The 57,671-nt window shown below is 43.1% G+C and carries 47 protein-coding genes (1 of these 47 running past the window's edge); 16 read left to right on the top strand and 31 right to left on the bottom strand.

From position 1 onward, the window contains the following. The 4 genes from BLS28_RS09180 to BLS28_RS09160 all read left to right on the top strand — a co-directional run. On the top strand, positions 1–89 hold the 3' portion of the coding sequence (locus BLS28_RS09180) for a RagB/SusD family nutrient uptake outer membrane protein (protein WP_091165138.1). It extends 1,618 nt beyond the left edge of the window; the window shows 89 of its 1,707 coding nt (coding positions 1,619–1,707); its start codon lies beyond the left edge, outside the window; the stop codon is at positions 87–89. A 120-nt stretch (positions 90–209) separates the two neighbouring features. Continuing rightward, positions 210–1,739 (top strand): glycoside hydrolase family 32 protein, encoded by a 1,530-nt coding sequence (locus tag BLS28_RS09175; protein ID WP_091165135.1) that lies wholly within the window; start codon positions 210–212, stop codon positions 1,737–1,739. Between the two features lie 254 nt (positions 1,740–1,993). After that, entirely contained in the window at positions 1,994–2,818 is an 825-nt protein-coding gene (locus BLS28_RS09170; protein ID WP_091165130.1) for a family 16 glycosylhydrolase, read from the top strand. A 266-nt stretch (positions 2,819–3,084) separates the two neighbouring features. Then, the gene (locus BLS28_RS09160; RefSeq protein ID WP_091165122.1) at positions 3,085–3,483 is read left to right on the top strand and encodes a response regulator; all 399 of its coding nucleotides are present in this window, start codon (positions 3,085–3,087) and stop codon (positions 3,481–3,483) included. Positions 3,484–3,892: 409 nt separating this feature from the next. Here the strand turns inward: BLS28_RS09160 and BLS28_RS09150 are convergent, their stop codons facing one another. After that, positions 3,893–6,058 (bottom strand): alpha-N-acetylglucosaminidase, encoded by a 2,166-nt coding sequence (locus BLS28_RS09150; protein ID WP_176844417.1) that lies wholly within the window; start codon positions 6,056–6,058, stop codon positions 3,893–3,895. Positions 6,059–6,643: 585 nt separating this feature from the next. Between BLS28_RS09150 and BLS28_RS09145 the strand changes: the two genes are divergently transcribed. Both BLS28_RS09145 and BLS28_RS09140 read left to right on the top strand, forming a co-directional pair. Further along, complete coding sequence (locus tag BLS28_RS09145) at positions 6,644–9,964, top strand: SusC/RagA family TonB-linked outer membrane protein (protein WP_091165113.1); 3,321 nt, start codon at positions 6,644–6,646, stop codon at positions 9,962–9,964. Between the two features lie 11 nt (positions 9,965–9,975). Then, entirely contained in the window at positions 9,976–11,784 is a 1,809-nt protein-coding gene (locus BLS28_RS09140) for a RagB/SusD family nutrient uptake outer membrane protein (RefSeq protein ID WP_091165110.1), read from the top strand. Positions 11,785–11,948: 164 nt separating this feature from the next. Here the strand turns inward: BLS28_RS09140 and BLS28_RS09135 are convergent, their stop codons facing one another. Together BLS28_RS09135 and BLS28_RS09130 are read right to left on the bottom strand one after the other, a co-directional pair. Beyond that, the gene (locus BLS28_RS09135; RefSeq protein WP_091165108.1) at positions 11,949–13,616 is read right to left on the bottom strand and encodes an ArnT family glycosyltransferase; all 1,668 of its coding nucleotides are present in this window, start codon (positions 13,614–13,616) and stop codon (positions 11,949–11,951) included. Positions 13,617–13,648: 32 nt separating this feature from the next. Next, positions 13,649–14,629 carry a glycosyltransferase gene (locus BLS28_RS09130; RefSeq protein WP_091165105.1) on the bottom strand — a complete coding sequence of 327 codons (981 nt, stop codon included), beginning with the start codon at positions 14,627–14,629 and terminating at the stop codon, positions 13,649–13,651. A gap of 112 nt (positions 14,630–14,741) precedes the next feature. On the opposite strand from BLS28_RS09130, the gene BLS28_RS09125 reads away from it, so the two are divergent. Next, complete coding sequence (locus BLS28_RS09125; protein ID WP_091165101.1) at positions 14,742–15,503, top strand: hypothetical protein; 762 nt, start codon at positions 14,742–14,744, stop codon at positions 15,501–15,503. A 15-nt stretch (positions 15,504–15,518) separates the two neighbouring features. On the opposite strand, the gene BLS28_RS09120 is transcribed toward BLS28_RS09125, so the two are convergent. Together BLS28_RS09120 and lpdA are read right to left on the bottom strand one after the other, a co-directional pair. Continuing rightward, on the bottom strand, positions 15,519–15,959 hold the full coding sequence (locus BLS28_RS09120; protein WP_091166905.1) for a sterol desaturase family protein: 441 nt from the start codon (positions 15,957–15,959) through the stop codon (positions 15,519–15,521). Between the two features lie 89 nt (positions 15,960–16,048). Continuing rightward, a complete protein-coding gene (gene lpdA / locus BLS28_RS09115; RefSeq protein WP_091165098.1) occupies positions 16,049–17,452 on the bottom strand; it encodes a dihydrolipoyl dehydrogenase in 1,404 nt (467 codons plus the stop codon). A 277-nt stretch (positions 17,453–17,729) separates the two neighbouring features. Between lpdA and BLS28_RS09110 the strand changes: the two genes are divergently transcribed. The 4 genes from BLS28_RS09110 to BLS28_RS09090 all read left to right on the top strand — a co-directional run bounded on the left by BLS28_RS09110 (position 17,730) and on the right by BLS28_RS09090 (position 24,285). Beyond that, positions 17,730–19,586: a CocE/NonD family hydrolase gene (locus BLS28_RS09110; protein WP_091165095.1), complete on the top strand. Its 1,857-nt coding sequence runs from the start codon at positions 17,730–17,732 to the stop codon at positions 19,584–19,586. A gap of 237 nt (positions 19,587–19,823) precedes the next feature. Then, the gene (locus BLS28_RS09100) at positions 19,824–21,494 is read left to right on the top strand and encodes a M1 family metallopeptidase (RefSeq protein ID WP_091165087.1); all 1,671 of its coding nucleotides are present in this window, start codon (positions 19,824–19,826) and stop codon (positions 21,492–21,494) included. Positions 21,495–21,506: 12 nt separating this feature from the next. Then, positions 21,507–23,171, top strand: coding sequence for a M1 family metallopeptidase (locus tag BLS28_RS09095; RefSeq protein ID WP_091165084.1), 1,665 nt, complete (start codon positions 21,507–21,509; stop codon positions 23,169–23,171). 370 nt (positions 23,172–23,541) lie between these two features. Next, positions 23,542–24,285: a head GIN domain-containing protein gene (locus BLS28_RS09090; protein WP_091165080.1), complete on the top strand. Its 744-nt coding sequence runs from the start codon at positions 23,542–23,544 to the stop codon at positions 24,283–24,285. Positions 24,286–24,434: 149 nt separating this feature from the next. Here BLS28_RS09090 and ftcD read toward each other — a convergent pair whose 3' ends face one another. The 25 genes from ftcD to BLS28_RS08965 all read right to left on the bottom strand — a co-directional run bounded on the left by ftcD (position 24,435) and on the right by BLS28_RS08965 (position 51,679). Then, on the bottom strand, positions 24,435–26,126 hold the full coding sequence (gene ftcD, locus BLS28_RS09085; protein WP_091165077.1) for a glutamate formimidoyltransferase: 1,692 nt from the start codon (positions 26,124–26,126) through the stop codon (positions 24,435–24,437). A gap of 52 nt (positions 26,127–26,178) precedes the next feature. Continuing rightward, positions 26,179–27,405 carry an imidazolonepropionase gene (hutI, locus tag BLS28_RS09080; protein WP_091165073.1) on the bottom strand — a complete coding sequence of 409 codons (1,227 nt, stop codon included), beginning with the start codon at positions 27,403–27,405 and terminating at the stop codon, positions 26,179–26,181. Positions 27,406–27,751: 346 nt separating this feature from the next. Beyond that, positions 27,752–29,425, bottom strand: a complete 1,674-nt coding sequence (gene hutU, locus BLS28_RS09075; protein ID WP_091165069.1) for a urocanate hydratase — start codon at positions 29,423–29,425, stop codon at positions 27,752–27,754. Beyond that, positions 29,403–30,962, bottom strand: a complete 1,560-nt coding sequence (gene hutH / locus BLS28_RS09070) for a histidine ammonia-lyase (RefSeq protein WP_091165065.1) — start codon at positions 30,960–30,962, stop codon at positions 29,403–29,405. Before hutH ends, hutU begins: the two co-directional genes overlap by 23 nt. Further along, positions 30,955–31,464 carry a MarR family winged helix-turn-helix transcriptional regulator gene (locus BLS28_RS09065; RefSeq protein WP_091165061.1) on the bottom strand — a complete coding sequence of 170 codons (510 nt, stop codon included), beginning with the start codon at positions 31,462–31,464 and terminating at the stop codon, positions 30,955–30,957. The genes hutH and BLS28_RS09065 overlap by 8 nt, the downstream gene beginning before the upstream one ends. A 283-nt stretch (positions 31,465–31,747) precedes the next feature. Then, a complete protein-coding gene (locus BLS28_RS09060) occupies positions 31,748–32,575 on the bottom strand; it encodes an OmpA family protein (RefSeq protein WP_223266291.1) in 828 nt (275 codons plus the stop codon). A gap of 23 nt (positions 32,576–32,598) precedes the next feature. Next, the gene (locus BLS28_RS09055) at positions 32,599–33,261 is read right to left on the bottom strand and encodes a DUF2461 domain-containing protein (RefSeq protein WP_091165054.1); all 663 of its coding nucleotides are present in this window, start codon (positions 33,259–33,261) and stop codon (positions 32,599–32,601) included. Then, positions 33,239–33,643 (bottom strand): DUF983 domain-containing protein, encoded by a 405-nt coding sequence (locus tag BLS28_RS09050; protein WP_176844416.1) that lies wholly within the window; start codon positions 33,641–33,643, stop codon positions 33,239–33,241. Before BLS28_RS09050 ends, BLS28_RS09055 begins: the two co-directional genes overlap by 23 nt. Positions 33,644–33,696: 53 nt before the next feature. Further along, complete coding sequence (locus BLS28_RS09045) at positions 33,697–33,975, bottom strand: hypothetical protein (RefSeq protein ID WP_091165046.1); 279 nt, start codon at positions 33,973–33,975, stop codon at positions 33,697–33,699. Between the two features lie 25 nt (positions 33,976–34,000). Further along, the gene (locus BLS28_RS09040) at positions 34,001–34,576 is read right to left on the bottom strand and encodes a DUF420 domain-containing protein (protein ID WP_091165042.1); all 576 of its coding nucleotides are present in this window, start codon (positions 34,574–34,576) and stop codon (positions 34,001–34,003) included. Positions 34,577–34,582: 6 nt separating this feature from the next. Then, positions 34,583–35,281 (bottom strand): SCO family protein, encoded by a 699-nt coding sequence (locus tag BLS28_RS09035; protein ID WP_091165039.1) that lies wholly within the window; start codon positions 35,279–35,281, stop codon positions 34,583–34,585. Continuing rightward, complete coding sequence (locus BLS28_RS09030) at positions 35,281–35,619, bottom strand: cytochrome C oxidase subunit IV family protein (RefSeq protein WP_090530131.1); 339 nt, start codon at positions 35,617–35,619, stop codon at positions 35,281–35,283. The genes BLS28_RS09035 and BLS28_RS09030 overlap by 1 nt, the downstream gene beginning before the upstream one ends. Before the next feature lie 13 nt (positions 35,620–35,632). Then, entirely contained in the window at positions 35,633–36,352 is a 720-nt protein-coding gene (locus BLS28_RS09025) for a cytochrome c oxidase subunit 3 (RefSeq protein WP_090530134.1), read from the bottom strand. 21 nt (positions 36,353–36,373) lie between these two features. Beyond that, entirely contained in the window at positions 36,374–36,958 is a 585-nt protein-coding gene (locus BLS28_RS09020; protein WP_223266290.1) for a cytochrome c oxidase subunit 3, read from the bottom strand. Position 36,959: 1 nt separating this feature from the next. Further along, on the bottom strand, positions 36,960–37,826 hold the full coding sequence (gene cyoE, locus BLS28_RS09015) for a heme o synthase (RefSeq protein ID WP_091165033.1): 867 nt from the start codon (positions 37,824–37,826) through the stop codon (positions 36,960–36,962). Further along, entirely contained in the window at positions 37,823–38,881 is a 1,059-nt protein-coding gene (locus BLS28_RS09010) for a COX15/CtaA family protein (RefSeq protein ID WP_091165029.1), read from the bottom strand. The genes cyoE and BLS28_RS09010 overlap by 4 nt, the downstream gene beginning before the upstream one ends. A 145-nt stretch (positions 38,882–39,026) precedes the next feature. Further along, complete coding sequence (locus tag BLS28_RS09005) at positions 39,027–40,916, bottom strand: cytochrome c oxidase subunit I (protein WP_175490027.1); 1,890 nt, start codon at positions 40,914–40,916, stop codon at positions 39,027–39,029. Between the two features lie 20 nt (positions 40,917–40,936). Next, positions 40,937–42,124, bottom strand: a complete 1,188-nt coding sequence (locus tag BLS28_RS09000) for a cytochrome c oxidase subunit II (protein WP_090530148.1) — start codon at positions 42,122–42,124, stop codon at positions 40,937–40,939. A 48-nt stretch (positions 42,125–42,172) separates the two neighbouring features. Then, entirely contained in the window at positions 42,173–43,441 is a 1,269-nt protein-coding gene (locus BLS28_RS08995; RefSeq protein WP_090530151.1) for a quinol:cytochrome C oxidoreductase, read from the bottom strand. A gap of 13 nt (positions 43,442–43,454) precedes the next feature. Then, on the bottom strand, positions 43,455–44,039 hold the full coding sequence (locus tag BLS28_RS08990; protein WP_091165023.1) for a c-type cytochrome: 585 nt from the start codon (positions 44,037–44,039) through the stop codon (positions 43,455–43,457). Continuing rightward, positions 44,023–44,559 (bottom strand): DUF3341 domain-containing protein, encoded by a 537-nt coding sequence (locus tag BLS28_RS08985; RefSeq protein WP_090530157.1) that lies wholly within the window; start codon positions 44,557–44,559, stop codon positions 44,023–44,025. The genes BLS28_RS08990 and BLS28_RS08985 overlap by 17 nt, the downstream gene beginning before the upstream one ends. A 5-nt stretch (positions 44,560–44,564) precedes the next feature. Next, positions 44,565–46,037 carry an NrfD/PsrC family molybdoenzyme membrane anchor subunit gene (gene nrfD, locus BLS28_RS08980; protein WP_091165019.1) on the bottom strand — a complete coding sequence of 491 codons (1,473 nt, stop codon included), beginning with the start codon at positions 46,035–46,037 and terminating at the stop codon, positions 44,565–44,567. Between the two features lie 26 nt (positions 46,038–46,063). Next, positions 46,064–49,126: a TAT-variant-translocated molybdopterin oxidoreductase gene (locus tag BLS28_RS08975; RefSeq protein ID WP_091165016.1), complete on the bottom strand. Its 3,063-nt coding sequence runs from the start codon at positions 49,124–49,126 to the stop codon at positions 46,064–46,066. 36 nt (positions 49,127–49,162) lie between these two features. After that, positions 49,163–50,446 (bottom strand): c-type cytochrome, encoded by a 1,284-nt coding sequence (locus BLS28_RS08970; RefSeq protein ID WP_091165012.1) that lies wholly within the window; start codon positions 50,444–50,446, stop codon positions 49,163–49,165. Between the two features lie 252 nt (positions 50,447–50,698). Next, a complete protein-coding gene (locus BLS28_RS08965; RefSeq protein WP_090530168.1) occupies positions 50,699–51,679 on the bottom strand; it encodes a deoxyhypusine synthase family protein in 981 nt (326 codons plus the stop codon). Between the two features lie 207 nt (positions 51,680–51,886). Here BLS28_RS08965 and BLS28_RS08960 point away from each other — a divergent pair, with 207 nt between their 5' ends. Next, entirely contained in the window at positions 51,887–53,014 is a 1,128-nt protein-coding gene (locus tag BLS28_RS08960; protein ID WP_143020720.1) for a BamA/TamA family outer membrane protein, read from the top strand. 122 nt (positions 53,015–53,136) lie between these two features. Here the strand turns inward: BLS28_RS08960 and BLS28_RS08955 are convergent, their stop codons facing one another. Then, positions 53,137–53,736 (bottom strand): hypothetical protein, encoded by a 600-nt coding sequence (locus BLS28_RS08955; RefSeq protein ID WP_091165003.1) that lies wholly within the window; start codon positions 53,734–53,736, stop codon positions 53,137–53,139. 44 nt (positions 53,737–53,780) lie between these two features. Here BLS28_RS08955 and BLS28_RS08950 point away from each other — a divergent pair, with 44 nt between their 5' ends. The 4 genes from BLS28_RS08950 (at position 53,781) to BLS28_RS08935 (ending at position 57,455) form a co-directional block, all read left to right on the top strand. Beyond that, complete coding sequence (locus tag BLS28_RS08950; RefSeq protein ID WP_176844415.1) at positions 53,781–54,653, top strand: transglutaminase family protein; 873 nt, start codon at positions 53,781–53,783, stop codon at positions 54,651–54,653. A 160-nt stretch (positions 54,654–54,813) separates the two neighbouring features. After that, positions 54,814–56,349, top strand: a complete 1,536-nt coding sequence (locus BLS28_RS08945) for a sensor histidine kinase (RefSeq protein WP_218134392.1) — start codon at positions 54,814–54,816, stop codon at positions 56,347–56,349. Positions 56,350–56,352: 3 nt separating this feature from the next. Beyond that, positions 56,353–57,030 carry a LytR/AlgR family response regulator transcription factor gene (locus BLS28_RS08940; protein ID WP_223266289.1) on the top strand — a complete coding sequence of 226 codons (678 nt, stop codon included), beginning with the start codon at positions 56,353–56,355 and terminating at the stop codon, positions 57,028–57,030. Between the two features lie 47 nt (positions 57,031–57,077). Continuing rightward, complete coding sequence (locus BLS28_RS08935; RefSeq protein ID WP_091165001.1) at positions 57,078–57,455, top strand: nuclear transport factor 2 family protein; 378 nt, start codon at positions 57,078–57,080, stop codon at positions 57,453–57,455. Positions 57,456–57,671 lie beyond the last annotated feature (216 nt).

Below are 57,671 nucleotides of genomic sequence, written 5' to 3'. Positions count from 1 at the left end.
TTACTGCCGGAAGAGATGAATACCTTCCGATTCCGCAATCGGAGATTACGTTCACCAACGGTTTATATAAACAAAACCCTGGCTATTAAACTATAATTAAACAACGGAACCCTGGCCTGATAACTCAGGCCGGGATTCCCTTTTTTATACCAAATACCATAAGTTTTTGCATACCCTGCCAAATGTATAACCTATTAAAAGCTTAAATTATGAAAACAAAATGCGGCACATTAATACTGCCTCTCCTTATTGCTTTAAATTGTATTTGTAAGGCCCAGGATTCCTCCCCAAAACCTTATGCCGATGAGCATCGCCCCCAGGTACACTTTTCACCGGCCCAACATTGGATGAATGATCCAAACGGTATGGTTTATTATAACCATACTTATCATTTATTTTTCCAGTATTATCCTAAAGACATTGTATGGGGACCAATGCACTGGGGGCATGCGGAAAGTAAGGACCTGGTCCATTGGAAACAGTTACCTATCGCTTTATATCCTGATAGCCTTGGATATATTTTTTCTGGTAGCGCTGTTGCCGATTCCAATAATACAACCGGGTTTGGTAAAAATGGCAAAATACCCCTGGTGGCCATATTCACCCATCATGATCCTAAAGGAGAAAAAGAGGGCACCGATAAGTTTCAAAACCAAAGCCTTGCCTATAGCCTGGATGGCGGCGGCACATGGACTAAATATAGCGGCAACCCGGTTTTGAAAAACCCAGGAGTCCGGGATTTCCGCGACCCCAAAGTGATGTGGTATGCCCCGGAGAAAAAATGGGTAATGACCCTTGCAACACAAGATCATATCTCCTTCTATTCGGCCCCTGACCTGAAAAACTGGAAAAAAGAAAGCGAATTCGGTATCAAAGCAGGTGCGCACGGTGGCGTATGGGAATGCCCCGATCTGTTCCCGCTAAAAATGAACGGAAAAACCTACTGGATCCTGATCGTAAACCTTAACCCCGGCGGGCCTAACGGCGGTTCGGCAACGCAATATTTTGTAGGAAATTTTGACGGGAACAAATTTAGTCCACTTGATTCAAATACCAGGTGGCTTGACTACGGTCCCGACGAATATGCAGGCATTACCTGGAGCAATACCGGCAGCCGTAAAATATTTTTAGGGTGGATGAGCAACTGGCAATATGCCAACCAGGTACCTACAAAGGCCTGGCGCAATGCTGCAACCATTCCACGTGAGCTTAGCCTGAAACAAAGCAAAGGCCAAATTTTACTGATATCCAAGCCGGTGACTGAGCTAAAAAATATTGAAGAAAAAACAATTGTGTTAAAGCAACCCTTGGTTAACCGGTCTCTTGATCTTACTTCAAAAATTAATAAGCTCAAAAGCCGGTATGTCTTAAAAATGAGTTTTGCTACCTTAAAAGATTATAGCATCGGGCTGTCAAACCCTAAAGGTGAAGAACTGCTTATTGGTTATGACCCTGCAAAAGATGAATACTATATAGATCGTACCAAAGCCGGAAAAATGGATTTCCAAAAGAATTTTTCGGGCTGTTTTACGGCTCCGCGACTAAGCACAGCTAAAAATTCCGACGTCATTTTGGTAGTCGACAAATCATCGGTAGAGTTATTTGCCGACGGAGGTTTAACCACCATGACTGCAATCTATTTCCCAACCGAAGATTTCAACAACCTTGCAGTTAAAACCACCGGAAAATTAGCCATTAATAATATCAGCATTTCCGGATTGAAATCTATCTGGAAATAACCGGCGACAGTAAGCTCTGAAAGGTTGTTTTCATCCCGAAAACAACCTTTTTCATTTCCGGGCATTTCGGGGCACTTTCTCCAATCGCTTTATCGTATCGTTATATTATAATATTAATATATAATAACCCCCATAAATTCCAGTTTTGCCCCCTATCCATGGAATTTTAAGTATGTTAATTTGTTTCACCAATTAACCAGTACTCTCATTAACTATCGGGAGAAGCACACCTATTAACCTAAAAAATCTTTATTATGAAAAATTTAACTTTTGTTTTAATTGCATTTATTGTGATTACATCGTTTTTTGCATGTAGAAAAGATAATGCAGCCACCGTCAACTCCGCCGCAAATACTTCAGCCAGTCATCTTGCAACTAATACGGTATCATGGGTAAATGTTGTTCCTTCCACCTCCTTTAGCTCGTACAGCACTTATTGGAATGACCTGTATCCCTGGGGATCTGATCATAATGGGTCTGCCCGTATGCGCTCTCAAAATATATCAGTTTCCGGAGGTGTGCTTACACTAACCAGTGCGCCCAGCGGCAGCGTTGGCAACAGCAATAAAGATCCATATTTACCGATCCATTATTATTCCGGGACAGTTTATGCCAAGACCGTACCTGTAGTAACCGACTCCTGGCCTAAGTGGCATTTTAAAGGTGAATTTCAGTGCGAATCACAAACTGGCACATGGCCTGCCTTTTGGGTTACAGGAGCTGACTCATGGCCCCCCGAAAGCGATTTTATGGAATTTAAAGGAAGTGCAACCTGCTGGACAAACACCTACAAAAATGCAAGCGGAGGCTGGTCGAGTGTGGGTACAACTATTTCCAGCCCCGGAAACTGGCACACTTATTCGGTTTATATGACCAAGACCAATGCGACCGACGTGTCCATTGAATACTGGATAGATGGTGTTTTAAAAAGCACCCAAACGGGCGCTAACTTTGTTGGTAAAAACCTGAATATTATTATTGATTACCAAATGGAAGGGTCGTCAGGATCACCCGGTCCTACCGGTACCACTTACATGCGCGCAAGGAATGTAATTGTTGAAAAAAGCGCTACGTTATAGCTTTAACCAAATTATAAGCTTGCTTCTCCGATACCGGTGATATTCCTGGTTCATTAAAACTAAAAAGGGTATGTGTGCGCAAAAGCGAAATACGTGCCCTTTTAGCTATTACTTTCAAAAATAGAAACACACATAATTTATTAAATAAATTAATCAATACTACAATAACTTTTCCCAATTGCAGGTTGAGCGTAGTAATACTATCCATTTTTTTTAAAAGCGGATAATATATCTTAACTTATGCAACAATATCATAATTACCAATTATGTTCCGATTACTCTTTATTGATGACAGTAAACTTGACCATATTATACTGGATAAGCTTATTGCAGGAATTGAAGGTTTTAAACCCGTGTCACATAGTTACGACGGTGAAGATGCGTTAAAATCATTGACAGATAACCCGGCGGATTGCCCGGATGTTATTTTTCTGGATATCAGGATGCCCAGGTTTGACGGCTGGGATTTCCTTGAAGGCTTTAGGGACCTGTACCCTGCATTGCCGGTTAAACCACTACTCTATGTATTTTCCTCATCCATCGATCCAACAGACCGTGAGCGCGCGCTTAGCTATAGCTATGTTACCGGCTTTTTTAGCAAACCGGTTTCACGGCCGGTGCTTGATCTGGTATTAGCGGCCTGTGTTGAGCGTTCGAAAACATAAGGATGATTACTCATTTCACAGGTGTTCAATTTTTAAAAGTGTGAACACCTGGTATTTTTCGCCAAAAAAATAGCGCTAATAATCAACAACTTACATTTGGTTTAAAATACATCAAACCGTGTTTTGAACAAGTCATCTTTGATAATCAAGCTATTACAAAATAGCATTTCCAAAAGTTGAACAGCTGCTTTTTAAAAAATTGAACACTGACAAGTTTATACCCAACCATCCGTGTTATCATTTTCCACATTTGGCCAGCGGAAGCATCACTCGCGCCAGTTTGGGGTACTTTTTTTAAAACAAAACGCAAACTCCATTTAAATAACAAAACCCGTCATCTCTGCCGGGCCTTGCTTATTTTAAACTTTACTTTTATCTAATTGAACTATAGTTTTAAACTTATATTTCATTACAAATAAGGTGCCCATTTTTTATAAATACCCAGCGCTACCGAATAAGTATCTCCGGTTGTATTCCATTTAAAAGGTTGCTGGCTTTGGTTGGTGTTTACCCATTTCCAGTCAAAAGCGGCGCGTTGCTTATCAAAGGCGTCCATGTCTGGTTCTTTGCCGGTATCAATGGTTTTACGTAGTTCATTAAAAAACAAAATCCAGCGGCCTTTATAGTAAGTGCTGATCATTCCCGACCAATCTTTTGCTGCATAATCGGTTGTAACGTTGCCTTCTCCTCCCCAGGTGGTTATCAGTAGGCGGGCGTTTTTTTCGTAATAGTTTTTTTCTTCCGGCGTCGAGCCAAAATCACGGGCTTCTTTTATCCATGCACCTAATAGCAATTCGTGCTGAGTAGCTGTTATACGGTCCACATCGTCGCACAAATCAAGAAACAAGCCGGTGTATTTATTAAACAATTGCTGATTTTTTGAATGGTATGCCCTGCCAACGGAATCCCTTAACGACACAGCGAGGTTTACCAGCACCTGCTTCTCCAGCATAGCCAGGTCTCGTGTATAGTTAGGATTGGCCTTTGATGCTGAATCGGCAAGCAGGAATTGCGGAAAAATATTAGCCAATGCCTGGTAATTGTATTTTCCGAGCCAGGTAAACCCTCCGTTCCCTTTTAACATCGGTTTTGATTGTATGATATTACCAAGCCCTACACCCGAAACATCAGAATTATAAATTACCGGGAGCAGCTTTGTCCAGGTAGCTGCAATAACCGGATCATTATGCCCGCAGCGGCTTTCAGCATATTTTTTTATCCAATCGGCCGGGTCTTTGGCATCGGTATTCCAGGCGTAATCAAATAGCCACTCGAACATAAATTCATTTACGCCAAAACCCTCAAGCGTTGAGCCAATGCCTGTCATTTGCCGGTGGTTTGGGTCATCCTCTGTTGCACTTAAAAGTTTTGCAGTTTTTAAAACCGGAGCGGCTAACTGTGTATTGCCCCCAAAGTTTCCGAGGTAACACCAGATGTATGGTGCATTAAAAAAACCGTCCGTCATGCGCCATACTTCGGTTTGCTCGCAAAAATAGTCCAGTATCATCATATGATTTTGCGGAACAGCCTTTATCATGGCTTCTAATCTTGGGTTGGTCCAGTGTTTACGGTCGTAATAAAATGTCCAGCCCATCTGTATCCAAACAGCTTTAGGGTCTATGCTTTTCATACCGCTGTAAATGGTTGCCGCTGTTTTTGCCAGGTATGATGGCTCCCAGCTTGGTGGGTCCATCTCATTAAAAGGATCTGCCCCGTAATAATGGTCTGTACCCAAAAGTTTTTGCTGTTCACTCAAGTATTCCTTTTGTATCTTAACAAAAAGCGGATCCATCGGGTCAAGAAAATAAGCGTCATTTTCTGCGCCTGTATCATAAGAGCCCAGATCAGTGAGTTTAATATTAGGATATTTCTTTTTCAGGTCTTTTGGCACATGCCCTGCAAAAGCCGGCAAAATGGGGTGCATTCCTAAGGCCCTCTCGCGTGTCAGTATTTTTTTCTGAAGCTCGAACTGCCCGTCTATAAAGCTTTGTGGCAGTGGCCCCTGCCAGCGGTCAAGGTTACCCATACGCTGCCAGGGTAAATGCACGGGGCCGGTAAAAAATGCGCGCGATTGTTCATCCGTCATTCCAAATTTATGCCAAACGCGTTGCCAGATGTATTCCTGCCCGGTTATAGCCAACGGCATGTTAATCCCGTTCATAGCCATCCAGTCTATAAAGTACTGCCAATCGCTCCACTTCCACCAAACCGTGGTGTAGCCAAAAGTGCAATAGTTTAAAAAGAAACGATTATCAAAACGGCAGCGTTCACCTGCCGGAGTGAACGCTTTTGGAAGAACTGCGGGCATTATTACTGAATCTGCAGCATACCATGTTACGGAAACATGGCAAATGTTTTTCAGATAGTAGTTAAACCCTTTAGCCATGGCAATGGTGCTGCTTGCTTTAATAGCTATTTTGTTATCCTCATTAGCGAGGTAAAAAGTATCAACAGTAGCTGTTATAGGCTGTAAATGAAATTCACTCGCTCTGCCATGGGTTACCCGATTTATTAAAGCCTGAGCTTCAGAGATATTAGGGCCGTCATTGGCTTTAGCGGTGTTGAACGGCGACAAAAAAAATGTAAGAACTGAAAGAATTGCGATGGAAAAGTGGTTTTTTAAATACATAGCGGCTATTAAGGCCCTTAAAGTAATAAAATTATTTACCTTACAAAATGCAGCCCTTTAGTTTTCTTTCCTGATGCAAACTATAGCTCGCTCCTTTCCTCCATTTTTTAAATCCGTATCAAACGGACTTTTTGTGAACGGATAAATCGACTGTTTAATAAAACCTTTAGGATACGATGCTTTATGTACACCGGTACCTGCAGGCTAAACTCCGACCTGTGGGTCAGGAGGGCGCAAGCAACATTGGCATTTGCCTGGCATTTCCGTGCCAGTTAAGCTACGCCTCTTTGTTAAAGAAAACCGCGAACCCTACTTAAATAGATCCATCTAAAGCGTCGATTTAGTACAATCCCCAATCACCATCCCTCTTGCAATCTACTCAAACATCCCCTCTTTCAATTTCGCAAAGCTCCCTGCCAAAAAGAATCTCATTCATTAATGAGTATAATAAAATCCTGTGTGTGTCTTTATAGTGATTGAGCGGATAGCGCCGATCATTACACTAAGTCATAAACCTAAAATTTAAGAACTATGAGTTTTTTTTACCAAAAAAAGTATTCGGCAAGGTGCCTTTTAGTTTTTTTGCTGCTGGTAGGCATGGGCTATCATGCTGCGGCGCAAAGCCGCCAAATCAGCGGTACTGTCACAGATTCAACCTCCAGGGAACCCCTGCCTGGTGTAACTGTGCAGGTTATTGGCACTACCAATGGCATTCAAACTGATGTAAACGGCAAGTACAAACTAACCGTTAACCCCGGAGCAAAGTTATCTTTCGCTTTTGTGGGCTATAACACGCGTAAAGTGACCATTGGCGATGAGCCTGTTATCAACATTCAGTTATCAGGCAAAAGAAGCGATCTGGAAGAGGTTGTAGTGGTTGCTTACGGTACACAAAAGAAACCATCAGTGGTAGGCGCTATTGCCACAGTTAGTGCAAAAGTATTTGAAGACCGCGGGCCAACCAATAACCCTATTGCCAATTTGCAGGGCCAGGTTCCGGGCATGGTGGTAACCAGGAGCTCGGCGCAACCGGGTCGCGAAAACTGGAACTTCCAGATCCGCGGTGCAACCTCCGTTAACGGACAGGATCCCTTGGTCATTTTGGATGGGGTTGCCCTTAACAATAACAACGAGCTAAACTCTATCAATCCAAATGATATCGACAATATCTCAGTTTTGAAGGATGGCTCGGCTTCAATATATGGTGCCCGTGCAGCTTATGGTGTTGTACTGATCACTACCAAAAAAGGTAAAGCGGGTAAAATGGTGATCCAGTATGACCCTTCTGTGTCTGAGAAATTTTTAGGTCTTCAGCCTAAAATGACAAATATTGACCAATGGGCAAATGGCCTGCTTCAGGCCCGAACAAATGATAATTATGGAGTAGCGCCAACAACCGACCTTTGGTACCAACTGGCCAACTTCGCGCTGGCCAATAAAGGCACGGTGGTACTGGCATCACAGATTCCCGGAAACACCACCGGAAGTATCACTGCAAATTCGTTTTATAACGGCTTGCCTGTGCCGGCATTCCTCGATGTAAAGGAACTTGACTTTATTGATGTATCACTACAACAGTACATATGGGGGAGGGCTACTTCAACACAACACAATTTTTCGGTATCAGGCGGAACAGAAAAAAACACTTATCGTGTTTCGTTAGGGTATTTAAACGACGGCAGCCAGCTCCGGATTGGCAATAACGGTAATCAACGCTATAATCTCAGACTTAATAACGGTTACAGATTCAGCGATAAAGTGCAACTGGAAACCAATATTTCGCTTGAGCAAAATAATATTCAACAGCCAACCATGTATACTTCGGGGAGTTACAGTGCGCTCGGAAACGGATTTCAGATCGGTTTGCCTATGTTCACGCAATCTGGCCGGCCATATCAGTGGGGGGGTGTAACAAGCCCCGCGGGCCTATTAAGGGATGGGGGCGACAACCTGGAAAACAATAGCCGGGCACTGTTAAACTCAACGCTTACCTATAATTTCATGAAGCACCTTACCTTTACCGGAACCGCGGGATATAACGTTTGGTGGCAGGATGACCGCGTACAAACCAAAACCGTTCGCCTTTATTCATATGATGATAAATACCTGACCGGCACTACCGCGCCGGCAGGTGGTACTTCGGGAGGGAGCCAAAACTATTTCCGTGCTAATATCAATGATAAATATTATAACCTCATTGGCCGCGTAACCTATACCAATACCTTTAACCGAGTACATGATGTATCGTTAATGATCGGCAGCTCCTACGAAAGGGATGAGTATGATATGTTTAATACACGTACCTACAATTTGGGCAGCGATGATGTGCCTTCTTTAAATTTGGGGCTGAGCAGTTCGTTGGCCGGTTTTGTAACCAACGACGAACAGCGCAACCACTACGCCCTGGGTTCATACTTTGCAAGAGCTACCTACGCGTATAAAGGCAAATATCTGTTTGAAGGAACCGGCAGGTATGATGGTTCTTCAAAATTTATTGCAGATAAACGCTGGAAACCATTTTACAGCCTCATGGGCGGCTGGCGCTTAGGCGAAGAAAGCTTCATAAAAAAAACAAATATTTTTAGCGAGTTAAAGCTACGGGCCTCTTACGCTACGTCGGGCAGCCAGGGTGGCATCGGCCTTTATGATTACCTGCAATCGCTTAATGTCGGCAATAGCAATACCCTTTTAGGTTCAGCACTCGCAACCGCTACTACAACCACCGGAAACCTGGTTTCGCTCAACAGGACATGGGAAACTGTTATAAAACGGAACATTGGTATTGATTTCGGTTTGCTGAACGGTCGCTTAAACGGAACTTTTGAAGTGTTCCGTAATCAGAATAAAAACATGCTGGTGAGTGTTACCTATCCGGCTGTTTTGGGCATTGGAGCGCCCCAGTCAAATAACGGCGACCTGAAAACCTGGGGATGGGAAGGACAATTAACCTGGCGAGACCACGTTGGGCAGGTAACATACAGTATTTCGGGTAATATTACCAACAGCCAAAACAAATTGGTATATTTTAACGGCGTTCCGGCATTAGGTGCAGGTTATAACGCTACTGTTGAGGGGTATCCGCTTGGATCATATTTCGGCCTTAAATACGGAGGCCGTTTCCAGACACAGGCACAGGTTGATACCTATAACTCCACCTATTATGCCCCCGGCGGAGTGATTAATACTATTGGCATCCCTGTAGCCACCCCTTTAACCAACCTGCCGGGCCAAAACTCAGGCTTACGTCCGGGAGATAATTATTTTGTTGATGTTAACGGCGATGGTAAACTTACTACAGGTACATCGGCAAAAGATATGGGCGACCTTGTTTATTTAGGCAGCGACATTCCGCGCTATACTTTTGGTTTGACATTAAGCCTGCAATGGAAAGGTTTTGATTTCACAAGCATTTTTCAAGGGGTAGGTAAACGGACAATATTCAGGGCCAATGGTAGTGCAAATAACTGGCGCGTACCTTTTGCCGCCGTTTATCAGGCGCAAACCACCCAATGGGTCGGTAAAACCTGGACCCCTGAAAATACGAATGCCTATTACCCTAACCTGCATAGCAATGGAATTAATGGTTACAATTACCAGATTTCAAGCTGGTCTGTTGAAAACGGCGCTTATGTACGCCTGAAAAACCTTGTTATCGGTTATACCTTACCAAAATCGTTAACAGAGCGCACCAAAGCTATCAGCCGTTTAAGGTTTTACATTTCGGGAAGCGACCTGTGGGAATACAGCAAAATTCATGATGGCTGGGATCCTGAAATAACCAGGACCACCGCAGGCAATGAGCGTTATCCATTTTACAGGTATGTAACCGTAGGCGCAAACATCACTTTTTAATTGAAATGATTATGAAAAATATTTACCGGAGGATCTTCAGTATCCTTTCAATAATTATTGTTACAGGCTTGTTCGCCTGCAACAAGTCACTTAACCTTAAACCACAGGACCAGCTATCGGATGCGGCATATTTTAAGTCGGCCAGTGATTTTAAAACATTTGCCAACCAATATTATGGTTATCTCCGTAATTTCAACAATTCGTTTGCAGATAACCCTCATTATGACGGGCGTGCCGATGTATTTGGCGGAGGTGGCGTTTATGGCGCCGGTATCAATACAGTACCAGCAAGTGATTCGTACTGGAATAATAATTACTCCCGGATCAGGAATTGCAATTATTTACTTGAAAAGGCCGCCACTTTCCCCGACCAGGCCAGCATCAGCCAGTTTGTTGCCGAAGCCAAATTTTTCAGGGCTTACTGCTACTTTGAATTACTACAATTGTATGGCGGGGTTCCGCTGATCACCAAAACGCTGAACCTTGATTCGCCCGAACTATATGGCACCAGGGCATCACGCGATCAGGTAGCTGATTTGATTGTTGCCGATCTGGAAGCGGCCATACCAAATCTGCCTGCATCCATCTTAGCCAATTCTGCAGATTTTGGCCGGGTGAGCCAACCTGCCGCGCAGGCGTTTTTAGGAAGGGTTGCACTTTATGAAGGCACATGGCAAAAATTCAGAAACGGCGATGCAACCCGTTATAATATGCTGCTCGACAAATCGGCCGCGGCTTCTAACGCGGTGATAACCAGCAATCAATTTGCACTTTTTGGTACAGCAGCTTCAAATGCCCTGGGTGGTAACAGTACCATATTGGGTGATTCTGCACAGAAATACCTTTTCATCCTCGAAAATCCAAAATCAAACCCGGCTTCAGTTACCAAAACTGCTAATCATGAGTACCTTTTATCGTACCGTTATGATGATGTGAGCAAAACAATCGGAACAAATATCAGCAGGCAGGGAACGCAGATTGGGCCTCAGCATAAATACGTGAACGCATTTTTATGCCAGGATGGATTGCCTATTGAGAAATCGCCCCTGTTCCAGGGTTTTGAAAGTTACGGATCGGAATTTATAAACCGCGATAATCGTTTAAAGTATACCATTCAGGTTAACAATATGTACTACTGGTACGGTAACGCCAATTACCGGGTAACCTGGCTAAATGACGCCGCTGATATTGCTTTATCTATGGGAAAAGTTGTTAAGATTGGCGGTTATACCAATCAAAAATGGGTAACCGAACGCAACTGCCCAGATACAAAAGAATCTGAAGATTACCCGGTGATCCGCTATGCCGAAGTACTGCTAAACTATGCTGAAGCGGTTTATGAACGTGACGGTGCCATAACAGATGCCGATCTCAACAAATCGCTCAACCTGGTACGTCTGCGTGTTAATAAAAATATGCCGCCATTAACAAATGGTTTCGCAGGTGCAAACGGATTGGATCTGCGTACGGAGATCAGGAGGGAACGCTTTATTGAACTTTATTATGAAAACTTCAGGTTTGACGATATTAAGCGCTGGCATAGTGCCGCTACCGACCTGGTTAGCAACACCGGCGGTACAGCTTATGGAAACATCAGTGCTTTTGTAAGCCCATGGCCGGTAGGCATTAAATTTAAAGGTACGCAGGCCGATGTTGGGCCAAACCCTTTAAAGCCTGCTCCTACCAACGCGTTAGATGCTAACGGTCAGCTGATCCTTGACAATACAGCGCGCAATTTTTCGGAAAAAAATTATTTATACCCGATTCCGGCACAACAAATTACCCTTAATCCCGCGTTAACACAAAATCCGGGCTGGTAAATTTATTTAAACAATCAAAAGGCTGCCTCAGGGACAGCCTTTTGATTGTTGTGTGTTATCACCCTATAATTACAAACCTGGCCTAAACAGTTGCTCCCATCAAGGCGTTTAAACAAGAAGGTAGTTGTTAATTTGGGCATTGCCAATTTATAGCGGGCATTGCTCTACCTCATCCTGATCAAATAAAATTGATCCAAAGTAGTACTCCTCTTCTTTTTGATGATAAAGGGCAGGCTTAGGTTTTCATGAGGAAAATCCTGAAAGGATTTTATTGTAGTATACCCGATCTCTTTTTGCTTTAACTCAGCTACCGCTTTTTCATCAGCTACTATAATCCGGCTTTTCAGGCTATCGGTTTTTAGGATAGCATCAATATTGGTATAAGTAACGCCGCCTTTGTAGTAAAAATCGAATGTGTTTGATAAAACCGCGGCACTCACTTTTTCCCGTGGATAGTTTTGATTGAGGTATTCGGCGGCCGAAAGATCCCCGCGGTAATCAACAATAATAGGATAAGCTACGGTCACCAGGTAAGCATTCACTAAAACAGACACGGCGCAGGTAAATAAAAATACAGGCTGATAAATTGGTGTTGGCTTTTTATAAATGTAAATGGACAACCCAATAAACCCTGCAATCAACAAAACAAATACCGGCCAGCATTCGGGCGCGAAAATAAAATTAAGTACGATAACAGCAACCAATAAAAACGATGTGATAATGTATTGAGTTATCTTGAAAAACTTTAACCCGGCGCCAGCTTTTAATGAACTAATAAAAACCGCCGTAATTATAGCAAAAAATGGGAACAGGATATTAGTGTAAAAAGGCAGCTGAAATTTGGAAGCTGAAAAGATCAGCAACATTAATACGCTTCCCGAGATACACAGATACTCGGGCTGGGTTATACCTTTAATCATTTTCCTGACGGTAGCATAAAGTGCATAGAACAGGAGAATAGCCCATGGCGCGAAAGCCCACAGCAGGGTATGAACAAAAAATAGTTTGTCGCCGTGTGTATTAGTAATGTAACCGTTATTGTTAAAACGCCCGAACTGGCTGTCCCACAAAAACCAGTGGATGCCTGAAATCCCGGTGCGACCGAAAATAACTTTTTCGGGGTGAAGGTCAAACTGGGTATATACCGAATAAATTTCGGGTAAAGTAAATATCACCACCAATATAAACGAGAACAGCCATTTCCAATGGAACACGCCTTTGATATTTCCCTTAAATAAATAATCGCCAATGATAGCCGCTCCAATCGGGATGAGCAGATAGATGCCTTTAGTCATCACTGCGCAGGCAGTAAATATGCATGCCAGCAGCACATCGGCCATGCTGAACCGTTCTTTTACCTTATAAAAGTGATAAACAGCGCCCATGAGCAAGCCCATAATATAAGGCTCGGCACGTACATCCGTATTTGACATTACGCTGTGCAGCGCGGTAAGCAGGATCAGGATAGCGATAATAGCCGTTTCATCGCCATAAAACTTTTTGGCAAGCTTGTAAGTGTACGCCACCGACATGAAAAAAAACAGCAGGGCGGGCAATTTATAAGCAAAAGTATTGATGCCGAAAATCTTAAAACTGATAGCGATAATCCAGAAGGGGAAATGCGGCTTATCGAGCCAGTCGGCACCGTGATACATCAGATCGGTAAAGTTATTGCTTTGTGCCATGCTCCGGGCCAGGGCCGAATACAAAGCCCCATCATCAGTAAAGAATTTGATGCCGATACCGGCTACATTAAGCACGATAGCTAATAACAGCACAATAAAATAAGGCCGTTTTTGCGATGAAAAAATTGAAGCTGCTGTACTCTCCACTAAAAATATTTATGCCCAAAAATAGCTGAATTTTAATTATTCCAGGGCAGGTATTTGGGTTGATCACGATTGATGAGTTCGGGCCTGGCCAAATTTAATTTTCGACCATTCAAAACCTGTTCATATAAGGTTAAATATGCTGCAGCCATCTTGCCGATATTAAAATTATCGACAGCATATTGATGGCAATATTGTTTATTAAAACTTTCAACGTTTTTAAGTCCGGCGGCTAATTCAGATTTACTGACCGAAAGCAAGCCAACTTCAGCGGGCACCAGTTCGGGCAACGATCCGTAAGGTGTACCAAAAACCGGGCAGCCAAAATACAGGCTTTCAACAATAGCAATTCCGAATGGCTCATGCCACAGCACCGGAAAAAGCAGCGCCTTTGAACCGTTCATCACTGCCGATTTCGCTTCATCACCAACCATTCCCTTAAAACGCACATTTAAGTTGGATGTAAAGCGTAATCCCATTTTCAGGTTAAGCCGGGTACCTCCAAGTACAACCAGCTTATTACCGCTCATGGTAGCTACATCGATAGCCCCTTTTACATTTTTAACGCGCCAGGCTGCTTTAGCCAGAAAATGGGTATGGATACGCTTATTACCGAGTATAGATGTTTGATAATCAGCCGTATCTATGGCATTGTGTACAAACACCGCTGAGCCATGACGCTGAGCGTGATTGGCCGACACAAATACCGAGTTAACATCTAATTGCACACCACCAGGGTTATTATGAACAGTTACGATATAAGGCTTTTTAGTAAAACCACTCACCTGAAACTGGAAGTGTACCACGTCAATATCATCGGGCACCTGCTGGTTTATATCAACAGCCGGATCGTAGATCAGCACCCTCGCAAACGGACAAGTTGAACCCGCTCCTACCAAATAGGTAATCTTATGCCCTAACCTATTCAGCTCACGGCCAAGCCACCAGATAATGCGTTCGGTACCGCCATATTTAGTTGCCGGGATTGGGGTGTTGTTTACGATGAGGATATTCATAAATGTTGGAGGCAAAGATAAGGTTTGAGGGCGATAGTTATAGCAACTTAACGGCTGTTAACTCTTTGATGTAAATGACTATATTTATATCAATAATTTAAACCGTTCACAAATGCGTATTTCAAGCAAGTTATTACTTATCAGCTCTGTTTTTTTATTAGGATGTGGCGTTATTTCTGATCATTCGGCGAATAATGAGCTTACTTATAAAGACACAGCCGCTAACTTCCAACCTATTGTAACTGACTTTAACAATCCCGTACTTTTAGACAGTTCGCAAAATGTGCTATTTCCGTTGGCAAATCCAACTGATGACGATAGAATGAGTTTCAAATCGAGCGAACAGGTATCTTATTGGAATATTGCATTTTATAATTCGTTAAGCAAAAAATATCATTTACTCGATAACCGTAAAATGATAATTCTCCAATACGAAGATCAGAAAGAGTTGAGTTCGGGTACAGATGTATATTCATCAGAAGCGCATGATCCTAACCCAGCACAAGGCTTGAATATTGATGGGAAGTTGATTTGTTATTCGGTAATAATTGAGGATTTTAACAAAGATCAAAAACTCACCTATGCTGATCCGAAATATCTTTTCACATCCGACGATGCCGGAAATAACTTCAAACAGATTTCGCCTACAAGCCTCAATGTTGTTAGCTGGCAACGTGTTGCTAAAACAAATAAGCTGCTTATTGAAGTTCAATCGGATAGTAATAACGACAAGCTATTTAACAACAAAGATCACATGGTACCATACGTGTATGACCTCAAAAAAGGCGGACCTGCCGAACCTGTTTTTAGTAAGGAGTTTAATCAAGCTGTCGATAAGCTTTTTAAAGAGCAATGGCCCGATGCAAAAAAATAATCTTTTTACAGCATCTTACTTCCTGAACCATTTCCTATTCGCAACCAATAACCCAAACTCTTCCGATGGATATTTCTCCGTCGATTTATGATGGATTTTATGTGCCCGGCGGATGCCGGCCAAGTAGCGATTATCACTTTTGAATGCTTTGAAACGGTTATGGATAAACCAGTCGTGGAAAATAAAATAAATGATACCATAGATGCTGATACCAGTACCAATCCAAAGCCGGTAGTCCAGAGTTAAATGCCCTATCCATATCAGCCATAAAGCAAAACCAGCGAAGCCAATGCTGAACAGGTCGTTCAGTTCAAACCAGCCATGCCTTTGTTGGTGATGCGTTTTGTGAATAAACCATAATGGCCCGTGGAAAAGGTATTTGTGCAGGGCCCAGGAGAGCAGTTCCATGAACGCAATGGTTAATAACACAATTCCGATATTGATTAATGTCTGCATCTGTACATAAAACAAAAGCAGGAACATAAAGTTGTTCCTGCTTTTATAAAATTAAAAATCCGAAATCGAAAATCCCAATTCCGAAATTATTAAATATGTATCGCCCTGTTTTCAGTAGCGGCTAAACATGCTTCGCGCATCGCTTCAGTGTAGGTTGGGTGGGCGTGGCTCATGCGCGAAATATCTTCGGCACTCGCGCGGTACTCCATTGCCACAACTGCTTCGGCTATCATATCGGCAGCACGCGGACCAATCATGTGTACACCTAAAATTTCGTCGGTAGTGGCATCAGCCAATACTTTTACAAAACCATCCAGGTCGCCGCTGGCACGGGCACGGCCGCTGGCTTTGAACGGGAACGAACCGGTTTTGTATTTAACACCGGCTGCTTTCAGTTGCTCTTCTGTTTGACCAACAGCGGCAACTTCTGGCCAGGTATAAACTACACCCGGAATCAGGTTGTAATCAATATGCGGTTTTTGGCCGGCAATAATTTCGGCAACCAGCGTACCTTCATCTTCAGCTTTGTGAGCAAGCATGGCACCTTTAATTACATCGCCAATGGCATAAACACCTTTAACTTTGGTTTCCAGGTGCTCATCAACCGTAATTTTACGACCGCGTTCCTCAACGGTAATACCGATATTCTCTAAACCTAAGCCATCGGTGTAAGCTATACGACCAACAGCTACCAGGCAATAATCGCCTTTCAGTTCTTTCTTTTCGCCTTTAGGGGTATCAAAGCTAACGGTTACTTCTTTACCTTTTACGGCAGCGCCGGTAACTTTGTGCCCCAGGTAAAACTCCATACCCAGTTTAGTTAATACTTTTTGCAGCTCACGGCCCAGGCCCTTATCCATAGTTGGGATAATGCCGTCCATAAATTCAATTACAGATACTTTGGCGCCTAAACGGGCATAAACCGAACCCAGCTCCAAACCGATAACGCCACCACCAATCAACACCAGGTGTTTTGGCACTTCGCTCAGGCTCAATGCTTCGGTTGATGTAATAATGCGTTTTTTATCGATAGGCAAAAATGGCAATGCCGATGGTTTTGAACCAGTAGCGATGATCACGTTTTTGCCGGTAATTTCGATAACAGTACCATCGTTCTTTTTAACAGTGATGGTGTTTTTATCTTTAAATGATCCTACGCCAAAGTGAGTGTCAATCTTATTTTTCTTCATCAGGTAGCTGATGCCGCTGGTGTTAGCATCAACAACTTCCTGCTTGCGTTTAATCATCTGTCCAAAATCTATCGAAAGATCTTTAAGGTTGATGCCATGGGTTTTAAAAGCATGGGCAGCATTGTGGTAATGTTCAGACGAATCCAACAGTGCCTTTGACGGGATACAGCCTACATTAAGACAGGTACCGCCAAGGGTATTATACTTTTCAACAATTGCGGTTTTTAAACCAAGCTGGGCACAGCGGATAGCGGCTACATAACCGCCAGGGCCCGAACCTATAACTATAACATCATATTGCATAGTAGTGTGTATTTTATGGTGGGCAAAGTTAAGGATTTTAAAGTTGCTTTTGAGAGATTAGTGATTGGAGATTAGAGGTTAGCATTTATTTTCTGAACCATGATTTTAGGGATTTAATCCCGGTTCAGACAAAAATCCGAAATCGAACATCCGAAATCCGACATAAAATTTACCCCATACCAACCGCATTTTATCCCATTTTGTAACAGAGTTAATGATAAATCGGTTTATCGTTAACTCTTTATTAAATTTAACCCAATTTAACACGACTGATCTCATGAAGAAAATTAACTTACTTTTTGTGCTGGTATTATTATATACCGGCGTTAATGCTCAAAGCAACTATGTAAAGGAGCATTTTACCAAAAAAGATGTGTACATCACCATGCGCGATGGTGTAAAACTGTTCACCTCTATTTATACCCCAAAGGATGCTTCATCGCAAAATAAGTACCCGATGATGATGATGCGTACCTGCTACAGCATCGCCCCTTACGGCGAGGATAAATATCCTCAAAGGCTTGGCCCGTCTGAAATTATGATGAAAGAAGGTTATATTTTTGTTTATCAGGACGTACGCGGCCGTTGGAAAAGTGAAGGCAGCTGGACCAACATGACACCGGTTATCGATAACAAGAAAAGCAAAAAAGATGTTGACGAAGGTTCTGACACCTATGATACTACCGATTGGCTGGTTAAAAACGTAGCCAACAACAATGGCAAGGTTGGCCAGTATGGTATCTCCTACCCGGGCTTTTATACTGCTGCGGGCATCCTGTCAAACCACCCGGCACTTAAGGCATCATCGCCGCAAGCCCCTATTTCCGATTTCTTTTTTGACGATTTTCATCACAACGGCGCTTTCATTGAGGGGTACTTTTTCACCTTCCCGGTATTTGGTGTTCAAAAAACTGATACAACCAGCAAAGCCTGGTACTCCATGCTTAAACCCGATAGCAAAGACGGTTACCAGTATTTATTAGATCTTGGCCCGCTTAAAAATGCCGATAAATTTTATCATGATAACTTCTTTTGGCAGGAATCTATTAACCACCCTAACTACGATGAGTTTTGGCAAAAGCGCGGCCTGCTAAAACATTACGGCAAAGTAAAACCTGCTGTAATGCTGGTTGGCGGCTGGTTTGATGCCGAAGACTTAACCGGCCCGCTGGCTATTTATAAAACCATCAACAAAACCGATCCAAACGCTTACAATACTATCGTGATGGGACCATTCGGTCATGGCCGCTGGTCGCGCGAAACAGGGCATACCATGCATAGCAATGTTTACTTTGGCGATAGCATTGCTACCTTCTATCAAAAAAATATCGAAGCCAAATTCTTCAACCACTTCCTGAAAGGCAATGGAGATAAAAATTCCGGCTTGCCAAATGCTTACATGTTTAATACCGGCAAAAAGGAATGGGCAACATTTGATAAATGGCCTGCCGCCAATGCCGTGCATGAAAAAATGTTTTTGGGTGCCGATGGTAAGCTTGTAAATACCCAACCTGCAACTCAGGGCTCTGTATCATACATCAGCGATCCGCTTAAACCGGTTCCTTATACCGAAGATAACACCACTACCATGGGCTTTACCCCTCATAATTATATGAGCGAGGACCAGCGTTTTGCAGGTCGCCGTCCGGATGTGTTGGTTTACCAAAGCGAGATATTAAATGATGATGTTACCCTTGGGGGCGAGATCATGGCACACCTGAAAATTGCTACAACAGGCACCGATGCCGATTTTGTTGTTAAACTGATTGACGTATATCCGGCCGATGAACCGAACAACCCGTATATGCCAAACAAAAACATCATCCTGAGTAATTACTGGCAAATGGTACGTTCGGAAGTAATGCCGGCACGTTTCCGCAATAGTTTTGAAAAGCCGGAGGCCTTGGTGGCTAATCAAAAAACCGATGTAAATTTCCGCCTGCAGGATGTATTGCACACCTTTAAAAAAGGTCACCGTATCATGATCCAGGTACAAAGCACCTGGTTCCCGATAGTAGCACGCAATCCTCAAAAATTTGTGGAAAACCCATATAAAGCTGATGAAAGCGATTACATCAAAGCAACCGAAACGGTTTATAATAATAGCTATATTGATGTGCAGGTGTTGAAGTAGTTATTTAGAGATTAGAGGTTGGAGGTCAGAGATTAGTTTTTTTCTCCTATTTCATTTCCGTAGGGAGCAATTTTATACGCGCGAAGAGTAGGCTTGAAAAGCAACTTTACAGGGCGTATAAGATTTCTCTTCCGCGCCACCGCATGAGGCTCCCGCTGCTTCATCGAAATGACATGCGTTAAAAAAACTTTAACTTGGCTATCATGGATACCTTTTAACCTGACACAATTTAAGTACATGAAAATAAAACAACTATATTTTGCAACCCTGACTTTATTAAGTGCTGCAACATTCACTCAACCAGCGGGGGCCCAGCTCCTGAAGGAAAAAGAGCAATTCACCCATGCCGATTCATTGCGTGGAATGCTTACGCCTTTGCGTACCTGTTATGATATCAATTACTATCACCTTGACGTTAAGATTGATATCGATAAAAAGTTTATCAGCGGCAGCAATCAGTTTAAATTCACCGCCACACAGGATTTCAATAAACTCCAGTTCGACCTGTTTGCTAACCTTAACATTGCTAAAGTTGTTTATAAGGGGAAAGAACTTGCCTATACCCGCGATGGCAACGCCGTATTCCTCAACTTTCCGCAAACCATAAGTAAAGACAGCAAAGATGAGTTTACCGTTTACTATTCCGGTAACCCAACTATAGCTAAAAACGCCCCCTGGGATGGCGGACTGGTATTTAAAAAAGATTCATTAGGCAAACCCTTTGTAGCAACCGCCTGCGAAGGGATTGGTGCCAGCATCTGGTGGCCCAATAAAGATCAGCTGGCCGATGAGGTGGACAGCATGATGATCAGCATCAGTGTGCCAAAAGGTTTGAAAGATGTATCCAACGGTCGCCTGCGCAAGGTGACGCAGCTTAAGGATGGCTATACCCGGTTCGACTGGTTTGTGGCCAACCCGATCAACAATTACGATGTTGCTGCCAACATTGCCGATTATACTCATTTTGAAGACACCTACATGGGCGAAAAAGGCAAGCTTACGCTTGATTATTGGGTTTTGCCAACTAGTCTGGAAAAAGCAAAAAAACAATTTGCCGCCAATGTTAAGCCTATGTTGAAAGCCTTCGAGCACTGGTTTGGCCCTTACCCTTTTTATGAAGATGGCTATAAACTGGTTGAAACCCCGCACCTGGGCATGGAACACCAGGGAGCAGTAGCCTATGGCAATCACTTCATGAATGGCTATATGGGCTATGATTTATCGGGTACAGGCTGGGGCAGCAAATGGGATTATATCATCGTGCACGAAAGCGGGCACGAATGGTTTGGCAATAACATAACCGATAAAGACCTTGCCGATATGTGGGTCCACGAAAGCTTTACCTGTTATTCCGAATCACTTTTTGTGGAGGATAACTGGGGTAAAAAAGCCGGACAGGAATATAACTACGGTTTAAGGCTCACCATTAATAATGACGGTCCTATAGTTGGCGTTTACAATGTAAACAAAGAAGGCTCGGGCGATATGTACTCCAAAGGCGCTGTTTTCCTGAACATGATCCGCACTGTTATTAATGATGATGAAAAATGGCGCGGCATCCTGCGCGGGCTTAACAAAACTTTTTATCATAAAACAGTTACCTATGACGATGTGGTGGGCTTCATCAACCAACAATCGGGCATGAACCTTTCGCCTATTTTTGAGCAATACCTGCATTACCGCAACCTTCCGGTGCTTGAATTTACCAGCCATGAAAACAAGCTTTACTGCCGCTGGATAGCCGAAGCCAAAGATTTCAATATGCCCATCAGGGTACGTGTAAAGGGCGGCGAATACAAATTCATCACCCCAACAAAACAAATGAGCCCGGTTGAAATTGCAGGTGCTACTAAAGATAATATCGAAATTGATTATTTAAACTACTACGTGGGTGCGCTCATGGATTAACCCTCAACATACATGAAAAATAAGTTCTTAAATATTTTTGCAGTCGCTTTAGGTCTTACCGTAGCTGGCATAACGCCAACTCAGGCACAGTTAGGCACCAACAGGCAAACATTTACCCGCGCCGATTCGCTCAGAGGGAGCTTAACACCGCTGCGTACCTGTTATGATATTAACTACTATCACCTGGATGTGAAGTTTGATATCGATAAAAAATTCATCAGCGGCAGCAACCTGTTCAAATTCACGGCTACTCAAAATTTCACCAAACTTCAGTTTGATCTGTTTGCCAATTTAAAAGTAGAGAAAGTGGTGTATGAGGGCGCCGAAATTCCCTTTACACGCGAGTTTAATGCGGTGTTTGTTACCTTCCCTAAAACCATAAAAAAAGGCAGTAAGGACGAGTTTATTGTTTATTATTCCGGTAACCCAACTATTGCAAAACGTGCGCCATGGGATGGCGGCGTGGTTTACACTACCGACTCATTAGGCAAACCGTGGGTGGCAACTGCCTGCCAGGGTATCGGCGCCAGTATTTGGTGGCCTACAAAAGATCATCAATACGATGAGGTAGACAGCGCCCTGATCAGTATCAGCGCACCTAATGGTTTAAAAGATGTATCCAACGGCAGATTACGCAAAGTAACCGACTTAAATAACGGCTATACCCGCTTCGATTGGTTTGTGGCTAACCCTATCAACAATTATGACATAGAAGCCAACATTGGAGACTATGTCCACTTTGAAGGTGCTTACCAGGGCGAAAAAGGCCCGTTAACGCTGGACTACTGGCCATTAAGTTATAATGTTGACAAAGCCAAAAAACAATGGGAGCTTGATGCGCCGCGAATGCTTAAATCGTTCGAATACTGGTTTGGCCCCTATCCTTTTTATGAAGACGGCTATAAACTGGTTGAAACGCCACACCTCGGCATGGAACACCAAAGCGGCACAGCTTATGGCAACCATTACAAAAACGGTTATCTCGGTCGCGACCTTTCAGGTACCGGCTGGGGCCTAAAATGGGATTTCATCGTGGTACACGAAAGCGGTCACGAATGGTTTGGCAATAACATTACCTCAAAAGATGTTGCCGATATGTGGATCCACGAAAGTTTTACTAACTATTCCGAATCGCTGTTCATTGAAACCTATTACGGTAAACAAGCCGGGCAGGAATACGTGAACGGAACTCGTAAAAATATCCGTAATGACAAACCAATTGTAGGGCCGTATGGTGTAAACATGGAAGGTTCAGGTGATATGTATTATAAAGGTGGCAACCTGTTAAACATGGTGCGCACCATTATCAATAATGATGACAAATGGCGCAGCATCCTCCGCGGGCTTAACAAAACCTTCTACCATAAAACCGTTACCTATGACGATATTGTAGGCTATATCTGCAAACAGGCAGGCATGAACCTTGCTCCCGTATTTGACCAGTACCTGCATTATAAAGACATCCCAACCCTCCAGTTTGTAACTAAAGACGGCAAGCTTTATACCAAGTGGATTGCCAATGCCGAAGGTTTCAACATGCCGGTAAAGGTGCGTGTAAAAGGCGGCGGTTATATATTTATTAAACCAACCACACAGTTTACCCCTGTAAAAATTGACGGTATTACGAAGGACAATGTGGAGGTGGATACTTTCAATTACTATATTAAGGTTGATTGAGTGAGTGGTTCATTGGGTGAGTAGTTGATTCCTACCCATAACAAAAAACGGGGGGCATGCTGAGCCCGTCGAAGCATGGTGAATAGGGCCTCTGCGCACGAGTCTTCGACAGGCTCAGACTGACACGCCCACTTTGTTACTACTCCTTCAAAGACATTTACTCAGGATGAGAAATTGTAGAGTTCAGACTTGCGAAGTTTTAAAATACTTCGTAAGTCTTTTTTGTTTAATAAGGTGAAAAACTTCCCCCCTCCCAAAACAACCACTCACCCAATCAACCTAATCAACTACTCACTAAAAAAATCAAATCCCGTGCAACTTTCCTCCCACTGCCGGCGTCTAATTGGAAAACGAAACTAAAACAACCGTCATGAAATCGATTTCAAAAATATTATTGGCAGCCGTGTTGGCAGCAGGAACTACAGGTTACGCCTCGGCAAAAACAGTAAACCCAATTGTTAAACACGCCGACCAAACCACGCAAGACCGTCATTTATCAGGCTTCAGCGCTATTGACCTGGCAGGCTCTTTTGATGTCTACTTTACACAGGGCTCAAACGAATCGGTAAAAGTTGAAGCACCTTCGGATGTTATCGACAAGATCATTACCGAAGTGCAGGGCGGGGTATTGAAGATTTACAGTAAAAAAGGTACCAACTGGGATAACTGGAGCTTTGGCCGCAGCCGTAAAATGATTGTACATGTGGTAGCTAAAGATATGACCAGCATTAACGTTGCCGGTTCGGGCGATGTTTATTTTAAAGACGGCATCAGCACTACCTCATTAAAATTAAAAGTTGTTGGCTCGGGCGATATGCTGGGCAAAGTGAATGCTAAAAACCTGGATAGCAGCATTTCGGGCTCTGGTGATATGAAACTTTCGGGCCGTGCCGATAATTCAAGAGTAAATGTTGTAGGCTCGGGCGATTTTACCGCCCGCGATTTGATCACCATTAATACCGAGGTACACATAGCAGGTTCAGGCGACGCTACCATCAATGCCAGCAGTAAAATTGATGCATCGGTAAGCGGCTCAGGCGATGTGCATTATACCGGCGGTGCTAAAAATATTTCAAGCTCAAAAGCAGGGAGCGGAGATATCGAGAGGATATAGAAACTCAGCGAAATCCTCTCCAAAGGAGCCGCCTTAACTATTTAGAAGCGTCATTGCGAATTAATAAAGCAATCACCAATTAGCAGGTTCGCCCTGTAAAGTTCGCGATTGCTTTATTAATTCGCAATGCCGTTTGGAAGGACCTTCAACTACTCCAACCCTATTTTCTCATTCACCAGTTCAATGATCTCCGCCTCCAGCGCAATCGCTTTCCGCTCAATTTCATTACCGCGGTAAATAACGTCAACTACATAGCTCTTATCCTTATAGCCCGAAGCATTGATCTTTACGTTCATAAATGCGCCCAATACCGCGCTACGGGCACAAAGAGCGGCTACGCCGGCATCAGTTATGGAATTGGGGTTGCCGCTTAGCGCCATTGCTTTTATTACTTCCATGCTACCTAAAGCTGCGTCCATTACTTTAAAAGGAATTTCAATAGCATAACGGGTAGCATCCTGTATTGCTTTATCACGGGCTGCTTTTTCCTCATTGTTTGATTTGGGCAGGGAGAATGCTTGCATGATTTGGTTAAAGGCTATTGTATCCTGGTCAACTAATGCTAAAAGTTCGTTTTTAAACTGCTGTCCTTTTTGCGCCCAGTCGCTAAATTCCCGCCAGCGGCTGTCCCAACCCTTTTTATGTGAGCTTAGGTTAGCCACCATGGTAGCCAGCGAGGCTCCCAAAGCGCCAACAGCGGCTGAGATCGAACCACCACCAGGTGCCGGGCTTTCGCTCGCGGTTTCATCGGCTAAATCGGCAAGGCTCATGTTAATGAGCTTGCTGCCTGCTTTATCTTTCAGTAAATATTCAATAATGCGTTCTTCAGGCTTGAAAGGTGAAAGTTCATCAAGTCCCATTGATTTAATGGCTATCCTGATCAGTTCTTTTTCGCTTACTCCTGTAGAGCGTTGCTGCTTCTCCAAAAAATATTTACCCGCATCAAGCATCGCCTTCAAGGGGATCAAGCCCACCAGCTCACTGCCTGTTACCCTGATACCGCGTGCAGCAGCTTTATCACACACTTCATCAAAAGCCTTATGCACCGGGGTAATATTAATATTGGTCAAATTCATCGAAATCTGGGCAACACCGTATTCCTCAATATACCAGCCGATAGCTTTTACCGCCTTTAATGAACCGGGGATGGTTTTGGCTTTGCCGGTTTCGTCGTATACTATTTTACCATTGATCGGATCTCCTTCGCGCAGGGTGCGGCCAGCCTCACGTACATCAAAAGCAATAGAATTTGCCCTGCGGACAGAGGTAGTATTCAGGTTAACATTATAAGCCACCAAAAAATCACGGGCACCAATCACAGTAGCCCCACGTTTAACATCATTCTCCGCGGGACCGAAATCGGGTGCCCATTCCGGTTGTTTGATCTTCTTAAAAAAGCCTTCATATTCACCGGCACGTATCACCGATAGGTTGCTCCGGCTTTTGTTAGGCTGCGCAGCCTCATACAAATAAACCGGGATCTGTAATTCCTCCCCCACGCGCTTGGCAAGCCGCGTTGCATATTCGGCAGTTTCCTCCATGGTGATATTACTAATGGGTATCAGCGGACAAACATCTGTTGCGCCCATCCTTGGGTGCTCGCCTTTTTGTTTGCTCATATCAATCACCTCGCCCGCTTTTTTTATGGCGCGATAAGCTGCTTCAATCACTTTTTCCGGTTCGCCCACAAAAGTTACCACGGTTCGGTTAGTGGCCTTTCCCGGATCAACATTGAGTAATCTTACCCCCTCAACAGATTCAACTGCATCTGTTATCTGTTTAATGATATCGAGGTTAACACCTTCGCTAAAATTGGGTACGCATTCTATTAATTTGGTCATTGGTTCATTAGTTCAATGGTTCATTGGTAGCTAAGCAAATCGTAATATCTGCTTAATCGTTATTTTCTGCCGTCCAAACTTGGGCCGGTTTTAGTTTTCCCTGGTGATATAATATCTCGCGGTAATCGTTACATGGGTAGGCTTGCATATCGGCAAGCTTGCCTTTAGTTAATACACCGCGATCATTTAACTTTAATGCCTGTGCCGCGCGATAGGTTAAACCGGCGAAAACTTCGGCCGTGCTTAACTTCTCTGCCGCCGCCATTACCGACGCCTGCATCAGCAGATCGCCCATTGGGGCCGAGCCGGGGTTCCAGTCGCTGGCGATGGCGAGGCTGGCTGCGGCATCAAGCAGTTTCCGGGCAGGGGCATATCCCATTCCCAAGCCTAACGAGGCGCCGGGCAAAGTTACAGCAACAGTATCTGAATTAGCCAATAATTTTATCTCATAATCTCCACTGGCCTCCAGATGATCGGCCGAAGCAGCTCTGGCTTTAACAGCAACCTCGCTGCCTCCGGTTGTAAACTGATCGGCATGAACAGTAGCCTCAAAACCCATTTGTTTAGCCCTGCTTAAATAAAACAATGCATCACTGGTATTGAAAGCGCTTTGCTCAATAAAAATGTCAACACGGTTAGCCAAATCCTGTTGCTTTATCTTCGGCAACAGATCATTTAACAAATATTTCAGGTATTCATTTCCTTCACCATCAAAATCTTTCGGTTTAATGTGCGCAGCGAGGCAGGTTGGCACAATATGAGCACGAGTTTTGTTAGCAGCCTGATGGATAACTTTTAGCTGTTTGAGTTCTTCCGTTACCGACAAACCATAACCGCTTTTAATTTCAATAGTTGTTACACCTTCTGCCAAATGACGGGCTATCCGTTTCGCCAGTAAATTGCTTAATTCAGTTTCTGTAGCCAAACGGGTTTGAGTTACCGAATCCCAGATCCCGCCCCCCGATGCGGCAATTTCCAAATAACTTTTGCCAGAATTGCGCATGGCATAATCCTTAGCCCTGCTACCAGCAAAACAAAGATGCGTATGGCAATCCACAAACCCGGGCAGTAATACATGATCGCCGGTAATTTCTTCTATTTGTGCCGATGGATAGTTTGTGCGGAGTTTTTCAAAATCATCAACAGCAAGTATCAGCCCATCTTCAATTAACACACCCCCATTGGCAATTATGTGCAATTGCTCATCTTTCAGGGCACCTTTAATCGGCAAGCCTGTTAAAGGCAGTATTTGTGTAAATGGACCTGTTAGTTTTTTCATCGTTCTATCTTAGATCGGGGGTTGCTTCGTATCTACCCATGACATTATAAAAATCAAGGTCATGCTGAACTTGTTTCAGCACCCCACTCGCTAAGCGGCCATACTAAGCAAAGCGGCCACCTGTCCTATGGGATGCCGAAATAAATTCGGCATGACGGTAGGCATATGTTATCTTCCTTCAAAGGCCGCGGATTTTAATTACTCGTAATGACCTTTTTACATATTATGCTTTACCACACTTTACGTTCCCTCAGGGTCTCTCGCAGAGGACCCTGAGGATTATCGCGTTCTAAGTATCTATCAGGCCGACAGCGAATCTGCGTGGCGTATAACGTTATCACTTGCTTTACCACACTTTCAACCCAAACTTATCCGCCCACTCCACAGCCTTATCATATCCGGCATCAGTATGTCTAAAGATACCCATGGCCGGGTCATTATACAGCACCCTTTTTAAACAGGTTGCTGCGCGATGACTGCCGTCGGCCAGTACTACCATACCGGCGTGCTGGGAGTAACCCATACCTACCCCGCCGCCATGGTGGAACGAGATCCAGGTTGCACCACCTGAGGCATTCGCCATTAGGTTGAGCAGTGGCCAGTCGGATACCGCGTCCGAGCCATCTAACATGGCTTCTGTTTCGCGGTTGGGCGATGCTACTGAACCGCAGTCCAGGTGGTCACGACCAATTACTATCGGGCCTTTTACTTTACCGGAGGCCACCAGTTCATTAAATATCAGCCCGGCTTTTTCACGCTCACCCATGCCCAGCCAGCAAATGCGGGCAGGCAATCCTTGAAAAGCAATTTTCTCTCTTGCCTTTTTAAGCCAGGTAATTAATGGCTTATTTTCGGGGAAAGCTTCGATTAACGCCTGGTCGGTAGTATAAATATCTTCTGGGTCACCGGATAGTGCTACCCACCTGAACGGCCCTTTCCCTTCGCAAAACAGCGGACGGATATAAGCCGGCGTAAAACCCGGAAAATTAAAAGCATCGGCTTCACCTCCCTGCCGGGCAAACTCACGCAGGTTGTTACCATAATCAAAAGTTACCGCACCTCTTTTTTGCAGTGCCAGCATCAAACCTACATGCCTTGCCATACTTTTCAGCGAACGCCGTTTGTACTCCATTGCATCATCTTTTCTTAATGCAGCAGCCTCGTTTAATGACAAATCATTAGGAATATACCCATTTAAAGGGTCATGTGCCGAAGTTTGATCAGTAAGTATATCAGGAACGATATTATCTTTCAATAACTTTTCAAGCAAATCACCGGCATCGCTCACTAATCCTACCGAAAGTGTTACTTTTTTGGCGATAGCTTCTTTTATCCAGGAGATGGCTTCATCATATGATGAAGTCATCCTGTCAATATATTTCGTATCAACCCGTTTTTGAATCCGTGACACATCTACATCGGCACCTAAAAACACGGCACCCGCCATAGTTGCCGCCAACGGCTGAGCACCGCCCATACCACCTAAACCGGCACTTACAATGAGTTTGCCTGTCAGGTCGCCATTAAAATGCTGATTACCGCATTCCACAAAAGTTTCATAGGTGCCCTGTAAAATGCCCTGTGTGCCTATGTAGATCCAGCTGCCGGCGGTCATCTGCCCGTACATCATCAACCCTTTTTCGCGCAGCTCATTAAAATGCTCCCAGTTGGCCCAGGCAGGTACCAGGTTACTGTTGGCAATCAAAACCCTTGGTGCTTCGGGGTGGCTACGGATAATCCCTACAGGCTTGCCCGACTGGATCAGCAACGAGTGATATTCGTCCAATTTCAGCAGCAACTCAATAATTTTGCGGAGCGCCTCCGGGTTACGCGCGGCCTGACCGATACCTCCGTAAACCACTAACTCATCAGGATTTTCGGCTACCTGACCATCGAGGTTATTAAGCAGCATCCTGAGCGGAGCCTCGGTTTGCCAGCTTTTGGCATGAAGCTGCGTACCACGCGGTGCTTTGTACACCGGATGATTAGCGTAGGTTTTAATAAATTCCGAACTCGTCATGACTTAAATCTATTTGGTGAGCAATAGCAGCTTCAACTGCAGTTTTCAGCAGGGAGCCATCCGTAATAAGTTTGTGAAGACTGTTAATATCAACAGCAAAAACGCGGTCATCCTGTATAAAAGCCACATGCTGTCTTACCAGCTGATGGCAAGCTTCAATAACCGGCGTCGATTTTAGCGGCCTGCGGAAATCCATAGCCTGTGCCGCGTAAAGCAGTTCAATAGCCTGAATGTATTCAATATTATCTATCACCTGGTGCAGCTTGCGCCCGCTTATGGAACCCATGGATACATGGTCCTCCTGCCCAAGTGAGGTTGGCACACTATCGGCACTGGCGGGGAAACACAGGGTTTTATTTTCGGTAACGAGGGCGGCAGTAGTATACTGCGGAATCATCAAGCCCGAATTAAGCCCGGCATCATGCGTAAGCAGTTTGGGCAAACCGTAACGACCTTCGCTCATCAGGTAGCAGCGCCTGTCGGCAATGTTACCAATTTCGGCTGCTGCTGTGGTTGCATAATCAAGCGGCAGAGCAAGTGGCTGTCCATGAAAATTGCCCCCGCTAATGGTATCATCGGCATTAAAAATAACCGGGTTATCGGTAACCGAATTGAGTTCGATTTCCGTAAGCTCTTTCAGGTGCAGCCATGCATTGCGTGAAGCACCATGTACCTGCGGCATACAACGCAACGAATATGGATCCTGTACCCTATCACAATTGATGTGCGACGAATTGATTTCCGATCCGTCAAGCAAAGTAAACAGCCGATGGGCTACCATCCTTGTACCTTTAAAAGGCCTGATCTGGTGCAGCCGCTCATCAAAAGGACGGATAGAGCCCATCAATCCCTCTAATGACATGGCACCGATGAGGTCGGCACGGTTCAGGGTGTCATCCAGTCGTTGTACAGCTTTAACCGCAAAAGCCAGGATAAACTGTGTACCATTGATAAGGGCCAGGCCTTCTTTGGGGCCAAGGGATAACGGCTGTAAACCGTGCTTCTTTAAAAGTTCTCCGGCCGGTATCCTCCCGCCATTCTCAAATACCTCTCCTAAACCAATCAATGGTAAAAACAGGTGGGACAAAGGAGCCAGGTCACCGGAAGCACCTACAGAGCCTTTTTCCGGAACCACCGGGATAATATCATTATCGATATGCCAAATGATCCGCTGAAGCGTTGCAAGCGCAATACCCGAATAGCCTTGTGCCAAAGCCTGCACTTTAGTAATCATCATGAGTTTGGCAATTTCCTGCGGGATGGGTTTCCCGACACCTACGCTATGACTTTTGAGGATATTACTTTGCAGCAAACTGGTGTCTTCCTCCGAGATCCGGGTATCGCACAGTGGGCCAAAGCCGGTGTTAATGCCATAAACCGGGTGATGGCTATGCACAATCTTTTCCACCTCGCGCCATGAAGATTTGATCATATCGGCGGCTTCTTTGTTAATGATGCCTTTGGTTTTGCCTGCTGCTATATCAAGACAAATACCTATTGTAAGATGGTCCGTGCCGTAATTAAATATATCAGTCATTGCCGGCGGGTTTTAAATTGGTATTCAGTTTTTCAACGATGTTATCGGCCAGTTTAGTTTGGCGAAAAGTATTTTCAAGCGCGCTTATGGCCGGCAATAATTGTTTTGCAGTTTCGTCTTTAGCAACAAGGTCGGCCATCGACAGGCTGATAGCATCCCAAACAGGTATGACCTGTTTCAGCAACTCACGCCCTTCGGCAGTAAGGGTAACCAGTTGCCGCCTGCCATCGTCGCTACAGGTATCAGTACTTACAAGTCCCCGTTTTTTCAGGTTAGTGATCAGCTGACTGGCAGCCGGATGTGAAACCTCTATCTGTTCGCTTAATTCTTTGATAGATAAAGCATCATTCTTTGACAGTAAATAAAACACGGGAAACCAGCTGGCATCAAAATCGATACCTGCGGTTTGATAAGCACGATTAATTTCGGCCAAAAAAGCTTCACTCAGCCGCCTCAAACGGCTGCCCAAAACCAGATGCCCGAGGCTTTGATATAAATTCATGATGCAATTTATATAAGTACTTATATAATTGCAAATTTTATTTGGAGCTTGTTAGAATCAGTTAAAAAATTGTGTTCTTTTTAATGTAGAGACGCATAATTGCGTCTACAGTATGCAAGTTAAGGTAGTTAAACACATGCAAAGCTGCTTGTCCTATGGGAGACGCAATTATGCGTCTCTACATGAAAGCTCTCCGCCAAAATTTAAACAACTTCTTAGGAGCGGGAAGGAATCTGCTTGAAACAAAAAAGCTCCCGGTGGTTATCCGGGAGCTTTTCATTTATTACTTAGTGATCAGGTTGTATAACTCATCGAGCTTAGGGGTAAGCACGATCTCTATTCGCCTGTTCTTTGCGCGGGCTTCATCAGTACCACTGGCATCTATCGGCTGAAACTCACTCTTACCTGTTGCAGTGAGCCTGTGCGGGTCAACACCTTCAGTTTCGGTCAGGTAGCGGGTTACCGAGGTAGCGCGTAAAACGCTCAAATCCCAGTTATCTTTGATCTGGCCAAGGTTTTTTACTTTCTTATCATCCGTATGACCTTCAACCGCCATATTGATATCTGGTTCCTTGTTTACCACCACCGCTAATTGCTTCAACGCAGCCTTACCCTTCTCATCAATAATGATACTGCCCGAAGGGAACAATAACTTATCAGCTAATGATACATAAACCTTGCCATTTCTGATATCTACCGTTAAACCGCTTTGCTGAAAGCCTAATAATGCCTTCTGCAATTTATCTTTCAATGCATTAGTAGCCTCATCGCGTTTCTTTAAAATATCTTCTACTTCCTTTAAACGGGCTTCACGTTTTTTCAAATCAGCAGCCAGTCTTGAGGTTTGGGCGGCCAATTCGTTAGCTTTTGATGATGTTGCATCCAGGTTGCTGTTTAATACACTGTTGTTTTTACGCAGATCGGCAAGCTGGTTGTGCAGGCGGGCTGTATCTGCCTGCAGCTGTGCAAGCTCTCCTTCAAGGTTTGTTGTGCGGTTAGCTAAAGAGTCACGTTCGGCAACAAGGCTTTTGTATGCTTTTGGAGACATTACCTTGCATGAGTACATTGTGAAACATACAGCAGCGGCTAAAAATGCATATCTAATTTTCATAGTTATTAAGGGGTTATATCCAATTAAGAAAGGGCGTTCTTCAAAAATACATTAAGCGGATGGATCATGCTGCATACATCAGCAACCAGCTTTTCCGCACCAGGGGCCGTTAGCTCTTTATCTTCCAGCTTATGCCAGGCAACAAAGCTTTTAAGCTTTAGCAGGTCGATATTTTCATTATCGGGTTCGTATCCCTTCGGTACCGATTTAAGCTGCTCCTGCTTTCTGAAATCACCAAATAGCTTAACAAACTCCTTTTGGTCGATGATTCTTTTCAGATCGGCAGCGTTGTAATCAATTTCCTGCCGAATTGCTTTCAGATGTGGCGCCTCCGGCATCCAGTATCCGCCGCCGATAAATGAATTGCCGGGCTGGATATGCAGATAATATTCAACACCGCCACCTTTTAAGCCCGAGGTTGGCATACTTACCCCAAAGTTATTTTTATAAGGCGCTTTATTTTTACTGAAGCGGATGTCGCGGTAAATGCGCATCACACATTTTTTGGCATCAAGGTTCTCGTCCATGCCTGCTTCAATTTTACGAACGCTGTCAAGCACCTTCGTTGTAAAATCAATTACATTTTCGCGGGCTTTATCGTAACGCTCTTTATTGGCGGCAAACCATTCGCGGTTGTTATTTACGGCGAGATCTTTTAAAAAATCAATACTTTCCTGGTATATCATCGGTATCTAAATAGCTTTGGTAATGTATCTTGGGTGATAACCAATACAACAAAAACACACGCGAATATCTGAAATTTACAGGAGCAAGTACAAAACAGCCTAAAATTATAGCACCAAGATATAACCACGGCGAATCCTGGTTATGGGTAACCAAATAAGTAAGCCAGGCAATGCCGAGGGCCTCGCCCACATTTAGTGCATAACTAACGTACATGGCGGCATAAAAATAGCCAGGCTCTATCTCAAAAAAGAGGTTGCAATGAGGGCAGTTAAGATTTATTTTATTGGAGAAACTGTAAGGGCTACCCTTAAACATATCGCCGCGCCTGCAGCGCGGACATTTACATTTAAGCATAGCCCATGACTTTGGTGTTTGAGACACGATAAGTATCTTATAAGGTTACAAAAGCGGCAAATAACACCCGCAGCTGCTTATTAATTCAGATTAAGTTTTTCGCCGCGCATCTCAAGCTTAACATCTTTACGACGGTATTTTTTATACCAGATGTAACCACCTAATGCTACAGCAAAATAAGGAGCACCCAATAAAAATAGGATCCCGTTATTTAAACCCCTTGTTTTTGAACTACCGCTTTGTGCGTTGGTTTCAACAGTAGCAGCGCATTGTGCGCACTGAGCTTTTACAGGTTCACGGGCAATCAGCATAAGGCCGAGGGCCATTACAAAAAGGATAACTTTAAAACCTTGTTTCATAAGTACAAATTTAACCAATTATAAATTAAAAATGATAAAACGGACGGATCATTAAGTAGACCACCACACCGCTCGCGGTAACATACAACCATATCGGGAAAGCCCAGCGCACCAGCTTACGGTGCTTTTCAACCTGCATTTGCAGCCCGCGGTAAAAACTCAATAATATTAACGGCAAAACAGCTGCCGCAAGTATAATATGCGGCGTCAAAATGGTTAAGTATATTGTCCTCAAAAAACCGGCAGATGTCCTTTCTGCTGCTGACAATTGCCCATCGCCGTTAAGATCTCCGTAAACGATCTCGTTACGCATCAGGTAATGAAACAGGATATACGATACAAGGAATAACGACGATAAACAGAACGTAACAATGTTAAGTCGTTTATGCAGTGTTATATTCCCTTGTTTAATTTGATATAACGACAAAAGAAGCAATAAGGTACAAGTGCCGTTAAGTACAGCATTAAGCATCGGCAGGTAAGGTGTAAAAGCAGGAGCCACAGCCGGGCCCGGTATCAGGTGCCTGTTTAACAAAACAACTACTGCAATTACAAATATGGTAACACCCGCAACAAAGCGGATTATAAATTTATCACTCATGGCAAATTAATATAACGGCTTATCAACTTTACGAAGCTCTTCGGCTATCAACACTTTTATCTCATCGTTAAGGCGGTTTACCTCTGGTGTTACCGCTGCTTTGTAATATCCACGAATCCGGTGTTCCTGATCAACCAGTACAAAATCATCGCTGTAAACAAAGTCGCTACCGGCTTTTGCAGCATTTACAAACAGCCCATTACGGGCAAAGTTGTAAACCGATGAAGTATCGCCACTGCACATCAGCCAGCGGTTTGATTCGGGCTTAAATGTTTGCAGGTATTTGTTTAATACTTCCTGAGTATCATGTTCCGGATCAACTGTGATGGTTAAAAAGTAAACCATCTTGTTTTTGTAATACGTACCCACCAGCCAGCTCATGTTTTTGTTGATGGTTTGGCAAACCGTAGGACAGTTAGCGTAAAAGAAATTAACTACAAAAATCTTTCCTTTCAGTGTGTTCAGTGTAACCGGCTTTCCTTCCTGATCGGTAAGTTTAAAATCAGGAATGGTGTGGTAGATGGTATCAGGAATGTACTTGCCGTGAAATTTATGCCCAGTTTTGGCAACCAACTTTGGCCCAAAAACAGCGAGGGGCTTATACCTGTTTTTACCTTTAGCGGTAAGTAAATAATATAAAAATCCCGGTACCGCTAATATGAGTACCAGGATCAGGATCTTTTTTAATATAGAAGCCTTGTTCATTACCTCAGGTCAACCCAGTGGTGGCTTTCGTTTGTAAGTACCAGGATTAAACCGATTATAAATATTACCGGAATTGCTATTGACAATATGAGACCCATTTTCTCAAACTTCAAGTGCATGAAATATGCAACTATATAAAATGCTTTAAGCAAGGTTAAAACGATATATACAGGATTGGCATACTGTATCGGAAGAATTCCTTTAGGCACACATACAAGCGCGATAAAGAATTCGATACAGGTAATAACAGTTAAGATACCTGCAACCTGCCATATCCGCTTTCTGCTCATGGTTTCATGATCACCATCGTGATGAATTTCGTGCGATTCTGCTGACATATGATAAATATTTTTAAACTAAGTAAAAGAATGTAAATACGAATACCCAAACAAGGTCTACAAAGTGCCAGTACAAACCAACCTTTTCAACCATTAAATAACTGCCTCGTTTTTCGTATGTGCCCATTAACACGTTTACCGTAATAATAATGTTGATAATAACACCTGTAAATACGTGGAAACCGTGGAAACCTGTGATAGTAAAGAACAAGTTAGCAAACTCCTGCGAAGTCATATGTTGCACAGCTTCGGTGCCGCCGGTAAATAACTTTTTAAGTTCTTCGGCAGGCGGAACACTTCCCCACCAGAAACCTTCATGGTGTAAATGTCCCCATTCCAAAGCCTGGCAACCAAGGAACATGAAACCGCCTATCACTGTAGCTATCATCCAACCTACTACCTCTTTTTTAGCATTACGATGGCCCGCCTCTACAGCCAATACCATAGTAACAGAACTTGCAATGAGGATGAAGGTCATTAAACCCACAAACACCAATGGTGCACCGTGATCAACTAATCCGGGTACTGATTGAAAAACCTTATCCGCACCTGGCCATACGCTTGCGCTGAAACGCAATGAACCGTAAGCTATCAATAACGATGAAAAGGTAAATGCATCCGAAAGGAGGAAAAACCACATCATTATTTTTCCGTACTCCACGTTGAACGGGGATCTTCCTCCCGACCAGGGCGAAGTTTTTACTTCGTCAATTTGTGAAACTGTTGTACTCATCTGTACTAATCTATGGGTGTATTAATTATGATTCAAAAGTAAAAAAACATAGAGATAAATCCATATAATATCGAGAAAATGCCAGAAAATGGAAGTTAATTCCATCTTAAACATATTCCTTACCTGGGGGATATTACGGTATGTACCTATAAGTGTATTTATTAGCAATAACAGCGCCGCAAAAATGTGTACCAAATGCGCGCCAACAAAAACATAAACAAAGGAGCGTGAAGCATTAGGATCAACAAAATAGATCTGCATTTTGAAGGTTAACACATAGCAGGCATAGATCTGTAAGGCAAAAAAAGCCAGCCCTAAGCCCAATGTGATCCATAAATACAGCTTCTGTTTGTCAAACTGCAACGCCTTGGCAGCCTTTGACGCTAAAAACAACGAGCCGCTGCTTAACACTATAACAATAGTGCTATACAAAAACGACTGCGGCATGATCACATTTAAACCGTGCCCGCTGCCTCCCGAATAAACGATAAAGCCGCTGGTAAAAGCTGCAAAAAGCATAAATGATGTGAATATGAAGATCCACATATTAAACTTTTTGGCACCAAGGTTCAGCCTGTCGTTATCTTGTTCCATCCTTGCCATCATCTCACTTAACTATAAAATCTACTAAAAACATTATCTGAACTACCGGCAGGTAAAAAAACGAGCCGAACATTAATTTACGAGCCTCGGGTATTTGCCGGGTACGTAACAGCATAAATGACTGATATAAAAATATTAAGCTGCATATCAGCGATACACCGCCTACCCAGTAACCACCATAACCGTAAAAGGTTGGCAATAAACTTACGGGTAATAAAACGATGGCAAATATAAACGTAATTACCGCACTTGTTAAATCTCTTTTACCTGACGGCAACAAGCGAAAACCTGCGAGCTTGTAATCATCATCCAAAACCCAGGCAATAGCCCAGAAATGGACAAACTGCCAGATAAACTGGATAGAGAATAAGATTAAGGCTATTTCGTCTATCCTACCGTGAACCTGCGCAGCTACATAGCCTATAAGCGGCGGCAACGCTCCGGGGATAGCGCCAACAAAAACTGCTGCAATACCCGATTTGCGTTTTAAAGGCGTATATGCAAATGCATACAATAAAATCGAAAATACAGATAGTAAGCCGGTTAACAGGTTTAAGCTGCCTAACAAGTAAGTACCGGCCATGCCCATGCCTAAACCTAATACCAATGCCTGCCCCGTAGTCATTTTGCCTGAAGGGATTGGCCTGTCCATAGTACGCTTCATCAGCCTATCCAAATCTTTTTCGATGATTTCGTTAAAAGCATTGGCTGCCGATGTAACCAGGAAACCACCTATAATAAGCTTTACCCAATCAATCCAAACAATATGGCCATTTGCGCGACTTCCGATTAAAAATGATATCGACGCCGAAAATACCACCAAGGTAGTAAGTCTTGTTTTGATCAATTTTGAAAAATCAGTCCATTTCATCTGCTTACCTCCCTACCCTTAACACCCTGAAATAAATTTAAAAGCAAATAAAACTGTGCCCCAAATATTAAACTCGCCAATACAATATGTGCAGCCTGGGCAACAGGCGGCAATGCGAGATATGATAACAAGATCCCGGTTACTATCTGCAACGTGATCATTAAAAATGTAAAACTCATCAGCTGCTGCTGAATAGAATGCCTGTTAAAGCCTTTACGGATCAAAGCAAACAAAGCAACGTTCAATATCAACACCAAAATGGCTATATCCCTGTGATGTTGAAATATCTCGCCGGCATTGGTGATCCAATCTTTACGGTAACCTCCCTGAAAATGATTGGCAACCGCATCTATTTTCTCACGTACCTCGGTTCCGAAAGCAATTTGCAGAATACTTACAAACAGTGCAGCAAGCGTTATAACGTAAACCAAAGGTGACGACCCTGAAGTACTTTTACCCGAAATCCGTGCTACATGATAAGTGTAAATACAAATAGCTAAGATAGCCAGCGCTAAAAGCATGTGTACGGTAACAATCCAGGCAATCAAATTGGTAGATACCACGATTGAGCCTAACCACGCTTGAAACCCCACAAGCACCAGATTAAAAATACTCAGGATGGCTATCCTCTTATCCGTTTTCCAGTAGCTGAATGAAAAAACAACAGAAAGCAAAAGAAAAAAGCCAGATAAAGCACCAATAACGCGGTTGATATACTCAGTCCATGTTTTGCCTGCATTAAACTCCTCAGGCACAAGGATAGAACGATCTTCGCGTATTCGTTTTGCCAGATCACTGTAACCAAATACATCAAGTGTTTTTGCAAAACGCTGGTTCTTTTCAACCCGTTTGGCTACGTATTTCTGTTTATAATCTTTAGGCAGATCACTGATATCAGTAGGCGGAATGTACCTTCCAAAACATTTTGGCCAGTCGGGACATCCCATGCCTGAACCTGAGCTACGCACAACACCACCGGCAAGAATCAAAACAAAGAGCAGAACAATGGTTGTAATATTGATCTTTTGAAACCTATTTTTTCTGGCTGTGCTCATCTAAATAGTTCTAAAAATTTAGGGTACCTATTCTGAATTTGAAGATTTGAAAATTTATTGATTTGAAAATATCGATTTTCAAATTTTTCCACATTTTCAAATCTTCAAATTAGGATGGTACCCTAAAAGATCAGATAAGTATTAATTATTTTACTTGTTCGTTTGCTTTCAGCGTACTTGTAAACTTATTAAGTTCTTCCAAACCTGCAGGATTATCTTCAAAATCGTGCGGAAGGTTTGAGCTCATAGTTTGCGAGTAAGGAACAGTTTGAGGGATATAATCCTCTTCTGCACCTGGTTTGCTGTAATCATATGGCCAACGATAAACGGTTGGAATTTCGCCCGGCCAGTTGCCGTGTAAGTGCTCAACAGGAGTAGTCCATTCAAGTGTATTTGACTCCCATGGGTTTTGAGTTGCTTTTTGTCCTTTGAAGATGGATACAAAGAAGTTATAAAGGAAACCAAATTGGGTAAGTGCGGCGATAATAGCAGCCCAGGTTACAAATGTATTGATGGTTAACCATTTTTGCATTGAAGCAAATTCGGTGAAGGCATAATACCTACGTGGAACACCGTCAAGACCCATAAAGTGCATTGGGAAGAATACCAGGTAAGCACAGATAAATGTTAACCAGAAGTGCAGGTAACCTAATTTCTCGTCCATCATACGGCCGAACATTTTAGGGAACCAGTGGTAAACACCTGCAAGCATACCAAATATAGCAGCCGAACCCATTACGAGGTGGAAGTGGGCAACCACAAAGTAAGTATCATGTAAGTTGATATCCAAAGTAGCGTTACCCAGGAAGATACCTGTTAAACCACCAGAGATAAAGAACGATACCATACCGATAGCGAACAGCATAGCAGGTGTAAACCTGATGTTACCGCGCCAAAGCGTAGCTAACCAGTTAAATGTTTTTACTGCCGATGGAACCGCAATGATCAACGTAGTGATCATGAACACACCACCCAGGAATGGATTCATACCTGTAACAAACATGTGGTGGCCCCATACGATAAACGATAATACAGTGATACCGATCAGAGAGTAAACCATCGCGTGGTAACCAAAGATTGGCTTACGTGAGTTTACCGACATTACCTCAGATGAGATACCCATCGCAGGCATAATAACGATATATACTTCCGGGTGACCAAGGAACCAGAACAAGTGCTGGAACAGGATCGGACTACCACCTTCAAATGGTTGCTGTACGCCGTTTAATACGATATCAGATAAATAGAAGCTTGTACCAACACTGCGGTCAAATATCAACAATACTACACCAGCAACTAAAACCGGGAAAGCAAGGATACCTAATATAGCAGTAAGGAATAAAGCCCAGATAGTTAAAGGCATTTTCCAAAGGTCCATGCCTTTTGTACGCATGTTTAATACAGTACTTACGTAGTTGATACCACCCATTAAAGATGATGCAACGAACAGTACCATACTGATCAGCCAAAGGGTCATACCCTCACCTGAACCCGGCATTGCTTTTGGCAATGCAGATAATGGCGGATAGATTGTCCAGCCACCGCTGGCAGGGCCTTTTTGTACAAAGAAAGATGACAACATGATAACGCTGGCTAAAAAGAAGAACCAGTATGAAAGCATGTTCATGAAAGGCGAAGCCATATCACGTGCACCTACCTGCAATGGAATTAATAAGTTGGCAAAAGTACCGCTCAACCCGGCAGTTAGTACGAAGAATACCATGATAGTACCGTGTATGGTAACCAAAGCAAGGTAAAAATCGGGGCTGATACGACCGTTAGGTGCAAAACGACCCAACAAAGTTGTTAACAGCGGGAATGTTTTATCAGGGTAAGCAAGCTGGATCCTAAACAGGATTGACAAAATCATTGCGATAACCGCCATCGTAATACCTGTAATCAGGAATTGCTTGGCAATCATCTTGTGGTCCATGCTAAATACATATTTAGACAGGAATGATTGGTCATGATGGTGTTCGTGACCGTGTTCGTCGTGGTGGGCTCCTGCGTGGTCGTGAACTGCTAATGTTGACATATCTCTATTTCTTATCTTTATTAATTATTTAACGCTAACCTATTTGTTGAAGCACCGCTTTGCTCGTTGTTTGCTGCCGCAAAATGAAGCTCTTTTCTTAAAGCATCATTGAGGTAAGGCTTTTGCCTTGACAGCCATGACTGATATTCGGCTTCAGAAACAACACGTACAACTTTTTGCATGTTGTAATGGCTTCCACCGCATATTTTGTTGCAGTAAAGGGTATATTCAAATTTAGGGTCGTCTAATTTGGTACGCATTTCTGCGGTAGTAATAGTCGGGGTAAATTTAAAGAAGGTTGGTAAACCAGGTACCGCGTTCAACTGAACCCTGAAGTGAGGCATATAAACGCTATGGATCACGTCCTGTGCAAGGATATTCAGCCTGATTGATTTGTTAACCGGCAGATACATAGTATCAACCTTCAAGTCATCAAAACTGCTTTTCTTTTTAAAGTTAACACCTAACAAGTTAGCGCCTGTAACCAAACGGAAATCTTTGGGGCCTAATACACCATCTTTACCAGGGTAACGCAATTCCCAGGCAAACTGGTGACCGGTTACATCGATATTGATATCATCTTTAAGGTTTTCGCTGTTCATGATCTTCTGCCAGGTAAAGAAACCAAACACAACCAGGATAGTCAGAACGATAGCAGGTGCAATTGTCCAAACTTTTTCGATGGTATTATTGTGAGGCAGGAAGTGTGCACGACGTTTATCAGAATGACGGTATTGGAACAGGAATGTAAACAGCAGGATCTGGGTAACAAAAAATACTATCATTGTTAAAACAGTGGTGACGGTAAACATCTCATCTATTTTAACGCCATGAGCCGAAGCGGCTTCCGGCAATGTCATACTGCCCTGTTCGGTGAATGACCAGTAAGCACCGTATAAACCTACAAAAAGGAAAACAATACAAATTACAGCCATCACGGTATTCCACTTAATGCCTTTTTTGCCTTGCATCTTTAAAGTAAGATCGTAGATCTTGAGGATTTTACCAACAATGGCGACGCCTAAGCAGATCAGGAAAAATATAAGCACATAATACGCAATCCCGGTCCAGTCAACCTTAGGGGCCTCTTCCTGGCCCGGAGCAGCACCTGCCGCAGTTTGCGCCATCAGCAGGTTTGTGCCCAGGAGCATAAACGCAGCGAAGAACGATAGTAGTTTTTTAGAATTTATTAGTTTTCTGAATCCCATTTTAGTAAGCTGTTTGGTATTCTGTATATGGTGCAAATGTAATAATTATTATATGTGATGATGAAGGCTTTCCTGTAAGAACGGGTGTTTTTTAGGAACCAACGATTTGAACTTGGTTAAAGCAGTCATCGCAGTGAAGGTAAATAAACCTCCGAAACCTAAGAACACGCCTATCTCAATCGGGCCAATCTCAGTTAACCACGATGAAGTTGGACCAACTGTACCAGGCATGATCATCATAAAGTAATCTAACCAGTGACCAACAATCAAGATAATACACATAATCTCAACAGTACGATAGATACGTTTAGAGTCACGTGACATCAACACTAATAACGGAGTAAGGAAATTTACTACGATGTTGATCCAGAACCAAGGTTTAAACTCAGGCTCCCAGCGTTTAAAGAAGTAAACTGTTTCCTCAGGCATGTTAGCATAGTAAATCAATAAGAACTGAGCAAACCATACGTAAGTCCAGAAGATAGAGAAACCGAAGATAAACTTGGTTAAGCTATGCATATGATCTTCTGAAACCCATTCAAAGTAACCAATACGTTTTAACCTGATTAATGTAAGTGTAATAACAGATAAACCGCTAACCCACATTGCTGCGAAGTTATACCAACCAAACATAGTTGAGAACCATTCTGCTTCTAATGACATGATGGTATCGAAAGCGTATATTGGTGTAGTAAAACCAAAGATCACCAGGAATAAGCATGACATGTTAAAGCTCTTTTTGTAGTAGAACATGCCGCCCAAATCATCTTCCGCTTCTGAATATTTAGCCAATAAACGACCAAATATGCAATATGAACCAAGGAAGCAAATTAAACGGATTATAAATCCAACTTTATTCATGTAACCGGCTTTGCCAGCTATAATGGCGTTGTAATTTTCGTTATGAGGATCAGTAACACCGGCAGCAGCCCAAATTTTGTACAAGTAAGGAGCTACAACCTGCTTACCTTCTTCATTGGTTACTGTATGTGTTAATGAAAACCCTGCGATAACTACCACAATAAGGGTAATTGCTGCTATCGGTAAAACTTTACCAAAAGCTTGTGGAATCCTGATCATTGATGCAGACCAACCAGCTTGTGCTGCATATTGCACGGCGCAAAAGAAAATACCGCACATACAAACCGCTGCAAAGTAATAGGTCATTAGCAACAGGTTGGCAAAGGTACGCTCAGCGTAGCCAAGCGCAAAGCCACCAAGTATGGCAACCAAACCAATCACGATGCATATTAAGCTCCATGTTTTGGCTTTGCCGACAAATTCGTATTGCCCGTCAAAATTATTATGAGTCTTCATTAATATCTTTTTCTTATAAGGTTTGTAAATGGTGAACATACATGATCACTTTCCAGCGTTCTTCGGGAGCAAGCTGAGAAGCGTATGAACCCATAGCATTTACACCGTAAGTAATGGTATGATAAATTTTACCGTCTGTAAGGTCTTTCATGTTACCACCGCGTGATGACTGGCCTTTTGAATATGATGGAGGAGCCGGATAACCGTGCTGTACCACTAAACCGTCACCCTGACCGTTAACACCATGGCAAGGTGAGCAAAAGTGCTCAAACAAAATCTTACCTTCGGCGTAATTAGCCTGAGTTTGTGCCAGTACAGATTTAACCTCAACACTGGCTAATTCATAACCTTCTTTGGTATTTGGATAATCAAATTTGGTAAAGCCAACCGGGATAGTTCCGGCAGGTGGTAACTGAGCGGTTTTACCATCTTTAAAATTATTATTTTTCTGATCCGGATCGTATGCCAAATGCTCGTACATATTAGGTGCATACTCCCAGCCGGTACTCCTTTTATCCTTGCACGATGTAAAAATTATCGAAGCAGCGATAATAGTAACAATTGTTCCTAATATTTTAATTTTATTCATAGCTAACATATTTTCTGTCGTTATGCTTAACTTCTGTAGCGCCCGCTTCTTTTAGTAAATTAGTTATATCATCGTGAGAAATGTTTCCTTTAGCATTGATCGCTATTACAAACTTATCATCAGTTGCACGCAGGTCCATTACCCTTGGCGCACGGCCCGGGAAAAGGTGACTTGCGAAGAAGAAAGTAAAGGTCATACCAAATGAGGTCCATAATACCGTCCACTCAAATGTAACCGGGATAAAATCCGGGATAGCAAAGAAGTTTTTACCACCGATATTGATAGGCCAATCATGAACAAGCATATAATAAACCATGCTGAACATAATGGTACCGCCCAAACAACCGAACATAAATGCTGCATAACCTAAACGCGAATCCTTAATGTTCAATTTAGCCTCAATACCGTGGATAGGCATAGGCGTATAAACGTCATAAATAGGTACGCTGTTCTTTTGCAGCTTATCAATCCCGTGCATCATTTCATCGGGATCATCAAAAACGCCTAATATATATTTAGTGCTACTCATTAGTATTATGCTTTTAAGTATTCAGACTGTTCAACACTATCAAATTTCTCCAGCGAAGCGATGTAAAATTCTGCTTCGGCCGGTACAACATGGCCTTCGTCCATAAGTTTCTTCTTAGCCTGCTCGCTTGAGCTTTTCAACAGTAATTTCACCTCGGCCATAGCCACAGAAGGTAATACCCTGATGAACAACAGGAACATGGTAAAGAATACACCGATTGAACCGATGAACACACTTACGTCAACCCAGGTTGGATAGAACATAGCCCAGCTTGATGGTATAAAGTCGCGGTGCAGTGAGGTTACGATAATTACGAAACGCTCAAACCACATACCGATGTTAACCACAATTGATAATACCCATGACAACGGAATGTTGGTACGGATCTTTTTGAACCAGAACAGCTGAGGGGTAATTACGTTACAGGTCATCATGCTCCAGTAAGCCCACCAGTACGGACCGGCTATACGGTTTGCGAAAGCATATTGCTCATACTCGTTTTGAGAGTAGAAAGCGATGAACAACTCTGTTAAGTAAGCCACACCTACTATCGAACCTGTTAACATGATGATTTTGTTCATCGATTCGATGTGGAACATGGTGATGTAGTTTTCCAGACCTAAAACCTTACGTGCAATAAGCAACAGGGTTTGTACCATGGCGAAACCCGAGAAGATCGCACCTGCAACGAAGTATGGAGGGAAGATGGTAGTGTGCCATCCCGGTTCCAATGAAGTTGCAAAGTCCATTGATACGATGGTGTGTACCGAAAGTACCAGTGGGGTTGAAACACCTGCCAGGATCAATGATACTGTTTCAAAACGTTGCCAGGTTTTAACTGAACCTGTCCAGCCGAATGACAATACCGAGTAGATACGGCGGCGGATACCTTGTGCACGGTCACGGATGGTAGCGATATCAGGCAATAAACCTGTGTACCAGAATACCAATGAAACCGAGAAGTATGTTGAGATCGCAAATACGTCCCAGATAAGCGGTGAGTTCCAGTTTACCCATAACGAGCCGTATTGGTTTGGCAACGGTAATGAATAAACAGCCATCCACGGACGGCCCATGTGAGCGGCGATATAAGTAGCCGCACAAATTACCGCGAAGATTGTCATCGCTTCGGCCGAGCGGTTGATAGAGTTACGCCAGTTTTGACGGAACAGTAACAATACCGCCGAGATAAGCGTACCGGCGTGACCGATACCTACCCACCATACGAAACCGGTAATGTCCCAGGCCCATCCTACTGTTTTGTTCAGGCCCCATTCGCCCAAACCGAACCAGAAGGTCCAGCTGATTGCGAAAACCCAAAGCGAGGCGCCAAGCGAGGCTACACTAAAGCCGATCCACCAGGCTTTACCCGGCATATTTTCTACAGGGCGTAATACATCATTCGTAATTTTTGCATACGTGATGTCCTTACCCGTAATTAACGGTTCCCTTATTATTGATTCACTATGAGATGCCATATATCTTAATCTCTGTATATAAAAATTTATGCCTGAGCTTCAGTTTCTATTATATTTCTAACTTTTGTCTGGTAACCAATACCTGGTTGTACGTTAAGTTCTTCAAGCACGTAGTAAGTTCTTTCGCTTGCAAGTGCTTTTGAAACTTCAGAGTTAGGATCATTCCTGTTACCGAATACGATAGCGTTGGCAGAACATGTTTGCTGACAAGCCATTTTGATTTCGCCATCTTTAAGCGGGCGTTTTTCAATTTTAGCTTTCAGTTTACCAGCCTGGATGCGTTGGATACACATTGAGCATTTTTCCATAACACCACGGAAACGTGTAACCACATCCGGGTTAAGTACTAATTGTGTATGCTCACCTTGCAGGTAGTTATCAAAACGTGCATCGTTCCAGTAGTTGAACCAGTTAAAGCGACGTACTTTGAACGGACAGTTGTTAGCGCAATAACGTGTACCTACGCAACGGTTGTAAGCCATGTGGTTTAAACCTTCTGACGAGTGAACGGTAGCTAATACCGGGCACACAGTTTCACAAGGTGCGTGGTCACAGTGCTGACAAAGCATTGGCTGGTGAACAACCGATACATTGTCAAAGTTCTCAAGCTTATCAATTTCCTTTTCTTTGGTAACTGCTTCTTCGCTGTTGCCATGGTCATTGTAGCTATAGTAGCGGTCGATACGGATCCAGTGCATTTCACGACGACGTGAAACCTCATCTTTACCTACAACCGGGATGTTATTTTCTGCAGAACATGCAACCACACAGGCACCGCAACCGGTACAAGCGTTAAGGTCGATAGCCATTACCCAGTCATAAACAGGGCGATCGTGGTTATCCCAAAGCGATTCAGCGTTGTAATCTTTACGACCGTGCTCATTACCGCTTCCCGCAGCAGGGTTCTTTTTGTATTCAACAAAAGTAGCCTCGCGGATCACGCTCCTGCCCTCGTACGAGTGGTGGGTTTGTGTTTGCGCAAGCGGCGATTTGTAACCAGCCGATTTGAATGATGCTACAGCAGCAGTTTGGAAAGTACCATTACTTAAGCTAAAGAATGGGAAAGCATTTTTACCAACGTAGTTACCAACCGGGCCAGCATTTGTACGGCCATAGCCTACAGCAACAGATAAAGTTCCCTGAGTTTGACCAGGCTGGGCTAATACCGGTAACTCAACTGAGTAACCGTTAGCTTCGATTTTGATCACATCACCTTCTTCCAGTTTCAATTTCTTCATATCAGAAATTGACATGGCAGCAAAGTTATCCCAGGTAACTTTTGAAACCGGATCAGGAAGTTCCTGCAACCATGGGTTGTTGGCACGTTTACCATCACCTATAGCCTGGCTTACATAAAGCTGTAATTCAAATTTGTCACCATCAGCGGCAACAGCTTTGCTTTGGGTTAATATTTTTTGGGTTACACCGGCAAGGTCAAGGCTAAAGCTGTAAGCGCCTGCGGTTGCTGGAGCAGCTATAATCATACCTGTTTGCAACAAGGTTTCCCAGCCTTTTTGACCAGACAAGCCTCCTTTTGCCAACAAACCCGAATCCCAGGTTTTGCGCACGTAAGTGTAGTAATCTTTTATAGGGTTTTCCATCCAAACCAGTAAGCTGTGCTCTGCCTGGCGGGTGTTGTAAACCGGATTAATTGTTGGCTGTACTACTGTGTAGTAACCTTCAACAGCGTTAGCATCGCCCCACGTCTCTAAATAATGGTGGTTTGGAGCGTTAACGGTAGCTAATAAAGCTGTCTCGTCGTCATGATCAGCAAATGATACTGTTAAACGAACGTTTTTCAACGCTGCTTTAAACTCATCATTTTTGTAATAATCGTAAGCAGGGTTAGCATTCAAAAATAATACTGCACCAACATCACCACGTTTTACTTCGCTTACAAACTCAACAAATGCAGCATCGTTACCAGCGTATTGTTTTGATGGGTTATCCAAATCGATAGTAGTACCGTAGCTACCTAACAATGAGTTGATAGCGTTTACCAATACTTGTGTAGCAACATCGTTTGAACCTGAAACAACCAATGCTTTTCCTTTAGCTGCTACTAATTCTTTAGCGGCTAACTGGATAGCGGTATCCACCTTTTTGTTGCCGGTTGCTTTTGAACCAGGTAAAGTAGTACCAGAGATTGCATTGTAAAGGTTTATTAATGCAACGCCAATTTCAGATGGTTTGGTAGTGATACGGGCATCGGCGTTAGTACCGGTCATGCTCATACCAGTTTCAAACTGAATATGACGAGACATTTTTTTGTTGGCCAGCGATTTGCTGTTACGGTTTGAAACGTACTGGCGGGTAAATTCTTCGCCAGAGATCCATGTACCTAAGAAATCAGCACCAAAGCTTACAATTACATCGGCTTTATCAAAATTGTAGTGAGGCAATACTGCTTTACCAAAACTGTTTTGATTAGCCTGAATGATACCGGTGTAGGAAACCGCATCATAATTGATATGTTTTGTAGTAGGGTATTTAGCGATGAACTCGGCAATAACTGCTAAGGTTGAAGGGCTGTATACAGTAGAAGTAACCAAACGGATACCTTTGCCTGATGCAGCAACAGCTGCAAGCTCTTTCATTACATAAGCATCAACCTCGGCCCAACCTGCTTCGACACCTTTTAACTTAGGGTCTTTTAAACGGTTAACATCATACAGGTCAAGTACCGAAGCCTGGGCCTGGGCGCTTAAACCACCTTTTGAAAACACATCGTTAGGGTTACCTTCTACTTTGATAGGACGACCTTCTCGGGTTTTAACCAAAATAGCCTGACCTTCATAGCTTGAAGAGTAATAGTTAGCCACACCCGGGGTAACCTCTTCAGGTTTGATCAGGTACGGAATTGATTTATGCACCGGCACTTTCTGACAAGCTGCCAATGTAACCGCACCAACACCAAAGCCAAGCGCTTTTAAAAAGTCGCGGCGTGGAGTTTTAGCTGATAAACCAGATCCGCTAAGCACTTCCTCGATAGGAATTGGCTCTGCAAATTCGTTCTTATTTTTCTCAACAAATTCTGGTGTTCTGTTTAGTTCTTCTAAACCTTTCCAGTATTTTTTATTGCTGTCCATTTAAGCTGTATAAACTGTAATGCTAAATTCTTTTTATTAATAGTGACACTTACCGCACTCGATACCACCCAATACGGCGGCTGTAACTTTCTCACCTTTCTTGATCTTATCGTGTGCAGCCAGGATGCTGTCATAGTAAGCATTGCCTTTACCGTTAACTTCGGTACGTTTGTGGCATTGGATACACCATTTCATGGTAAGCGGAGAGTATTGGTAAACCTCTTTCATTTCCTGTACCGGGCCGTGGCACTGCTGACATTTAATCCCGCCAACTTTTACGTGTTGTGAGTGGTTAAAGTAAGCCAGGTCGGGCAGGTTGTGGATACGTACCCACTGAATTGGTTTAGCCGCGGTGCTGTCATACTTCTGTGTTTTTGGATCGTAACCCAAAGCATCATAAATCTTGTGAATCTCTTCCGATTCGGTTTTAACAACCTTGTGGCAGTTCATACACACGTTTAATGAAGGGATAGAAGCATTTTTTGACTTGTATGCACCTGAGTGACAGTACTGGCAATCAATTTTCATGATACCGGCGTGTAACTCGTGCGAGTATTTAATAGGTTGCACCGGCTGGTAACCCTGGTGAACGTTGGTGTTCCATAAAGTAACCCAACCCCAGCTGCACATTGCAACAGTACCGGCAACCAATATAAAGAATACCAGTTTTTTGTTTTTAAGGATCTTAGTGATAAATTCCTTTTTAGCATCAACCGCTACAGCACCTTCCGGAGTAACAACCTCGTCTTCAATAATAAGATCTTTGTTTTTAAGCAAAATGCGCTCTAAAGAACCTACTACCCTGTTTAGTACCAGGATAACGATGAAAGCGATAACGATAATACCGATCAAACCGTAAACAACCATATCGCTCGGGCCGCTTTCAACTTTCGCACCCGGAGCAGCGGTAGCACCGCCTGCAGGTTTAGCCTGCATGTCTTTCCAGGTAGCACGAACGTAGGTTATAATATTACCTACATCAGCATCGCTAAGGTCAGCAAATACGGTCATGCCCGACTGGTTATACTCATTATAAATTTTGAGTGCCTTAGGGTTTTTAGCAGCAATCAGCGCCTGGTTATTCTGAATCCACTGGATAAGATATTTATCGTCGGTTTCTTGAGTAAGCTGCGGACCTAATGCCGGACCAATTAAACGGGTGTCGATTTTGTGACAGGTAGTACATTTTGATTTGAAAATGGCCTCGCCTTTAGCAGCGTCAGTTTGCGCGTACGCAGTTGATAAACTCCAAAAAGCAAACCCGGCAATCAGTAAAACCGACCTTGAGAATTGTTTAAGAATCAATGAGAAACTTCTCATACAGTGTATTTATGCTAAATAATTTTTATATTAATGATTGAAACTGTTGTAAGATGTATGTTTCATCGGATAATTACAGGCACAAAAGTATAATTTTATACACTATCGGTGACACATAAATGACACCAACCTATAATTTATAATCGTTCTAAATAGACAGAAAACTGCGTTTAAACGCTGCTAAATGCATATTAATGTCATTTGACATTTTTAGGGAATAATTATTATCCAACTTTAATTATAAAATTTTATCTATTGTTTTAATAACCAGGCAAAAATAAGCGGTGCAACAATCGTAGCATCGCTCTCTACAATAAACTTAGGTGTGTGGATGTCAAGCTTGCCCCAGGTTATTTTTTCGTTTGGAACTGCGCCCGAGTACGAACCATACGAAGTAGTTGAATCTGAGATCTGGCAGAAATAGCTCCAGAATGGTACGTCATGCATTTCCATATCCTGGTAAAGCATCGGCACAACACATATCGGGAAGTCGCCGGCTATACCACCACCTATCTGGAAAAAGCCGATGCCTTTGCCAGATGAATTTTTAGTATACCAGTCGGCCAGCCATGCCATGTATTCGATACCGCTTTTCATGGTTGAAGCTTTAAGCTCACCTTTAATTACGTATGAAGCAAAGATGTTGCCCATGGTTGAGTCTTCCCAGCCTGGTACTACGATAGGCAGGTTCTTTTCGGCAGCAGCCAGCATCCATGAGTTTTTAGGATCAATTTCATAGTATTGCTCCAGCTCGCCACTCAATAATATTTTGTACATGTACTCATGCGGAAAATAGCGCTCGCCACTGTCATCAGCATCTTTCCAAATTTTATGAATGTGTTTTTGCAAACGGCGGAAAGCTTCTTCTTCAGGAATACAGGTATCAGTAACACGGTTATAGTGATTTTCGAGCAGGTCCCACTCTTCCTGGGGGCTCAGGTCGCGGTAGTTAGGCACCCTTTTGTAGTGTGAGTGTGCCACAAGGTTCATGATATCCTCTTCAAGGTTAGCACCTGTACATGATATAATAGCAATTTTATCCTGGCGGATCATTTCGGCCAGTGAAATACCCAGCTCGGCTGTACTCATGGCACCGGCCAAGGTTACCATCATTTTACCGCCTTCTTCAAGGTGTGTTTCATAGCCTTTAGCTGCATCCATTAATGCCGCGGCGTTAAAGTGCAGATAATTTCTTTCAATAAACTGCGAAATAGGTCCTCTTGTAGTGCTCATAATATTTCAATAAAATTTCAGCCGCAAAAGTAGACATTTTAGTTAAATTGAATTTTAAATGAACCTTTATCTTTTTATAACCATTTCATACCTAAAATTAGCTTCCTGTCCCCTACCCCCTCAGCATATTGTCATTCTAATTTTAAAAATGCCCGTTCGCAGAACCTTATAAAACAAAATGGGTTATATTAGCCCCGACAAACATCTATGAAGAAACTTGTTACCTTAATACTGGTCTGCGCTTTTTCAACCAGTGCCTTTTCACAAATCTCCCGCATTGTAAAGCGAATGTATTTTGATAAAGATACTTCCCGCAAAAGCAGCTTTGTTATTTTGCCTGTATTAAGCTCCGCTCCGGAAACCGGCCTTGAAGTTGGCGGTGCGGGTCTCCTTTCTTTTTATACCGATACTTCAAAACTCAATACAAGGGTATCCAATGTTTTTGGCTATGCCTCCATTACTACCAAAGGCCAGAGCCGCTTAAGCCTTACTACCAGCTACTGGACACCCGCAAACAACTATCACCTTACAGCCGGCATCAGTTACATCAATTTCCCTTTCAACTTTTATGGTATCGGCAACAATACATTAAAGACCAATTCCGACAGGATTGGTCAAAAGCGGTTCAAGGTTAATTTTACCGCCGAAAAAAAAATATCCAATAACCTGTATGCCGGCATAACAGGCGGTGCCTGGGATTACAAATTCAGAGACGATGATAAGACAGGTATATTTTATACCGATCCTCGCGTTGAAGACCATGGCGGTGGTCCAAGCGCCTATATAGGACCAACCATCACATTCGATAACAGGAACAATAATACATACACCACCAAAGGGCTCATCGTAAACGCCTATTTCCAGGCTATACACGGCATGTTTGGCAATAATGACTATAAAGGCGGATTCTTTAATATCGAATACTCGCAGTTTTTTTTGCTGGCACCTAAATGGGTACTCGGCCTCGATGTGCAGGAACAAAGCCTTACCGGCAGCACTTCGCCATTTTATTTACTACCCGGCCTGGGAAGCGACGAACTGATGCGCGGTTATTACAATGGCCGTTTCCGTGACCGTAACATGATTGCCGGCCAGGCCGAACTACGCTACCGCTTAAGCGACCGCATTGGGTTTGCCGGCTTTGTTGGCGGGGGCGAAGTTTTTAAAAGCAGCTTCAGCACATCCGAACTAAAACCAAACTATGGCGGCGGCATCCGTTACTTTTTTGATGTAGAAAAAGGGCTTGCCGTACGTATTGACTATGGCGTAGGCCAGAAGATCCCGAACGAAAAAAGATTAACCGGTTTTTATATTGCATTGGGACAGTCGTTTTGATCTTTAAGTTCATATTTGACGGATCATAGTTCATAGCAAATTATCGTAAATGGATTGAGTGATTTAATACAACCACACTTCGGCCATGAACTATGATCTATTAACCATGAACGAACCAACGGTTAATACCTCACCCTAAAATCTTCCTTACTCATTCCTGGCTTAAAAAATACCAGGCCGATATAAAAGAGATCAATAGTTACCCTAACCTGCTGGTTTAGTTTAAGCTGCTCCCATGATTGCCTGGTGGATGCATTGCGATAGATATTTGTAAATATGATAACGCTGTCATCATGGATAGACGGAATAATCTTTTCAAGATAACTGACAGGTCTTTGTTTTAAGGCATCTGCCAGTATCATGTCAACCTGGCGAATGCCTGATGTTGTTGATGAAACACTTTGAACCTCGGGGTTAGATTGTTTAATAACAAATTCGGTGATGTAATCCTCCGCATCAGCTAACAATATCGTTTGGGGCTTAAGGTAAACACAAAACCTATAAAGTAGATGGTAAAATTTTAACGGCAGTGTATTTATCACACCCTTGTCAGAATGTTGTTTTTGGGCGATTTTTTTAATATCGCGGTACACTTTTTGGCCTCTGTAATCGTAGATAACCGTATCAATCAGCTTGTAAACAAATGGAGAGTGTATGCCGTGCCTGTTGTTGGCCAAAAAACGGTGCCGCAGGTAATTAAGCCCATACCTTATATTATACATTGCTGTAAAAATAGAAAAGGTTTAGTATTTTAGCATTACAGCGTATGATAAATCCAACTGAAGTAAATTCATTGATCCGCCTGCTGGATGATCCGGACAGCGAGATCTTTGAGCATGTGTATAACAAATTGTTTTCATATGGAGCAGAGGCTATTACTTATCTCGAGTCGGCCTTTGAACAGGCTTTTGACCCTATTCAACAAGAACGCATTGCCAACCTGGTACATGAAATTCAGTTCAGTAATCTTAAAAACGATTTAAAACTTTGGAACCAAAGCGGCGCGTTCGACTTGTTGCAGGGCATCCTCATCATTAACCGATACCAATATCCCGACCTTGATGAGCAAAAGGTAATTAACCAGATAGAAGCTATTAAACGAGATATCTGGATCCAGATGATGAACGAGGCCAGCCCGAAAGAGCAGGTTAAGTTGATCAACCATGTGTTTTACAACATCTACGGTTTCAGCGGTAATACCGCCAATCACCTCGATCCGCAAAACAGCTATCTGAGCCAGGTATTGGAAACTAAAAAAGGCAACCAGATCTCATTGGCGATTATCTACTCTATCATTGCACAAAAGCTGGATATCCCTGTTTACGGCGTAAATCTTCCCCAGCATTTTATCCTCGCCTATCTTGACGAGAGTATGCAAAGCGAGTTTGAAAGCGGGATCCTGTTTTATATCAACGCCTTTAACAAAGGCTTCCTGTTCGGCAGGCGCGATGTGGATATGTTCCTGAAACAGCTTAAACTTAAATTTGATAAGCAGTTTTACGAACCCTGCTCCAACACTGATATTATTAAGCGTGTGCTTCGCAACCTCATCAGTGCCTACGAAAATCTGGGTTCGGCAGAAAAGGTGAGGGAGTTGAATGAGCTGCTAAATATCATGGAAGCCCCCCCCGCCCCCTAAAGGGGGTGCTTTTGATTTGCAGGATTTCATCTTTTCACCTGCTATTTGTTCCCCCTTTAGGGGGTTAGGGGGCCCTTCATCACACCGATACTGTGTTTCATCCCATTTATTTATTCAGTAGTATTGTGAATTATACCTTGCGGGCATAATTCAAAACACGATGAACGATCTCCTGAAAAAAAACCTTAACCTTGGCAAAATTGAATTTTGGGCCGCAACCACTATTTATGTTTTTGGCCTGCTCCTTCTGTTAGCCAAAGTGTCTAACAGTGTCGATAATGAAATATGGACCCCATACCGGTACATGTTCAACAATTACCACCTGCACTACTCCTACTCTAAATATTTCTTTTTCCCGCAGGTGTTTAGGTACACTGGTTATTACGGCGCCTACCTGCTCTGGAATTTTATTATAGTACCGGCCTTAGCACAAAAAAGGCGGGTAGCATGGCATATCATTTTGGGTTTGGCCTTGCTTGTTGCCCTTTGGGGCCTATTCGGCATTACCGATACCTGGCTTAAGGGATATCTATTTTACCATAAATCGGCCGATTATGTGTATAACATCGTTTTTAAAACAAATGTATTATACGCTTTGTGGGTAATAATGATGCTTACTTTTTATAGCATGGTCAAATTTGCTACCCGGTTTTTATTGAGTAACGTTGATAAAATAAACGCCAAATACCAGGTAATTACCCGTGGCTGTGTTATAGCCCTGGTTATTTGTATGATCACAACATTCTTGCTGGCGCTTTCCGAAGCCCAGTATGAATTGATAGTTACGTTTGTGATTATAGCGCTGACAGGCATTGGGAATGTTAGTTTTTCGTTCTATAGCCTTATACCAGCAACATTTGCCAAAAATAGGGGTTTCTTTAACTACCTGTTTAAGGTTACAGGCATAATGCTGGTGATCAGTGTGCCGATAGGATTTTTAACAGCAGTTATTTTTAACAAGGTAAATATAGAACCTGTGTTTATCATAGGTGCCTTTAACTGTGGCATCCAGATATTATTGGTTGCTCCTATAAGCTGGATGATTTATAAGCGTAATCTTGCCGGAAAACAGGAGATTGTACATCTCAAAACGGCCCTCGGCCGCTCCACTGCCGATCTGGATTTCCTTCGCTCACAAATTAACCCGCATTTCCTGTTTAACGCATTAAATACACTTTACGGAACAGCTTTACAGGAAGATGCCGAACGTACCGCCGAAGGTGTGCAACGACTGGGCGATATGATGCGTTTTATGCTACAAGAAAACATGCAGGAAAAAATACTGCTGGTACGCGAGATCGATTATCTTAATAACTATATCGCCCTGCAAAAACTCCGTACCCAAACATCGCCCGATATTACTATTGTACTTCAAATTGAAGAGCATGTTAATGCCCTGCAAATTGCCCCAATGCTGCTGATCCCCTTTATTGAAAACGCATTTAAACACGGCATCAGCCTGCGCGAACCTTCACATATCAATATCAGCCTGCAAACCAAGGAAAATACACTTTACTTTGATGTGCATAACAGCATCCATCCCAAAGTAGTTAACGATACCGAAAAATATAACAATGGTATAGGGCTGGAGAATGTTAAACAACGGCTGGCACTTTTATATCCTGACAAACACGAATTGGTGATCCGCGAAAGTGCCAAAGATTTTTTTATACATTTAACTATACAACTGCAATAAGCTTTGATTACTGCCATAGCCATTGATGACGAACCCATAGCACTTGATGTGATCCGCTCGCATGCTGCAAAAGTGCCTTTTGTTGACCTCAAAGCCGAGTTTACCGATGCCTTTAAAGCGATGGATTATCTGCAGCGCGAACCTGTGGATCTGTTGTTCCTGGATATTAAGATGCCCGATATTTCGGGCATCGATCTGTTAACATGTCTCAATAAAAAACCGCTGGTGATATTTACCACCGCCTACACCGAACACGCTGTTACCAGCTTTGAACTGGACGCGGTAGATTATTTATTGAAACCCTTCGCGCTTACCCGGTTCATAAAAGCCTGCAACAAAGCCTATGAACTTTATAGTTTCAGGAACACGGCCGAGGTTAAGGATTACATTTTCCTGAAAACCGGCTATGAGCAGGTGCGCGTTAACTTCGACGACATTTATCATTTAGAAGCCACAGGTAATTATGTAAATTTTATATTAAAGGATAGCAAAGTGCTTACCCGCATGACCATCACTGAAGTTGAGGCGCTACTGCCGGCTGAGAAGTTTGTCAGGATCCATCGGTCGTTTATTGCCGCTGTAAATAAAATTGATAAGATAGAACGCCATCAGGTAACAGTAAATGGATTTTTGCTGCCTGTAGGCGGCGCTTATGTGCCGAATTTGGGAATGATTAAATAATCCCTTACAGATCGTTTATACGCTGGCATAATCATTATCTTTAGCTTATGCAGCAACGTGAACTTATCATCAGCAATTATGTAAAGGCCTATAACAACTTTGATGTTGAAGACATGCTTAAAAACCTCGCACCATCCGTTAAATTTCAAAACATATCAAACGGTGATGTGGATATGGAGCTAGATGGTATAGCAGCATTCAGGAGCCAGGCCGAACAGGCAACTGAGCTTTTTGAACGCCGCGAGCAAATTATCCGGTCTTTTAAACACACCGGCAACAAAACCGAAATAGCTATTGACTATAACGCAATTTTAGCCGCCGACCTGCCAAATGGATTAAAGAAAGGTGATGAGTTAAATCTGAAAGGGCATTCAATTTTCACTTTTGACGGAGATAAAATTGTTGGGATAATGGATATTAGTTGATAAAACTCATGCTAAGTTTGAAAGTCCGGCGGACATGAAGATGTGACTACAAAAGAAGCCTGTCAGTTTGAGCCTGTCGAAGACTTGAGCGCAGTGGCCCTACCCACTATGCTCCTACGGGCTACCCATGACAAGATAAAAAATGTGGTTTTTCGCAGCAGATCAGCTTCGGGTGAAAACGAGCAGAACGATGCTGGGCGGTGCGGCTGCAGGGGC

The organism is Mucilaginibacter gossypii, from assembly GCF_900100945.1.
Taxonomy (GTDB): Bacteria; Bacteroidota; Bacteroidia; order Sphingobacteriales; family Sphingobacteriaceae; genus Mucilaginibacter; species Mucilaginibacter gossypii.
This window is presented reverse-complemented; position numbering and strand designations above follow the sequence as displayed.

What these genes read in the sequence shown, in the direction of transcription:
- BLS28_RS09175 (WP_091165135.1), top strand. Translation starts at nt 210, where the DNA reads ATGAAAACAAAATGCGGCACATTAATACTGCCTCTCCTTATTGCTTTA.
- BLS28_RS09170 (WP_091165130.1), top strand. Translation starts at nt 1,994, where the DNA reads ATGAAAAATTTAACTTTTGTTTTAATTGCATTTATTGTGATTACATCG.
- BLS28_RS09160 (WP_091165122.1), top strand. Translation starts at nt 3,085, where the DNA reads ATGTTCCGATTACTCTTTATTGATGACAGTAAACTTGACCATATTATA.
- BLS28_RS09145 (WP_091165113.1), top strand. Translation starts at nt 6,644, where the DNA reads ATGAGTTTTTTTTACCAAAAAAAGTATTCGGCAAGGTGCCTTTTAGTT.
- BLS28_RS09140 (WP_091165110.1), top strand. Translation starts at nt 9,976, where the DNA reads ATGAAAAATATTTACCGGAGGATCTTCAGTATCCTTTCAATAATTATT.
- BLS28_RS09130 (WP_091165105.1), bottom strand. Translation starts at nt 14,629, where the DNA reads ATGAATATCCTCATCGTAAACAACACCCCAATCCCGGCAACTAAATAT.
- BLS28_RS09125 (WP_091165101.1), top strand. Translation starts at nt 14,742, where the DNA reads ATGCGTATTTCAAGCAAGTTATTACTTATCAGCTCTGTTTTTTTATTA.
- BLS28_RS09120 (WP_091166905.1), bottom strand. Translation starts at nt 15,959, where the DNA reads ATGCAGACATTAATCAATATCGGAATTGTGTTATTAACCATTGCGTTC.
- lpdA (WP_091165098.1), bottom strand. Translation starts at nt 17,452, where the DNA reads ATGCAATATGATGTTATAGTTATAGGTTCGGGCCCTGGCGGTTATGTA.
- BLS28_RS09110 (WP_091165095.1), top strand. Translation starts at nt 17,730, where the DNA reads ATGAAGAAAATTAACTTACTTTTTGTGCTGGTATTATTATATACCGGC.
- BLS28_RS09100 (WP_091165087.1), top strand. Translation starts at nt 19,824, where the DNA reads ATGAAAATAAAACAACTATATTTTGCAACCCTGACTTTATTAAGTGCT.
- BLS28_RS09095 (WP_091165084.1), top strand. Translation starts at nt 21,507, where the DNA reads ATGAAAAATAAGTTCTTAAATATTTTTGCAGTCGCTTTAGGTCTTACC.
- BLS28_RS09090 (WP_091165080.1), top strand. Translation starts at nt 23,542, where the DNA reads ATGAAATCGATTTCAAAAATATTATTGGCAGCCGTGTTGGCAGCAGGA.
- ftcD (WP_091165077.1), bottom strand. Translation starts at nt 26,126, where the DNA reads ATGACCAAATTAATAGAATGCGTACCCAATTTTAGCGAAGGTGTTAAC.
- hutI (WP_091165073.1), bottom strand. Translation starts at nt 27,405, where the DNA reads ATGAAAAAACTAACAGGTCCATTTACACAAATACTGCCTTTAACAGGC.
- hutU (WP_091165069.1), bottom strand. Translation starts at nt 29,425, where the DNA reads ATGACGAGTTCGGAATTTATTAAAACCTACGCTAATCATCCGGTGTAC.
- hutH (WP_091165065.1), bottom strand. Translation starts at nt 30,962, where the DNA reads ATGACTGATATATTTAATTACGGCACGGACCATCTTACAATAGGTATT.
- BLS28_RS09065 (WP_091165061.1), bottom strand. Translation starts at nt 31,464, where the DNA reads ATGAATTTATATCAAAGCCTCGGGCATCTGGTTTTGGGCAGCCGTTTG.
- BLS28_RS09060 (WP_223266291.1), bottom strand. Translation starts at nt 32,575, where the DNA reads ATGAAAATTAGATATGCATTTTTAGCCGCTGCTGTATGTTTCACAATG.
- BLS28_RS09055 (WP_091165054.1), bottom strand. Translation starts at nt 33,261, where the DNA reads ATGATATACCAGGAAAGTATTGATTTTTTAAAAGATCTCGCCGTAAAT.
- BLS28_RS09045 (WP_091165046.1), bottom strand. Translation starts at nt 33,975, where the DNA reads ATGAAACAAGGTTTTAAAGTTATCCTTTTTGTAATGGCCCTCGGCCTT.
- BLS28_RS09040 (WP_091165042.1), bottom strand. Translation starts at nt 34,576, where the DNA reads ATGAGTGATAAATTTATAATCCGCTTTGTTGCGGGTGTTACCATATTT.
- BLS28_RS09035 (WP_091165039.1), bottom strand. Translation starts at nt 35,281, where the DNA reads ATGAACAAGGCTTCTATATTAAAAAAGATCCTGATCCTGGTACTCATA.
- BLS28_RS09030 (WP_090530131.1), bottom strand. Translation starts at nt 35,619, where the DNA reads ATGTCAGCAGAATCGCACGAAATTCATCACGATGGTGATCATGAAACC.
- BLS28_RS09025 (WP_090530134.1), bottom strand. Translation starts at nt 36,352, where the DNA reads ATGAGTACAACAGTTTCACAAATTGACGAAGTAAAAACTTCGCCCTGG.
- BLS28_RS09020 (WP_223266290.1), bottom strand. Translation starts at nt 36,958, where the DNA reads ATGATGGCAAGGATGGAACAAGATAACGACAGGCTGAACCTTGGTGCC.
- cyoE (WP_091165033.1), bottom strand. Translation starts at nt 37,826, where the DNA reads ATGAAATGGACTGATTTTTCAAAATTGATCAAAACAAGACTTACTACC.
- BLS28_RS09010 (WP_091165029.1), bottom strand. Translation starts at nt 38,881, where the DNA reads ATGAGCACAGCCAGAAAAAATAGGTTTCAAAAGATCAATATTACAACC.
- BLS28_RS09005 (WP_175490027.1), bottom strand. Translation starts at nt 40,916, where the DNA reads ATGTCAACATTAGCAGTTCACGACCACGCAGGAGCCCACCACGACGAA.
- BLS28_RS09000 (WP_090530148.1), bottom strand. Translation starts at nt 42,124, where the DNA reads ATGGGATTCAGAAAACTAATAAATTCTAAAAAACTACTATCGTTCTTC.
- BLS28_RS08995 (WP_090530151.1), bottom strand. Translation starts at nt 43,441, where the DNA reads ATGAAGACTCATAATAATTTTGACGGGCAATACGAATTTGTCGGCAAA.
- BLS28_RS08990 (WP_091165023.1), bottom strand. Translation starts at nt 44,039, where the DNA reads ATGTTAGCTATGAATAAAATTAAAATATTAGGAACAATTGTTACTATT.
- BLS28_RS08985 (WP_090530157.1), bottom strand. Translation starts at nt 44,559, where the DNA reads ATGAGTAGCACTAAATATATATTAGGCGTTTTTGATGATCCCGATGAA.
- nrfD (WP_091165019.1), bottom strand. Translation starts at nt 46,037, where the DNA reads ATGGCATCTCATAGTGAATCAATAATAAGGGAACCGTTAATTACGGGT.
- BLS28_RS08975 (WP_091165016.1), bottom strand. Translation starts at nt 49,126, where the DNA reads ATGGACAGCAATAAAAAATACTGGAAAGGTTTAGAAGAACTAAACAGA.
- BLS28_RS08970 (WP_091165012.1), bottom strand. Translation starts at nt 50,446, where the DNA reads ATGAGAAGTTTCTCATTGATTCTTAAACAATTCTCAAGGTCGGTTTTA.
- BLS28_RS08965 (WP_090530168.1), bottom strand. Translation starts at nt 51,679, where the DNA reads ATGAGCACTACAAGAGGACCTATTTCGCAGTTTATTGAAAGAAATTAT.
- BLS28_RS08960 (WP_143020720.1), top strand. Translation starts at nt 51,887, where the DNA reads ATGAAGAAACTTGTTACCTTAATACTGGTCTGCGCTTTTTCAACCAGT.
- BLS28_RS08955 (WP_091165003.1), bottom strand. Translation starts at nt 53,736, where the DNA reads ATGTATAATATAAGGTATGGGCTTAATTACCTGCGGCACCGTTTTTTG.
- BLS28_RS08950 (WP_176844415.1), top strand. Translation starts at nt 53,781, where the DNA reads ATGATAAATCCAACTGAAGTAAATTCATTGATCCGCCTGCTGGATGAT.
- BLS28_RS08945 (WP_218134392.1), top strand. Translation starts at nt 54,814, where the DNA reads ATGAACGATCTCCTGAAAAAAAACCTTAACCTTGGCAAAATTGAATTT.
- BLS28_RS08935 (WP_091165001.1), top strand. Translation starts at nt 57,078, where the DNA reads ATGCAGCAACGTGAACTTATCATCAGCAATTATGTAAAGGCCTATAAC.